This window comes from Vibrio sp. V12_P9A6T4, assembly GCF_963874835.1.
GTDB classification, from domain to species: domain Bacteria; phylum Pseudomonadota; class Gammaproteobacteria; order Enterobacterales; family Vibrionaceae; genus Vibrio; species Vibrio anguillarum.
In genome coordinates, this window is record NZ_CAWNJO010000115.1 from 1 (window position 1) to 57,671 (window position 57,671).

Here is a 57,671-nt window from a genome sequence, read left to right on the forward strand (position 1 = left end):
GTGTAACATATAAACATAACAATGTATTAACTAATCATTTTTATTCACTTTATTGATGCATTCTTAATTTTATATACACTCTCTTTTTATTAAAAATACAACGAATTTATGACGCTATGTTTACTAGGTTAAAGACATAAGTATTAATTAAACCAAATATTTTGATTTCAGTTATTAAGTAGCATGAGCTGATAGCAAGGTGCTGACAGAATAGATTAGTTTTATGAGAATGGTTCTTAACATCCGACAATACCTCGTATCGCTTGTGGATAGTTCATCATTACTGTCTTACTCGACAAATGTCAAAATATTGGCGATAAATTCACTATGAATTATATGAATAATTGAACTTGCTCAAACTCCAGCCAAAAAAAAGTAGCCCGAAGGCTACCTTTTCGCATTGATCACATTAAAGGCTATTTTTTAGCGTTTTTACGCTTATCGGTAATTTCCCACCGCCCATTATCGAACAACGCCGTCCAACCTGAGGGTTTACCCTCTATCTCAGTGCGTACATAGTGTTCTTTTGACTTACGACTAAAGCGTACAACCGCCGCCACACCATCAGGATCATGTGCAGGCGCATCAGCTAAGTATTGATACTTTGGTGCTAGGCGCTCTTTAAAACGAGCCAATTCTTCAACCAATGGCGCACGTGTCTCGCGAGATTTCGGGAAATTGCTCGCCGCAAGAAACAGGCCTGAAGCGCCATCACGCAGTACAAAATACGCATCCGAGTTTTCACAAGGCAATTCAGGGAAATGGATAGGATCTTCTTTTGGTGGAGCAACTTCGCCGCTTCTTAAGATCTTACGCGTATTTTTACAGTCATCGCTGGTGCAATCCATGTACTTACCAAAACGGCCATTTTTCAGTACCATGTTTGACCCACACTTGTCACACTCGACAACTGGGCCATCATAGCCTTTAACTTTAAACTCACCGAATTCTACAACGTAACCTTCGCAGTTCGGATTGTTCCCGCACACATGCATTTTACGTGTGTCATCGATTAGGTACGCATCCATCGCCGTTTCACAGATAGGACAACGTTTTTTGGCGCGCAGTGCAGCCGTTTCAACATCTTCTTCCAAGACATTGATGACGCCTTCTTCGTCACCTAGGTTAATGGTGGTTTTACAACGCTCTTTAGGCGGCAGTGCATAACCAGAACAACCGAGGAACACCCCTGTAGAGGCTGTACGAATTCCCATTGGACGTGAACATGTCGGACATTGAATGTCGGTCATCACGATGTGGTTGGGTTTCATACCACCTTGTTCTTCATCCAGTTCAGCCGTTTCTAAATCTGCAGTGAAATCTTTAAAGAAATCGTCCAAGACTCCTTTCCAATTTGCAGATCCTGCTGCAATTTGGTCCAGCTTTTCTTCCATTCGCGCGGTGAAGTCATAGTTCATCAAGTCATTGAAACTGTCATCCAGGCGATCAGTGACGATTTCACCCATTTTCTCAGCATAAAAACGTCGCTGATCCACTTTCACATAGCCGCGATCTTGAATGGTAGAGATGATAGATGCATACGTCGATGGTCGGCCTATACCACGCTTTTCAAGCTCTTTTACCAGCGCAGCTTCCGTATAACGTGCCGGTGGCTTAGTGAAATGTTGTTTTGGATCTAACGTTTGCAATAACAACGTTTCGCCCACTTTCACTGGAGGTAAAATTTGGTCTTCATTCTTACCCATTGGACGTTGAACTCGTGTCCAACCATCAAATTTAAGGATGCGACCTTTCGCCTTAAGGGTAAATTCTGCCGCTTTCACGCTCACAGTGGTCGAATCGTATTGAGCTGGCGTCATTTGGCAAGCAACAAACTGATTCCAGATTAGCGCGTATAGCTTATGAGCATCCGCTTCCATACCTTGTAAATCATCGGCTTTAACATCCACACTGGATGGACGAATCGCTTCGTGCGCTTCTTGAGCGCCCTGCTTACTTCCATAAGCTAACGGATTCTCAGGTAAGTAAGCTTGTCCAAACTCACTCCCAATATAGCTGCGAACCGCTTCGACCGCTTCAGCACTTAAGTTGGTTGAATCGGTACGCATATAAGTGATGTAACCCGCCTCATACAAGCGCTGAGCTAGCATCATCGTTTTCTTCACTCCGTAACCCAAGCGTGTACTGGCTGCTTGCTGTAACGTCGAGGTGATAAAAGGAGCGGAAGGTTTGCTGCTGGTTGGGCGGTCTTCACGTTTACACACTTCGTAAGAAGCTTTTTCTAAAATCGAAACCGCTGATTTAGCTTCCGCTTCGTTGACAGGTTTAAACGCTACATCATTTTTTTGCGCAACCAACAGACGGAAATCCGTTTTATCTTGCGTTTTCGTATCAGCATGGATATCCCAGAACTCTTCAGGGACAAACGCGTTAATTTCACGCTCACGCTCAACAAGTAATTTCACCGCCACCGATTGGACGCGACCCGCAGACAAGCCACGCGCCACTTTTTTCCAAAGTAATGGAGAGACCATAAAACCCACCACACGGTCCATGAAACGACGCGCTTGTTGGGCGTTTACACCGTCGATATTCAATTCACCCGGTGTTTGGAAGGCTTGTTGGATTGCATTTTTAGTAATTTCGTTAAATACAACTCGTTTGTATCGCTGTTCATCGCCACCGATGATCTCACGAAGGTGCCAAGCGATGGCCTCTCCTTCGCGGTCCAAATCGGTTGCGAGATAAATGCAGTCGGCATCTTTGGCAAGCTTTTGCAATTCCGCCACTACTTTTTCTTTACCCGGCAAAATTTGGTAATTCGCTTCCCAGCCGTGATAAGGGTCGATGCCCATCTTCTTAATTAACGAACTGCGGTCTTTCTCGCTTTTCAAGCGTGCTTTCTCTTCAGCGCTAAGGTTCTTTGAAGAAGAACTAGGCGTTGCTTTTTTAGCGGTACTTTGACCTGCGGTTGGAAGATCACGAACATGCCCTACGCTCGACTTAACAATAAAATCTTTACCAAGATATTTATTGATCGTTTTAGCCTTGGCTGGCGATTCCACTATAACGAGTGATTTACCCATAATTGACTCAAATGCCCTTAATCATTACGCGAAAGTAAATCGCATGACGTTCTAAATTATTGCTTCTTTTTTTACTATCGAGCCAGTTAACAAGAAGATCAACATGTTTTTTAAAAATAAAATTCAACCACTCAATAATTGGTCAAAATGCAACCAGAGCTCAGTGGCCTATTCTCCGCCAGCTTTCCAACCTAAATTGAGAAGTTTAAAATCGAATCCTGTGGTACTTGTGAGCTTGACTTTCATTGCTGCAGCACTCTACTAAACGTGCTTTGGCGCTCATACTAAAGTGAGTATTATCAGTTCGCGAAATAAATCCAATGAAATATGCCGTAAGTCACACATTCTCATTGCATAAAAAATCGGCTTTCTTGACTAAGCTTAGACATGACTTCTCTCTTTGGTCAAAGCTTGAGAATCCACTCCATCGAATTTTGCGCCGAATTCTATTTGAAATCATTGAAATTACCTACCCTTTTACGGCACTATCCTCGCACATCTACTCATAGGACCGTAAAAGATGAGCGAAAAACAATCTATTACTGAATTTGATTTGTTACTTATTGCAAACCAAATCATTCAAGAGCATGACGCTTATATCGTTGGCATGCGCGCCGATAGCGTTGAAGAAAAAGAGGATGTATTAGTTTTTAAAGGCAACTACTTTTTAGACGACAAGGGGCTGCCAACACCTAATACCACTGCGGTATTTAACATGTTCAAGTACCTTGCCTTGCATTTATCAAAGCAATTTACTCTCGTTCAATCGTAATTCTTGATGAAAAAAAGCCTCATTCGAGGCTTTTCATTATTGGGTTTAAACGCTCAATGCCTAGTGGCTTAGTTGCGCAAGCTTTTCAAAATAATCAGGAAACGTTTTCGAAGTACATTTAGGATCATTAATCGTCACTGCGGTATCGCTCAGTGCAACCAGCGAAAAACACATCGCCATTCGATGATCGTCATAAGTGTCGATTGCCGCATGCTGTAATGACGTCGGTGGTGTGATGATAATGTAATCATCCCCTTCCTCAACCTCTGCACCCACTTTACGCAGCTCCGTCGCCATTGCGGCTAAACGATCAGTTTCTTTAACACGCCAATTATATACGTTGCGAATGGCTGTGGTGCCTTTGGCAAATAATGCGGTCGTCGCAATGGTCATAGCCGCATCAGGAATGTGATTAAAATCGAGATCAACCGCATTAAGCTCTCCACGACGAGCGATGACATAATCATTCCCCCATTCGATGACTGCGCCCATTTTTTCTAGCGCATCGGCAAATTGAATATCCCCTTGGATACTGTTTTTACCAATACCAGTAACTTTTACTTCGCCACCTTTGATAGCCGCCGCCGCGAGGAAGTAAGAAGCAGAGGATGCATCCCCTTCCACCAAAAACTGCCCAGGAGAAACATACGATTGCCCAGCTGGGATCACAAATTGAGTGTAGTTATGGTTGATCACTTTTACACCAAACTGCGCCATGATGTGTAACGTGATATCAATGTAGGGCTTTGAGACCAAGTCACCGACGATGTTGATCGTCATTTCACCATCAGACAGTGGCGCAGCCATTAAAAAGGCGGTCAAAAATTGACTCGAGATTGAACCGTCAATCGCCACGATTCCAGCTTTAAGGCCGGTTGCCGTAATTTTTAACGGCGGGAAGTCTTCGTTTTCAAGGTACTCAATATCAGCGCCCGCTTCACGTAACGCTGTAACGAGATGACCGATTGGACGTTCTTTCATCCTCGGCTCACCAGTCAAAATGAACTCACCCTGTCCAAGGACTAATGCTGCCGCAAGTGGACGCATTGCCGTCCCTGCATTACCTAAAAACAGCTCAACGGATTGCTCGATGCTAAAAGGCCGACCCAAACCTTTTATCTCACACACCGTTTTGTCGTCTGACAAACGATACTCCACACCAAGTTTTGCTAGTGCGTTGAGCATGTGGCGAATGTCGTCACTGTCTAACAAGTTCGTTAGCTTAGTCGTACCACTTGCCAGAGCGGCAAGCAGTAGCGCTCGGTTTGAGACACTTTTGGAACCGGGTAAATTGACTTGCCCATTAATTTTTTTTATTGGTTGTAACGTGAGGCTTTCCATTCGAGTTGTGTTTCCTTGCATCTTCCAAAGAGCTCCTGTTTGCTCTGGGAAAATGAAAATTCTTCGTACTTGCAGCCTATCTAAAAATAAAAGCGAACTCCAGTACAAATATGGCCTGATAGTAATGATTGGCAAACTATTGAAAAATCCCTACTATCCTCATTCCGTGGCCTTATCTTGATGGTTAACCCAGATCGGATCGAACATGACTATTTACCTTCCTCAACTTGCGCTTGATGATTTCTCTTTTCCTTCCGCTGATGAGGCGCTAGAAGAGCCAAATGGACTACTCGCGTTTGGTGGAGATTTACAACCAGAACGTATTTATAATGCTTATCGACACGGAATTTTTCCTTGGTATGGCCCACAAGAGCCTATTCTTTGGTGGAGCCCCGCTCCGCGAGCTGTGTTTAACCCACAAACTTTTTCTCCAGCTAAAAGCGTTAAAAAATTCCAGCGAAAACATCAATATAAAATAAGCCTTAACCATGCAACTAAAGAGGTAATTACAAGTTGCGCCAACGTAAGACCCGCAGATCAAACTTGGCTAAATGAAGAGATGCGCAGCGCCTACCTCGCCCTTGCGGCTTCTGGCCGTTGTCATTCGGTTGAGGTGTGGCAGGAAGATAAATTGATCGGCGGGCTCTATGGCATACAAATGGGCCAAATGTTTTGCGGTGAGTCGATGTTTAGTACCAAAGTCAATGCATCAAAAATTGCGCTTTGGTATTTTTGCCAGCATTTTCAATCACACGGTGGACAGTTGATTGATTGTCAGGTGATGAATCCGCATCTGGCATCATTGGGAGCTTTCGAATTAGAGCGCGACGATTTTCTCAAATCCTTGCTATCTTTTAGAGATAGCTCTGTCGATGAGCGCTGCTTTACACCCCAGTGGATCACCTTGCCTAATGAAGGATAACCATGAGCTCAGATTTACAGCAAATACGCATCGGTTTAACCAATAACCACCCTTGTAGCTATTTAAAAGATAGGCAAGAACGTGTCGCTGTGACTTTAGACTCCGCCATGCAATCGCCTGAGAATTATGAAATTCTACTCGCAAATGGTTTTCGGCGCAGTGGGGATACCATTTACAAACCTCACTGTGACAATTGCAACTCCTGCCAAGCATTGCGTGTTTTTGTTGACCAAGTCAAGCTATCAACCAGCCAAAAGCGGTTACTCAAAAAGGCACACGCTTTTCAGTGGCAGTTGAAACCGACCATGGATTCGGGTTGGTTTGCACTCTATGCCCGCTATATTGAAGCGCGACATAAAGAGGGCAGCATGTACCCTCCCAACGAGCAGGAGTTTGCAACCTTTTCCGCTTGTCGTTGGCTAGATACTCAATACCTGCATATTTATCAAAATGGACAACTGGTCGCGATTGCGGTGACGGATATTTTACAAAACAGTGCCAGCGCCTTTTATACCTTTTATGATCCAGAGTCAGATCTGTCACTCGGGACACTGGGCGTTTTATTTCAACTGCAATATTGCCAAGCCACACAGAAACAATGGTTATATTTGGGTTATCAAATTGATGAATGCCCAGCAATGAACTACAAAGTACGCTTTGAGCGCCATCAAAAGCTAGTAAATCAACGTTGGCAAGGGTAGAATACGCCCCAACTTTACATATTTATCTTTTAGCGGCAGAATGCGTCCGTTAAAAATCGCCAAGTTTCTAAAGAGGATTAAATGGCTAAAGAAGACGTAATTGAGATGCAAGGCACTGTCCTTGATACTCTTCCAAACACAATGTTCCGTGTTGAGCTAGAAAACGGCCACGTAGTAACAGCTCACATCTCTGGTAAAATGCGTAAGAACTACATTCGTATTCTTACTGGTGACAAAGTAACTGTAGAGATGACTCCATACGACCTAACTAAAGGCCGCATCGTCTTCCGTGCTCGTTAATCTCTGATTTTCGAACGCAACAAAAAACGGAGCTAAATGCTCCGTTTTTTGTTACTTATAGAACTGGATTAAATGCAATGCATAGAAGAAAGCACGCCTCAGCGTGCTTTTGTTATTAGGTGATAAGCATCGGGATTACCGATTAGTGAACCGCTTCTTCACGAGAACCAATGTACTTAAACTTAAGCTCTTCACCATCTAAATCCACTTTCACTGTGCCACCATCGACCAACGAGCCAAACAACAACTCATTCGCTAATGGCTTTTTCAGCTTATCCTGAATCACGCGGCCCATCGGACGAGCGCCCATCTCAATATCGTAGCCTTTCACAGCAAGCCAATGACGAGCATCCTCAGAAACCTCTAACGATACACCTCTCGCATCGAGTTGAGCTTGTAGTTCAACAATAAACTTATCAACCACTTGATGGATTACACGCTCATCCAAACGATTAAACCAGATGATGTTATCTAAACGGTTACGAAATTCGGGTGTGAATACTTTCTTAATCTCTGACATCGCATCAAAACTATTGTCTTGTTGGATAAGACCAATCGATTTTTTCACTGTCTCTGCAACACCTGCGTTGGTTGTCATCACCAAAATGATGTTACGGAAATCCGCTTTTCGTCCATTGTTATCCGTTAAAGTGCCGTTATCCATGACTTGAAGTAGCAAGTTGAAAATATCAGGGTGCGCTTTCTCAATCTCATCAAGTAGCACTACTGAATGTGGATGTTTAATCACAGCATCAGTTAGCAAGCCACCTTGGTCATACCCAACATAACCAGGAGGAGCACCAATTAAACGACTCACTGAGTGGCGTTCACCATACTCAGACATATCAAAACGCAGCAGCTCAATGCCAAGTAGCTTCGATAACTGCACTGTCACTTCTGTTTTACCCACGCCTGTTGGCCCTGCAAACAAGAATGAGCCCACCGGTTTATTGTCAGCACCTAAGCCTGCGCGTGAGAGTTTGATCGCCTCACTCAATACATCGATAGCGTCATCTTGTCCAAATACCAACATTTTCATTTTTCTATCAAGGTGCTGCAAAATGTCTTTATCGGAAGAAGAGACTGATTTTTCTGGAATACGCGCCATTTTAGCAACCATCGCTTCAATATCGGCCACTCCAACGGTTTTCTTGCGGCGACTTGCAGGTGCCAATCTTGAACGTGCTCCCGCTTCATCAATCACATCAATCGCTTTATCTGGCAAATGACGTTCATTGATGTATTTTGCAGAAAGCTCTACGGCCGCACGTAACGCTTTATTGGTGTAACGTACATCATGGTGCGCCTCGTATTTTGTTTTCAGGCCCATAAGTATTTTAGTGGTGTCATCCAACGATGGCTCGACCACATCGATTTTTTGAAAACGGCGAGCCAGCGCGCGCTCTTTTTCAAAGATGTTGTTGTACTCTTGATAAGTCGTTGAGCCGATGCAGCGCAATTTACCGCTGCTAAGCAGAGGTTTGATTAAGTTAGCCGCATCCACCTGACCACCAGAAGCGGCACCCGCACCGATGATGGTATGAATTTCATCAATAAATAGGATCGCGTCCTGCTCTTTTTCAAGCTGTTTCAAAATGGTTTTAAAACGCTTTTCAAAATCGCCACGATACTTAGTTCCAGCGAGCAATGAGCCAATATCCAGTGAATAAATAACGCTATTTTGAATGATTTCAGGCACTTGACCTTCCACAATACGCCACGCCAGCCCTTCCGCAATCGCCGTTTTACCGACTCCCGCTTCTCCCACTAACAGCGGATTATTTTTACGGCGACGACACAACACTTGAATGGTTCGTTCTAGCTCTTTATCACGCCCAATTAGCGGATCAATCAACCCTTGCTTTGCCAATTGGTTGAGGTTGCTGGCAAAGCTTTCCAAACGTTCATCAGAACTGACTTCATCAGCTGATTCGCTGCTAAAAGAGTCGGAAGAGGCTGAATTATCACTTGCGCTGGAAGCTTTAGTGATGCCGTGCGAAATGTAGTTGACGATATCTAAGCGACTGATGTCATTTTTTTTCAGTAGGTAAGCCGCATGTGACTCCTGCTCACTAAAGATTGCAACCAGTACATTCGCCCCTGTGACTTCATTGCGGCCAGAGGATTGCACATGAAATACAGCACGTTGCAGCACACGTTGAAAACTCAATGTAGGTTGCGTTTCACGTGTTTCGTCACTTTCAGGAATAAGAGGGGTGGTTTGATCAATAAAAATATCAAGCTCTTGGCGTAAGGCATCCAAATCCGCTTGGCAGGCTAATAAGGCCTCTCTGGCTGCATCATTTTCTAATAACGCAAGTAGGAGGTGCTCGACGGTCATGAATTCATGTCTTTTGTCTCGCGCTCGAGCGAACGCGCCGTTTAGACTCGACTCTAGTTCTTTATTAAGCATAAGTACCTCCTTAAGGAACCACTTTGTTGCTCCAGCAAGCGACTACGCTTGCTCCATAGTACAAAGCAGTGGATGCTCATTTTCCCTTGAGTACAAAGTAACTTGAGCTACTTTGGTCTCTGCAATCTCGGCACTGAACGTGCCACAAATTGCTTTCCCTTCATAATGCACCTTGAGCATTATCTGTGTTGCTTTGTCGATATCCATCGAGAAAAATCGCTCAAGGATTTCAATCACAAACTCCATCGGCGTGTAGTCATCGTTATTGAGAACTACGTTGTACATCGCTGGTGGTTTAATTGCTGTCTTCTCTTTCTCCAGAAGATCTGAGTCTGGAGTCACCCATTCAAAATGTTTACTCATGATGACCGTATTTAGAGTGCTTCTCTACCTAGTGGAACCGTGTGCCTCTCAGTAACCACTGTGTCGTTGGAATCTATTAATGTTATTAGTGCTACCGACACAGTTGAAAAACAACCCTTACTTAGAGACTAATGCAGCAATTGTATCGCTGCAAATAAAACATTGCTATTCCGAACTATCAACGGCGTAGTTGATTAAAAAGAAAACAAAAGCAACTGCTTTCTTTAACTATTTCATTCTTAACGCCCTATTTAATCGTTACAACAGTGTAAACCTTAAAAGTGATTTATTTGCAAATATGTCGAGTATCATACCTTTTGCCTATTGACTGCGCTGAATCATTGACTACATTGGTCAATTAGTGACTAAAAATTTGGCAGCGGCTGAATTGATATTCACATTCGGGTAACGTTTTTAGGATAAGTTTCTCGATAACAACATCAGTAACTAAAATGCAATGAGGGATGTAAAGCATGGCTACAGGTACAGTAAAATGGTTTAACAACGCCAAAGGATTTGGGTTTATTTGTCCAGAAGGTGAGGATACCGATATTTTTGCTCACTATTCAACCATTCAAATGGAAGGCTACCGCACACTCAAAGCGGGCCAACAAGTTTCCTACGAGATTGAACAGGGGCCGAAAGGTTATCACGCTAGCGCTGTTGTTCCAATCGAAGGTCAACTTGCAAAATAATCGCTGCCAAACGTGTATTTGATGAAAAACCCGCCGAACTGGCGGGTTTTTTTATTGCTTAGAGGTGAATAACTGAAGGTTAAGCGCCAATGATCGCGTTCAAGGTTTGGCTTGGACGCATTAGTGCTGATGCTTTTTCAAACACTGGCGCATAGTAACCACCCAAATCACCCGGAGTACCTTGTGCCTGATTCAGCTCAGAGACGATAACCTGTTCATTTTCTTGTAGCTGCTTCGCAATCGGTGCGAATTCCGCCGCTAAATCAGCATCCGCTGTCTGCTCTGCTAAGGCCTCAGCCCAATAGGTTGCAAGATAGTAGTGACTGCCACGGTTATCAAGCTCACCAACTCTGCGCGATGGTGATTTATTGAGATCAAGGAACTTACCAGTGGCTTTATCAAGCGCATCGGCTAGTACTTTCGCTTTCGCATTTCCAGTGACAACACTCAAATGTTCCAAAGACGCCGCCAGCGCTAAAAACTCGCCTAACGAATCCCAACGCAAGTGGTTTTCTTTCTCAACCTGCTGAACGTGTTTTGGTGCAGAACCACCAGCACCTGTTTCAAACAAGCCACCGCCATTCATTAAGGGAACAATCGACAACATTTTAGCCGAGGTACCAAGCTCAAGAATGGGGAATAGATCCGTGAGGTAATCACGCAGTACGTTACCCGTAACTGAGATGGTATCTTTACCCGCTTTGAGACGCTCAAGTGTGAACAGAGTCGCTTCAACAGGTGATAGGATCTGAATATCTAAGCCAGCCGTATCATGATCAGCAAGGTAGACGTTGACTTTTTTGATCAATTCACGGTCATGCGCACGCTGATCGTCTAACCAGAAAATCGCAGGAACGCCAGTAGCTCTGGCGCGAGTCACGGCCAGTTTCACCCAGTCTTGGATCGGTGCATCTTTCACTTGGCACATGCGGAAAATATCACCAGCTTCAACAGCTTGCTCTAGCAATACTTTGCCGGAGGTATCCACAACACGTACCGAACCCGCAGCATCGAGGATAAAGGTTTTATCGTGCGATCCATATTCTTCAGCTTTTTGCGCCATAAGGCCCACGTTTGGCACACTGCCCATCGTGGTGGGATCAAATGCGCCGTGCTTTTTACAAAAATCAATCACCGCTTGATAAACGCCAGCGTAGCAGCGATCTGGGATCAGTGCTTTGGTGTCTTGTTGCTTGCCATCTGGCCCCCACATTTGACCAGAAGCGCGCAGCATTGCTGGCATTGACGCATCAACAATGATATCGCTTGGGACATGTAGGTTAGTAATACCTCGGTCAGAATCGACCATAGCAAGCGGTGGCTGCGTGTTATAAACCGCTTGAATCGCGGCTTCAATTTCTTCTTTCTGTGCTTGTGGCAATGCTTGTATTTTCGCGTAAACATCGCCTAGGCCATTGTTGACATCAACACCTAATGAGTCAAACAACGCACCATACTTCGCAAATACGTCTTTGTAGTACACTTTAACGGCATGGCCGAAAATGACTGGGTCAGACACTTTCATCATGGTTGCTTTCATGTGCAAGGAAAGCAGCACATCTTGCTGTTTCGCTGCTGCGATTTGTTGCTCGAAAAACTCAACTAACGCTTTTTTGCTTAGAACTGAAGCATCGATAATTTCTTTATCAAGCAGCGCAAACTCTTTCTTTAAGACTTTAGTCGAGCCATCATGGCCGACAAACTCAATTTTGACCTTAGTGTCACCTTCAATGGTGACTGACTTTTCTGTTCCATAGAAATCTTTGTCTTGCATGCTGGCAACATGTGAACGGGATTGCGGTGACCATGCGCCCATTGAATGTGGGTTTTTCTTCGCATAATTCTTGACTGATAATGGTGCGCGGCGATCGGAGTTTCCTTCACGTAACACTGGGTTAACCGCACTGCCTTTGATTTTATCGTAAGTCGCTTTAATCGCTTCTTCTTCGTAGGTACTTGGTTCTTCAGGATAATTTGGTAGGTCGTAACCTTTTTCCTGCAACTCTTTAATCGCGGCTTTCAATTGTGGGACCGATGCAGAAACGTTAGGCAGTTTAATAATATTCGCTTCTGGTTTGGTCGCCAGTTCACCTAATTCGGCAAGCGCATCACTTACACGTTGATTTTCTTTTAAATGTTCTGGGAAGCTGGCAAGGATACGCGCAGCCAGTGAAATATCGCGGGTTTCAACGCTAATGCCTGACGAGGCGGTAAAGGATTGGATAATCGGCAATAAAGAATAAGTGGCCAGTGCTGGTGCTTCGTCTGTAATGGTATAAATAATTGTAGGTTTTTCTGTAGGCATGAAAAATTTCCCTATTTGTTCTAGCAGCACCATTGGATGAAACAGCGCTGTGTGATTGTCCGTGTCAAGTGGGTTAGCATCCTCGCGTCTTGAACACGATAGCGTCACTCTTTCAAAAACTGAATCGAATGTCGTTGAGCGTTATCCGATTTTAGTCATTGAGTGAAAATACGTATACACCCAAACCCTTTATTGATACTGAATCCAAATAGCATGGGTTGAGTATAATTAAACAAAACTAGGATAATAGTCTATTATCTTGTGCGTCAATCCTGTTTCTGGGCGCGCAAATCATAGCTTAAATCCAAAGTTCAGAAAACTTTCAAACACACTTCATTTACATTTTTGCAAGGTAGTTAACATGTCATCCCGCTTGCGTCGTGATTCTTCATCAGTATCAAAACCCTCTGGCTCTTCTCATTTTAAACGGCGCGATCCACATCAGCGTTCAACCGCCCGCTCCTCTTCATCTGCAGAAGAGGTAAAAAAACGAATATCACTTGCTGATCGAAAAGTCATCATCTTTAATAAGCCTTTTGATACACTAAGCCAGTTTACTGATGGTGATGGGCGCAAAACTCTCGCTGATTTTATTCCCGTAAAAGAGGTGTATGCCGCAGGTCGCTTGGACAGAGACAGCGAAGGTTTGATGGTGCTCACCAATGACGGCATCTTGCAAGCGAGACTAACGCAGCCGCAGTCAAAATTACCAAAAACGTATTGGGTTCAAGTAGAAGGAGAACCCGCTCAAAACGATTTAGATAAATTGCGCCAAGGTGTAGAGCTAAAAGATGGCATGACGCTGCCTGCCAAGGTTGAGATTTTGCAACCGCCTACCTTGTGGGAACGTAATCCACCGGTTCGTTTTCGCGCACAAATCCCAACCACATGGCTTGCGATTACCATTACTGAAGGTAAAAACCGGCAAGTACGACGTATGACAGCGCATATTGGCTTTCCAACACTGCGCTTAGTGCGCTACGCGATGGGTGACATTGTTTTAGGCGATCTACAACCCGGTGAGTGGAAAGAAATTACCCTCTAACACCGCTCTCAAAAACGGAAGCCTCTTTATTATTTAAGAGGCTTCACTGTGTTTATTTATGGCGTTCTTTAAGCTTATCAATCACATCACTCAACGCTAATCCTTGGTCTTGCAATAGCACCAATAAGTGATAAATCAAATCAGCAGACTCACACACTAACTCCGCCTTATCGCCCGACGTCGCCGCAAGCGCAACTTCAACGCCCTCTTCGCCCACTTTCTGCGAAATACGCTTTGTTCCACGGGCATAAAGGCTAGCGGTGTAAGAGGAATCAGGGTCGGCACTCTTGCGGGCAGCCAATAGCTGCTCAAGCTGATGAAGCCACACCATTTGAGACTCTTCTTGTGCATCGTTATCCCAACAGGTTGTGGTTCCAGTATGGCACGTTGGCCCAATGGGATTCACTTTGACCAATAAAGTGTCGTTATCACAATCGAGCGCCATGTTTTTCAACTGTAACACATGACCAGAGGTCTCTCCTTTGGTCCAAAGGCGCTGTTTGCTGCGAGAAAAGAACGTCACTTGGCCTGTTTGCGCGGTTTTTTGCAACGCATCTTGGTTCATGTAACCCATCATAAGCACTTGACTTGATTGAAAATCTTGCACTATCGCCGGAACAAGGCCATCAACTTTGTTCCAATCAATACGCTCAGAAAGTGCAACCGCACTCGATACTTGAAAACTCATCGTCTTACCTCTACACCTTCTGCTTGTAAATATTGTTTTAATTCGCCGATATTGATGATCTGCTTGTGAAAAACCGATGCCGCCAACGCGCCATCGACATGAGCTTGTTGGTAAGCTTGCGCAAAGTGCTCCATCGTTCCCGCCCCGCCAGAAGCGATAAGTGGCACGCGACACACAGCACGTACCTTCTGGAGTTGCTGTAGATCATAACCATTACGCACGCCGTCTTGGTTCATCATATTCAATACGATTTCACCCGCACCACGTTTTTGTACCTCTTGTACCCAATCGCAAGTTTGCCACTGTGTTGCTTTGGTGCGCGTCTCATCGCCAGTAAATTGATAGACCTGATACTGACCCGTTTCTTGATCGAAGTAAGAGTCAATGCCGACCACAATACATTGCACGCCAAATTTATCCGCCAAGTCAGTAATCAACTGTGGGTTAGCGAGTGCTGGAGAGTTAATGGAGACTTTATCTGCACCAAATTCTAAAATTCGCGCAGCATCTTCGGCAGATTTAATACCGCCCGCGACGCAAAATGGAATATCAATCACTGCCGCGACACGCGCAACCCAACTTTTATCCACCACTCGGCCATCACTCGACGCGGTAATGTCGTAAAACACCAACTCATCCGCACCCTCTTCGGCGTAGCGTTTTGCAAGCGGTACGATATCACCAATGATTTCGTGGTTGCGAAACTGCACCCCTTTCACTACTTGTCCATCGCGGACATCCAAACAAGGAATTATGCGTTTTGCCAACATTCGAATGCCTCCTGAGCGGTGAACTTACCATCTAATAAGGCACGACCGACAATCACGCCTGCGACGCCACTGCCTGTTAAGGCTTTGATGTCCGCTAAGCTACCGATACCACCAGAGGATTGAAACTGTACTTGTGGGTACTGTTTGCATAAATCGATATACAACTCAACGTTAGAACCGGCTAGTGTGCCATCGCGGGAAATATCAGTGCACAATACGTGCGTCAAACCGACCGTTAGGTAATCATCAATCAAGGCTTCTATCGTTACACCTGAATCTTCTTGCCAACCTGAAATGGCCACTTTACGTGTGCCGTCTTGATCAATGTTGATGTCGAGCGCTAGCACAATTTTTTCTGCGCCATACTTTTCCATCCATCCTTTGACTAATTCAGGCTGTTTTACGGCCGTAGAACCGACAACCACGCGCTGCGCACCCGCATTTAATAAATCCACCACATCTTGCTCACTACGCACACCGCCACCAATTTGAATATTGGCAGGGGTACTGGCAAGCAGTTTGGCAATCAGATCAAGCTGTCGGGCCGAAGTATCTTTTGCACCCGTTAAATCGACAAGGTGCAACCAGTTAGCTCCAGCCTGATGATAGAGGCGAAACTGCTCTGCAGGGTCCACTTTGTATTCGGTAACTTGACCATAATCGCCTTGAAATAAGCGAACCACTTGGCCATCAATTAAATCTAATGCTGGAATAATCATTACTAATTCCCTTTTATAATTCCAAGAAGTTCTTGATCAGTGCTGAGCCGGCTTTGGATGAGCGCTCTGGGTGAAATTGGACACCATAGTAATTACCGCTTTGCAGCGCCGCGGTGAAAGGCTTACCGTATTCACATTCAGCAATCGTGTATTCACCGACGGGCATGGCGTAGCTATGGACAAAATAGAAATATTCACCCTGCTCAATGCCTTTAAACAGAGGATGGCCTCTTTCGGCATTGACCGTGTTCCAACCCATATGTGGTAGTGGTAAATCGCCTGTATCCATCAGGCGAACCTCGCCGTCACATAATCTCAAGCATTCCACAATATCATTATCAACAATGCCATTAGCTTGATCGCTAGCTTGCTGTCCTTTTTCTTCTGACAGCTGACCTAACAGTTGCATGCCTAAGCAGATGCCGAGCAGTGGCTTTTCAACCTGTTTCACCAAGGTAATTAAATCGCGCTGTTGCAGATTTTTCATCGCCTCACTTGCCGTACCGACACCGGGTAAAAACAGCTTATCTGCCGTCAACACCACATCAGGATTTTTTGAAATAGTGACTGGGTACCCCAAGCGTTCGATGGCAAATTTCACGGAAGACACATTAGCGCAGCCTGTATCAATGATGACGACCTTTTGCGGCTGGCTGCTGTTATCACTCATCGCTTCGCGGACTGACGACATTACAGTACTCCTTTGCTGCTAGGTAGTTCATTGCCTTCCACTTTAATGGCTTGGCGCAATGTGCGGCCAAAAGCCTTAAAGAGACTTTCAATAATATGGTGATCATTCTCGCCACTGGATGAGAGGTGTAGCGTACAGGCCAAAGTGTCGGTTAATGAACGGAAGAAGTGATATACCATTTCAGTGGAGAGATCGCCCACTTGCTCACGTGTAAAGGTGGCCTCAAATTTCAGATAAGGGCGACCCGATAGATCGAGTGCACATTGTGCTAAACACTCATCCATCGGCAACGAAAAACCAAAACGACCAATGCCACGCTTATCGCCTAATGCCTCTTTTAAGGCTTGCCCGAGTGCTAATGCGGTATCTTCAATGGTGTGGTGATCATCAATGTGCAGATCACCATTGACACTCAACTTCAATTGAAAACCACCATGGGTTGCGATTTGGTCAAGCATGTGGTCAAAAAAACCTAACCCCGTTGTAATTTGATTACCACCCGTTTCATCCAAATTGACCGCAACTTTAATGTCGGTCTCTTTAGTGGTTCTTACCACTTCGGCGCTGCGCGCTTTCACGGTTAAGTCTTTAACTATTTCACGCCATCCCATACTTTTCGGATGATATTGAATACCACGGATCGCCATATTTTCAGCCAGTTGCAGGTCGGTCATTCGATCGCCAATCACCACTGATTGCTGAAAATCGACTTTGCCTCCTTGCAGATACTCTTTAACCATCCCCAGTTTGGGTTTGCGGCAAGAGCAATTATCTTTTTCAAAGTGCGGGCAAATCAGCACATCATCAAAGATCACTCCTTGGGACTGAAAAATGTCCATCATCATCGCATGAGGGGCATCGAAATCCGCTTGAGGATAGCTATCCGTCCCCAGTCCATCTTGGTTGGTGACCATCACCAGCCGATAACCCGCAGCCTGCAAAGCCAGTAGGCTTGGGATCACATACGGCTCTAGTTTCAGTTTGTCTAAACGATCAACTTGGAAATCGACCGGAGGCTCAACAATTAAGGTTCCGTCACGATCAATAAAGAGAATTTTTTGCTGTTTGCTCACTGGAATATCCTTTTCTATTGGCCAGTAACGTCACTTAAACGACTGGCTCTTATTCATTTTGGGCTATTTATGGTGCTTGATTACTGATAATAATTGCGAATAAAAGCGAGTGTTTTTTCACACTCTTCGCGATTACCGATACTGATCCTCACGCAATTTTCAATCGGAGAATTGCGTAAAATAATGCCGTGATCCCAAGCGGCTTTAAACAGCGCATCACCATCGGGAAATTTCACTAATAGATAGTTTCCCCACCCTTCAAACACAGTTAAATGGGGCACCATATACAACCCTGCTTGTAAGTAAGCACGGTTTGCATTGAGATCCAACACTTGGAATTTGGTACGAGCCAGCCCAGCTTCCGATAACGCTTGCACGGCAATGTCTGCTACCGGAATTGGCACGGGATAAGGTGCAATTACCTTCTGCAGCACATCAATCAGCTCTTTACTGGCCAAGGTAAAACCGCAGCGCAAACCTGCAAGCGCAAACGCTTTGGATAAGGTGCGTAAAATCGCCAGATTCGAGTATTGCGCTAATAAATCAACGGTTGAGGCTTCTGGACAGAAATCAATGTAGGCTTCATCCATCACGACAATAGCGCGGTCTTTAGTCATTTCCAGCAAAGCAATAATATCTTGGCGCTTAACCAAATTGCCGGTTGGATTATTAGGACTACAAACGAAGATCAACTTCACGCTGTCTAAATTGGCACGAATGGCTGACAGATCGAGCTGCCAATCCGCTGTTAATGGCACAACTTTACGCTCGACACCGAACGTTTCAGCGCTAATCGCGTACATACCATAAGTCGGCGGACAGTATAAAATAGCGTCTTGATTGGGCTCACAAAATGCGCGGATCAAAAGTTCAATCCCTTCATCAGCACCGCGTGAGGTCAACACCTGCTCTGGATGTACCTTGGCATAAGCCGCATACGCATCGATCATAGCTTTGGGTTGGCAATCACTGTAACGGTTCAAACGCACAAAATCGGTTTTGTACTCATTATTGAATGGCGATTCGTTGGCATTGAGCCACACATCACCACTGCCGCCAATACGGCGAGCCGATAAGTAAGGTTTCAGTGCTTGAATTTGCTTACGAGCCAGTTTTTCCATTATTTTTTCGCCTTTTGCAATTTTTCGACTCGAATGGTGACCGCACGTTTGTGTGCATCCAATCCTTCAGCTTCTGCCATTGTGACCACGGTTGGCGCTAACCCTTGTAAGCCCTCTGCGCTGAGTTCTTGCACCGTCATGCGCTTACTAAAATCAGCTAAACCAAGGCTAGAATAAGTACGCGTGTAACCGTATGTTGGCAAAACGTGGTTGGTACCCGAAGCGTAGTCACCGGCTGATTCTGGTGACCACTCACCTAAGAAAATTGAGCCAGCGTTATCAAGTAACGGCAACAGCTCACGAGGGTTCCGCGTTTGCACAATTAAGTGCTCAGGACCGTAGTAGTTCGAGATAGAAACCGCTTGGGTCAAAGACTCAGCGATGATAATCAAACTAGAAGCCAAGGCCTTTTCTGCAATGGCGGCGCGAGATAAGCTTTTTAGCTGCTTTTGCACTGCATCTGTTACTTGATCGGCAATCACCGCTGAAGGGGTCACTAACACAACTTGTGAATCAGGTCCGTGCTCAGCTTGGCTAAGCAGATCAGCCGCGATGAAATCGGCATCAGCCGTATCATCAGCAATCACCAACACTTCCGAAGGACCCGCTGGCATATCAATCGCTGCACCGCGAAAATCATTACTCACTTGACGTTTTGCTTCTGTCACGTAGGCATTACCGGGGCCGAAGATTTTGTCTACTTTTGCAACGGATTTAGTCCCATAAGCCATTGCTGCAATCGCTTGACCACCACCAATGTTGTACACCTCATCAATGTTACACAGCTTGGCCACGTAGAGGATTTCGTCCGCAATCGGTGGCGGTGAGCAGAGCACCACTTTACGACACCCTGCAATTTGTGCAGGAACACCCAACATTAATACGGTAGAAGGTAAAGGCGCACTGCCTCCGGGAATGTACAAGCCCACCGTATTAATTGGACGCGTGACTTGTTCACACACTACTCCCGGCTGCGTTTCCACTTTGATCGGTGGCAGCTTTTGTGCTTTATGGAACTTAGTAATGTTCTCATAAGCTTGTTGAAGTGCTTGTTTCATCTTGTCAGAAAGACGCTCGCACGCCGCATCAATCTCACCACTTGAAACGCGAATTGAATCCGGTTTCACGCGGTCAAATTTTTCAGTTAACTCAATTAACGCTTGGTCACCTTGCGCTTTCACCTGCGCAATCACGGCGCTCACGGCAGCAGTGACATTGGCTCCTTCAGTAATGGCCGGGCGTTCTAAAATTGAATCTTGCTGAGTTTCACTCAACGATTGCCAAACGACAGTTCTCATCGCCGTTACTCCATCATTTTATCGATAGGTAAAACCAAAATAGAACTCGCCCCTAATGCTTTTAGGCGCTCCATGGTTTCCCAAAATAGGTTCTCGGTACTGACCACATGTACTGCAACACGATTTTTCTCCGCCGATAAAGGCAGTACTGTTGGGTCTTCCGCTCCCGGAAGTAAGTCTTTAATCGCTTCTAATTGATCAACCGGAGCATGCAGCATGATGTATTTGGACTCTTTGGCTTGAATCACGCCTTGCATACGCGTCAATAAACGAGCAATCAATGCTTGTTTATCTTCACTGAATTCACCTTGACGCTGAATGAGTGTTGCTTTGGATTGGAAGATAACTTCAGCCTCTTTGAGGCCATTCGCTTCTAATGTTGCGCCGGTAGAAACAAGGTCAGCAATCGCATCAGCTAGGCCAGCTCGTGGTGCAACCTCAACAGAACCGGTGAGCACACAAGTGCTAAAATCAATGCCCTTTTCATCCATGTACGCTTTGAGTAACTGCGGATAAGTTGTGGCGATGCGTTTACCCGCCAAATCTTGAGGGCCGTTGTATCGCTGATCTTTATTGATCGCGATGGATAAGCGGCAACCACCAAAATCAAGACGGCGCAGTGAAACAAACTCACTTTTCTTATTTTGCGACAAGCGTTCTAAACGCACCTCTTCCAGTTCATTCTCACCAATGAAACCGAGATCAACCACACCGTCCATCACCAGCCCGGGTATGTCGTCATCACGCACTAGCAGTAGGTCGATCGGCATATTGAGAGAGTGAACGACAAGACGCTCACCCATGATATTGAATTTCACGCCGCATTTTTTAAGTAGGTCTTGGCACTCTGAGCTCAAGCGGCCTTTCTTCTGGATGGCAATTCTTAGGCGTTGTGTTTGCATGACAATTTCCCTGTGCAATGTATTGAATGTATTTGGAATTGAGTTAAAGCAAAATGAAAAAACCCTCGGGAGATTTGCGTTCTCCCGAGGGTTTTAATCTAAATGCTTTGACTTAACCACCGGGAGTTTCCTGCCTCCCGGGTATGCGTACATCTCCCCGAAAGATTATTTAGGGTGATGGTGATGATGAATGTTCATTACAAAATTACGCATACTTATCAGCTCTTATTGGTTTGCTGTCTTGACTCCACACTAACCAAGCTGATGTTCTTTTTCAACTAAAAATTTTGCTTTTTTAAAATCTTTTTTCGCCGTCGTGCACCAGTAATAAAAAAGGGAAACTTTCGTTTCCCTTTTATCAACTCCATTTAACCAAAATACGGCTACAACGTCTCGCAATGTGTCATTTTTGATTTCGCCATAGCGGCCATAATCATGCACACAATGATAAATGCAACAGAAGCACAAGCCAACGAGATCAGCACTGACGCTGTCATTCCTAAAATAACAAAACCGACACTCGAAACCAAGGCCGTAGCCAGTGCATACGGCAATTGTGTCGCAACGTGATCGATATGGTTACAACGCGCGCCTGTCGACGATAAAATGGTGGTGTCAGAAATAGGAGAACAGTGGTCACCAAAGACGGAACCAGCGAGCACCGCGCTCAGCATCGGGAGTATTAGAGCGATATCGGTCGCCGCAGCCATATCTCCAGCAATGGGCAACATGATGCCAAACGTTCCCCAAGAAGTGCCGGTTGAAAACGCCATCACGCCCGATAGTAAGAATAAGATGACCGGTAGCCAATGCGGATCAATATTACCTTGAACCAAAGATGACATATACGCACCGGTTTTCATGTCCCCAATAACAGAGCCAATTGTCCACGCAAAAATTAGGATCAAAATCGCACCAAACATCGATTTAGCACCGATCCACAATGTATTACTGATGTCATTCATTGGCAGCTTTTGCTTAAACACAGTAAACAGAGCCATCGCCAAGCCAACTAGCCCGCCGTAAATCAATGAAGCGCCGACATTGGTGTTTTCAAACGCACCCAGTAGATCAAATGCTTTACCGTCTGCGGCTAAAGATTGACCACCCGTAAATAACATGGCTGAAACCGTTGCAATGATGAGTAATACGATAGGCAGAACCAGATCCAACACTTTGCCATGTTCGCTCTCTTTGATATCAAGCTCTTCATTTAACTCATGTGCGTCTTGGCTATCGTTTTCATTTGCGTCGTCGAATCCACGGCCTTGGGAGGCATTAATTTCATGCTGGCGCATTTGACCAATATCTAATTGGAACCACACCACCGCAAACACCATCAGTAATGCAAAAATGGCATAAAAATTCATTGGTACTAAACGCATGTACGCGCCCAATGCCGAATATTCGGTAATCCCGTGAGAAACGAGAATACCGCCAATAATCGTCATAATGTACGCGCCCCAACTAGAAGCTGGCATCACAACGCACATTGGTGCTGCAGTTGAATCAAGGATATAGGCAAGTTTAGCACGAGATACATAAAAGCGGTCAGTCACAGGACGAGAAATAGAACCTACGGCTAAACTGTTAAAATAATCATCAACGAAAATAAACACACCCAAAAATGCCGCCAGCAGTTTTGAGCCACGTTTACTTTTTACGCGGACTTGTGCCCATTCGGCAAAAGCACGAGTACCGCCAGACAAAGTTAATAGCGCGGTCATCATACCTAATAAAAGCAAAAATCCGACGATACTCATATTCCAAGTATTAATGCCGCCATCAGCAACAAAGACGCTTGATACCTTAGTAGCAACATAACTGAATGCACTACCAAAAGAATAATCCGCGAGTAATACCGCGCCTAATACAATACCGACACCTAATGAAACAAGTACTCTGCGTGTAAGAACAGCCAAACTTAATGCTACCAGAGGCGGTAACAGCGACAGAGGAGATGATGCAAAATCGATTAAATTCATGATCTTCAAAAACCAGTAAGTAAATGGTTAGAGATCTACTGCAGACAAATTACGAGCTAAGATAACCACGTAATTCATGTTGAACTAAGCGAAAGGGAAGCGAACACTTCACCCAACCCTACAGTAGCGCTCCATAGTTTAAAAAAAGAATAGACTATGGCAGTGTTGTTCCTATTCGAATACAACCCCAGCAAGCTGCTTTAATGTGCATACTTACTTCGGCGATAAAACCTTTCACTTTTGTTCATTGGCATTACCCCAACAGAAGTTACTATTTTTTACCGCACCTCTACGTCAAAGAAAGTACAATAAATCACCGTTATTAAGTCATTTTAACAATGATAAATGTCTTACTTCGCTTTAGGTAAATGACATTGTACTTAACAACGAATGCATTGCAACCGATCATGTCATCAAAGTGCATCAATTATTGGTCACATTCATTAAGAAACATTGAGACTTCTTTCATAATGTGGTGCAATGAATATCACGAAGATTATAATAAAAACATTAATTATAAGTTTATCTAAAAATCATTGATGATCTTCTTGATACTACTACTTATGTATGAAATTAGCTCATCATTACAAGTTCATATTTTTTTGATTTTTATTTATCTATAAAATTTTCATTAATATTTGAATCTAATATTGTAAGTACCAATTCAGCAGTTTATTATTGCTGTGTCGACTAAATTAAATCAAATAGGAATAGTCATGTCTGAATTAACAAAAACTCTACTTAATATTCGTAGCCTACGCGCTTTTTCTCGTGAACTCACTCTAGAGCAGCTTGAAGAAGCACTAGATAAATTAACGATCGTTGTTCAAGAACGCAGAGAAGCGGAAGAAGAAGAACGCTCTGCTCGCGCAGAACAAGAAGCGAAGCTGGCTGCGATTGCAGAACAGATTGCCAAAGACGGTATTGATGTAAGCGCATTAATTTCTGCACTTTCTGGTGAAACTAAGAACAAAGTTAAAGTTCAAGGCAAACGCGCACCTCGTCCAGCAAAATACAAATATCTTGATGCCAATGGTCAAGAAAAAACATGGACAGGTCAAGGTCGTACACCTTCTGCAATTCAAGAGCAACTTGATGCAGGTAAATCTCTAGAAGAATTCGAGATTTAATAACTCTTTAGCAAATAAAAAGGCTCCTAACGGAGCCTTTTTATTATTTTAATTTTTATCTTTCCCAATACGCTTCTTCTAAGCTGTCTTCACGTTCAGGTAAACCACGTGACAGACGAGGTGAATGCTGGGCTAGCACCTCATAACTGGCACGGTTGGAATATTTGCAAACTTGCGAGAAGGATGAATAGGTTAAAAAGTTATTCTGATGCTTGCTCGAATTAGGGACGTTCTCTTTATGATATTTATTGGCTGCCATATCATGCAGCAATGCCGACAACGCCGCATCTCCCGCACCATTAGTATTTTTAATTTTCTCAGGCCCACCCATATACGGTGAAATATGAGAATAAACACGTATCGGATTTTCACAACTTATTTTTGATGCTGGGCGACTAAATTCATAACGATTGAATTCAGCAATAGAACCAGGTAATAGTGGCAACGATGTTTCACGTTTCGCCGCATCTTCAGTATATCCTGCCATAAATAAACCGACTGGGCCTGCGGTGCATAATACAAGATCAACCCAATTTAAGGCTTTATTTGACGCTGCAAGGGGATCACTTTCCCCGGTTAATGCTTCGGCTTCATCTTCATTCATGGCAACAACAGTGACATGATCACGCAAAAAATTTTGCCAAAATTGAGGGTCATCTTGAATAACAAATTTAGTACCTAAGGTTAAAACAACAGGTACATCATATTTCTTAGCATATTCAATCGCTCTCATTGTTGCCTCTGGCATTGGATCACCAGTTTTGCAGCGAATTAAATAAGCAGTCAGTACTAAGGCTGAAGCACTTTTAAATATTTTTTCTGGAACACTTTCTGCGCGAAGTTGGTTCATTTGCCCTTCACTAATAGCAAAGGTTCTTTCTCCATCCTCTGTGATCAAGGCAAAGCAGCGCCCAATCGCTCCATCGACCGCTTGTAAATAATTCAGATCCATCCGACTTGATGTATTACATAAATAACGATAACCGTAGCTACCAATTTTTATATCTTGGCTCATCACACCTAACAACGTTGAGCGATCATCTGCCAGCACCGAATAATTGTGTAATGTGTTGCCAATCGTTCCCCCAGCATATTCGTTAGTAATCAGACCATTTTGTTTGAGCTCAGTGTACAAAGCTTCGGCCTTCTGATCGTCAATCACTAACGAATGGCCTTTACTAAGCTCATATTTTTCGATGAGGTCAGTATTTACTTTCGCTTCTATATCCACCAAGGTCTGGTCGATACCAATAATATGTGTACGTGACATTTTTTTATTTTCTTGTGCTTGGATAACAAGTGGGTCACGTGCATGAACAGGAAAGTAATGCTTTGATTTGCGTTGGCCAGGAAATTTCATAACGTCAGTCTGAGTAGAGGAGAAAAAGATGCGCGATTCTACCGCGCACCCATTAGCGCGGCAACTAAGGCAACTATAGCAAACGTTTGCTCTTGATTATTTTTATTCACCTTCCATAAAGCTGAGATCAGGTAACCTATCTAAATGCTCTGAATAGCGTTTTAGGTCAAATTGCCCTTCGTTTTTCATCACATCAAAAATCTCAATTGCAAGCGCACAAGCAATAGAGGCAACGGCATCCTCCCTTGAGTGACCTGTCATCATCAAGCGCATCAAGGTTTCTTTGACCTTTAACGGATTTCCGTCCGCGAGTTGATTCTCTACTGTTTCGATGAGGAATGCGTCATCCATAATCTGATTGTCATCTTGCATTTTGTGGCCTTTTATTACGCTTTAAAATGGCACGCACTATGCCATAAGCCATTATAGAATTCTAAAACTAATTTCTGCTGACATTGACAGATACGACGCCAATTAAACCAGATAGAAGTGTGATTGCTGTCTCGGATCTGTCGCGACGAAAATCTTTCTGCTAGAATCTGCGACCAAGTCAATTGAGTGGTATTAAGTAATGTCAGACAACCGCAGCGCAAACAGCCAAAAGAAAGTCATCGTCGGCATGTCCGGTGGTGTTGACTCCTCCGTTTCGGCGTATCTTCTCAAAGAGCAAGGTTATCAAGTCGAAGGCCTGTTCATGAAGAACTGGGAAGAAGATGATAACGAGGAATATTGTACAGCGGCGGAAGATTTAGCCGATGCACAAGCCGTGTGCGATAAGTTAGACATCCCTCTTCATACCATTAATTTTGCCGCCGAATATTGGGACAACGTATTTGAATATTTCCTAGAGGAATATAAAGCAGGGCGAACTCCCAACCCAGACATTCTTTGTAACAAAGAAATCAAGTTTAAAGCCTTTTTAGAGTTTGCAGATGAAGTGCTAGATGCCGATTATATCGCCATGGGCCACTATGTTCGACGCACCTTCCCTGAAGGTAATGACAAACCAAAAATGCTGCGCGGCTTGGACAACAACAAAGACCAAAGCTACTTCCTCTATACATTAAGCCATGAACAAGTGGCTCGTAGCTTATTTCCTGTCGGTGATTTAGAAAAACCCGAAGTTCGACGCATTGCGGAAGAACAAGGTTTGGTGACGGCGAAGAAAAAAGATTCAACTGGTATCTGTTTCATCGGCGAGCGCAAATTTACCGACTTCTTGTCTCGCTATTTACCAGCACAACCGGGTAAAATTGAAACACCAGAAGGTCTCGTTATTGGTGAACATCAAGGCCTGATGTACCACACTTTAGGTCAACGCAAAGGGTTACACATTGGTGGCCAAAAAGGCGGTGGCGGTAACGAAGACCCATGGTATGTCGCTGATAAAGATCTTAAACGTAACGTTTTGATTGCAGTCCAAGGCGCTGATCACCCATTATTGAAATCTCATGGCTTGATCGCTTCCCAATTACACTGGGTTGATCGTACACCAATCCAAGCAACGCTAAGCTGCACGGTAAAAACACGTTACCGTCAAACGGATATAGCGTGTACCATCATCCCTATTGATGATGAAAACATTAAAGTCATTTTTGATGAGCCACAAGTGGCCGTCACGCCTGGTCAATCCGCGGTTTTCTATCAAGGCGATGTGTGTCTTGGCGGTGGAATTATTGAGCAGCGAATTTAAACAACTTAGGAGTAATAAACGTGGCTAACACCCTTTATGACCGTACCATCGCTTTTGCGGGTATCTGCCAAGCTGTCGCTTTAGTGCAACACGTAGCAAAAAATGGTCACTGTGATTCAGACGCGTTTGAAACTTCTCTAACGGCTATCTTAAGTACTAATCCAAACAATACACTTGATGTCTTCGGCTCTGAGGCCAACTTAAAAATTGGCCTCGAATGTTTGGTGAAAGGTATTGATAGCACGCCATCAGGGAGTGAAATCACTCGCTATATCATTAGCCTGATGGCATTAGAGCGTAAATTAAGCGCTCGTCGTGATGCGATGTCACAGCTGGGCGATCGTATTCAAACGATTGAACGTCAAGTCAACCACTTTGACTTGCTTGATGATCAGATGATCAGCAACCTTGCCAGTATCTACTTGGATGTTATCAGCCCTATTGGCCCGAGAATCCAAGTCACTGGAACCCCTACCATACTTCAACAAACTTCAACCCAGCACAAAGTGCGCGCCTTACTCCTTTCAGGAATTCGTTGCGCTGTCTTGTGGCGTCAGGTTGGAGGAAAGCGTCGCCATCTGATCTTCGGTCGTAAGAAAATGATCGAACAAGCTCAGATTTTATTAGCTCGAGTCTAATATTGACGCAAAGAATTCACTCTCACACTTAACCTCAAAATTCAGGAGAAAAACATGGAACTGTCAGCCTTGACTGCTGTTTCACCGGTAGACGGCCGCTACGGAAGTAAAACGATTGCGTTACGCAGTATCTTTAGTGAGTTTGGTCTCCTCAAGTATCGGACCATTGTTGAAATTCGTTGGTTACAGAAGCTTTCAGCCACTGCTGGAATTGCCGAAGTTCCAGCATTCAGTGATGAAGCAAATCAATTTCTTAATGCGATAGCAGACAATTTTAGCGAAGAAGATGCCGCTCGTATTAAAGAAATTGAACGCACAACGAACCATGATGTTAAGGCTGTAGAGTATTTCTTAAAAGAAAAAGTAGCGGGTGTTCCTGAGCTGCACGCCGTTAATGAATTCATTCACTTTGCTTGTACTTCAGAAGACATCAACAACACATCTCACGCGCTAATGCTCAAAGAAGCTCGCGATACCGTGCTTCTTCCTGAAATGCGCAACATTATTGATGCGATTCGTCACTTAGCAGAAGAATATCGCGATATTCCGTTATTGTCTCGTACCCACGGACAGCCAGCATCACCAAGTACTATGGGTAAAGAGATGGCTAACGTAGCGTACCGTATGGAACGCCAATATAAGCAGATTGCCAATATCGAGATTCTCGCAAAAGTAAACGGCGCAGTAGGTAACTACAACGCTCACCTTTCAGCCTATCCAGAACTCGACTGGCATACCTTTAGTGAAGAGTTTATCACTGAATCGCTAGGTGTGGCGTGGAACCCTTATACCACACAAATTGAGCCACATGATTACATCGCAGAGCTATTTGATGCCGTTGCCCGCTTCAATACTATTCTGATCGACTTCGATCGTGACATTTGGGGCTATATCGCTTTGGGCCACTTCAGACAAAGAACCATTGCGGGTGAAATTGGTTCATCGACAATGCCACATAAAGTCAACCCGATCGATTTTGAAAACTCAGAAGGCAACCTAGGCCTTGCTAATGCCGTGTTCAATCACCTAGCACAAAAGCTGCCTATTTCTCGCTGGCAACGTGACTTAACAGATTCAACCGTGCTGCGTAACCTTGGTGTGGGTGTTGGTTATGCGATCATCGCCTACACTTCAACGCTAAAAGGGATCAGTAAACTGGAAGTGAACCGTGATGCGCTGCTTGCTGAGCTCGATAAAAACTGGGAAGTCCTTGCTGAACCAGTGCAAACAGTTATGCGCCGCTACGGCATCGAAAAACCGTACGAAAAATTGAAAGAACTCACGCGCGGTAAGCGAGTCGATGGTGAAGCAATGCGCCACTTTATTGATGGCCTTGCGCTACCTGAAGCTGAAAAAGCACGCTTGAAAGAGATGACACCAGCCAACTATATTGGCCAAGCAATTGAGTTAACCGACAAATTGTAATGCTCTTCAATCTAGCCGATTAATGACAAAGCCCACTTAGTGGGCTTTGTTTTTTAAGGTCGTATTTTATGTTATATCGTTTTTGATACCATCAAAAAACGTTAGGCGTACTGCTGTTCAAACTCTTGCATAAAATCAACTAAGGCTTGAACGCCTTCCAGTGTCATCGCATTGTAAATCGAGGCACGCATACCACCCGCGACTCGGTGACCTTGCAGCGAGACTAAACCACGCGCTTCAGCCAACTCTAAAAACGTACTATCCAACTCTGGTTTCACTAATTGGAAAGGCACATTCATCAGTGAACGGTTGTCTGGGTGAATGGTATTGCGATAGAAAGGTAACTCATCAATTGCGTTATAAAGCAGCGCTGCTTTCTCGCGGTTGATTTTCTCAATCGCCGCGACACCACCCTGCCCTTTTAGCCACTTGAACACGAGACCCGACAAATACCACGCAAACGTAGGCGGCGTGTTGAACATAGAATCTTGTTCAGCTTGCACTTTATAATTCAATATAGTCGGTAGCACATCACTGGCTAAATCAAGCAAATCATCACGAACAATCGCAATACAGATCCCCGCTGGCCCAATGTTTTTCTGCGCTCCCGCATAAATGACTCCGTACTTTGAGACGTCTATTTGGCGCGACAAAATCGTAGATGACATATCAGCTACAATCGGTTTGTCTGTATCTGGTAAATCATTAATCTCAATACCATCTATCGTTTCATTCGGACAAAAATGCACGTAAGCCGACTCAGGATCGATTTTCCATTCGCTAGCTGGTAATACCGCTGTTTTGCCCTCTTTGGTCACTTTGGCGTTGAAAACATCGATTTCACAATATTTCTTCGCTTCTTTGACCGCACTTTCAGCCCAGTAACCCGCATCAATATAGGTCGCTTTAGTCGCATCGCCTAATAAGTTTAAAGGCACCGCCGCAAACTGAGCGCGCGCTCCACCCTGACAAAATAATACTTTGTAATTACTCGGGATATTAAGCAAATCTCGCAGATCTTGCTCCGCTTCTTGAGCAACGCGAATAAAAGGTTTACTGCGATGACTAATTTCCATAACGGACGTGCCAAGCTCGTGCCAGTTAATAAACTCGGCTTGCGCTTTTTCCATCACGGCTTTAGGTAAGGCTGCTGGGCCTGCGCTGAAATTATAGACTGGGCCCGCTTGATTTGATTCCATGAGTTCCTTGCTCCTGCTATCGACAATTAATGTGATTAATACCACTTTTTGATGTGGATAAAAAGCGAGAAAAGAGCTTCTATCGGCTCTTTTCTCTTACTGATTGCTAAAACTCGCGAAATCGTTTGCTTGAGCGCCGTTCGCTATCGCATCAATGCCGGAAGTAATAGTGTCAATAGCGGCATTTGGTTGCCATTTTCAAATTCCAAGTTGCCCTGTTTCAGCTCAGCTTGGAGTCGATATCCTTGATCGGTTTGCTGCATAATTTCCATCACAACAAGCTCATCAATACCTTGCTGGATAAAAGGAAAATCTTCAACCAGCTGGTCAGAAATGAAGGTATCAATGTGGCCGGTTAAGGCTGGTAAAATGGTACTCGGATCTTGCACCACATTATTTGTCCCTTCAGGAACCGCTATCTTCCAGTTTGATTCAAACTCACCTTGGCCAACTTTTAGCGCCATTTTATTCATCGATAGATAAAAACCTTTCTCGAATAATGATTGCACATAAGGTAGTGCTTGCTGAATGTCCTCATCAGAAAGTTCTGGGCTGTTTTGGTAAAGCGTTGAAAGCTTCTCAAAAGCGTCACCATCTAAATCACCCAAGGTAAAATCAAGATTGAGGTCCTTCACCTCGCCTTCGCTATAAGTTAATTTATCCATCTCAATCAAGTGATTACTATCAAAACGAGAAGGCTCTCCTTTTAATACCGAATCAAAGGAATAACGCATGTTGTCCATACTCAGCGTATTTTCACCTAGGCCATCGACAAGATTAATTTTTGCTAACGCCAATGACTGTTGTCCTAGCCAGAAGCCTTTATCTTGTTTACCTATACCTTGACCAGTTAGCTGTGAAAGCATCATTTTTTCACCACTGGTAAAATCCAACTCAACAGAAGGAACATTGAGTTGATAAGTGATTTCACCTAGCACCGAAATATCACCTTTCAATGTGGCGGGCGTTGTCGAAAACGTCATCTCGCCATCTTCACTTTGGTAGTGCCAACTGTCTAGCGCCACAGTGTATTGAGTATTGCCATTCAACTGCGTGATACTGGTCATCGTCAATGGTAGATTTTCTTGATCAGCTATAACGGATGTTGCTGTTAAACTCAACAGGCCATGCTTAACCTCGCTATTGACTAAAACTTGGGTCGGTAAACCATCGGCAACAAACTGTTGTTTGAGCGTTTTATCTGCAATCTGATAGCGGGTTTGCACGGTTGATGAAAGGTAACCGCGCTTATAACTGACAATGTCCGCCTCGATTGAACCTGAAGAGATATTTGCAATACCGTTAGTGATCACCTTTTCACCGATTTGCCCGACAGCCAACGGCCAACATGCTGCTAAGACGATAGCACCACCAACCGCACCAATGATTTTTAACTGTTTCATAGCGTTCCATTCCTGATGATTTTACCCAGTCTACCGTAAACAATTGAAAACCAAAACATGGAGTTAGGTCAGAGTATTGCTAAGATGTGATGAGAAATTCTAAAACCTAGCTCTCAAACCCACTGCGTAATACTTGCTACAGTAGTCAAAACAGCGATGACAGTAGAGGCTTGTGTGAACCATTACGCACTACTTTGTTTAGACAATAACCCAATCAGCACAGAACAGTTGCGAGCTGAGTTAGCTCCGTTCGCCGCTAAATTTGATCTTCATACAGCGGACACCATAGATGAAGCTGAGCAAGCCCTAGAATATTTGCACGAGCAGCAACAAACGATTGCATTGGTCATTGCCAGTCACCATGAGCAGTTTGATGGTGCGGATTTTTTGACTCAACTCGATAAATCAATCCACACGCGTTCAGCGCGGAAAGTGCTGATAAGCTGCGGACAAGATATTCAAGCCATTCTCACCGCCGTCAATGAGGGGCGATTAGATCACTGCCTCACTAAGCCACTACAAAATAACGTGCTCTATAAAACCGTCCAAAAAGAGCTCACGACCTACATCTTAGATCACGATAAAGACAACATTCTCAACTACAGCACAATACTTGATCAACAGCGCATCTTACGCGCGCACATCGATAATAAAATGCGCAGTTATCGAGATGGTTTTATCTCCGATTACCACAAGCTTTCTGATACAGAACTGGCTGAACAAGTAATTGGTGCTTTACACCAATTTTTTGAAAATGAAGATGAAACTCGCGCCTGCCGTACATACTCCACTAATCACTTTCTTACCAAAGAGGGAGAAGAGAACCGCTTTCTTTGGTTCATCACTGAAGGTGAAGTGGCCCTGTATAAAAAAGATGATTTAGGGCAACAAAGAGAAGTGGTTCGCCACAAAAAAGGCAACATTGTCGGTGGTATGTCTTTTGTGACTGGTGAGAAATCTTTTTCTACTGCCGTCACCCTGACTAAAACCGATGTGATTAAACTAGACCGAGATGTGTTTGCAAAAGTCATGCATTCGGATACTCGGCTATTGCCCCTATTTACTAACTTGCTGCTCCGCCATTTTAACCGCCGCTTACAACGCAGTATTAACACTAAATTGCAACTACAAAAAACGCTCGAATCACTTGAGTCAGCTCATCAGCAATTAATCGAGCGGGAAAAAATGGCCATGCTCGGTCAGCTTGTTGCAGGCGTCGCTCATGAACTAAACAATCCTGTCGCCGCAATTTTACGTGGAACCGAAACATTGTCAGACAAGATTGAGCACTTAGTCCAAGAGACTGAACATAAAAATCTGCAACATAAAGGCAGCCAACTATTAAGGAATGCACTTTCAGCCAAACCTACTTCTACATCAGAAGAGCGGGCACGCGCTAAAGCCATAGAAAATGAAATTCATCATCGTTTGATCGCGAAAAAATTGGTCAAACTCAATCTAGATGATGATCTTGCGCTCCGACAATCGGCTAAGCACGATCCTGAGAAAACGTTAGAAACACTGGAACAATTAGAAAACTATTTCCTAACAGGTAGTACACTTCGTTCTATCAATGTTTGTGCACAACGCATCGCCGATATGGTACGAAGCCTTAAAGGGTATGCTCGCCCTGATGATGAAGCGCTACACAAGGTCAATATTCATGAAGGTATTGAAGACACTCTGGTTATTTTCGAAAATCGTCTTAAGCGCCACAAAGTCGAAAAAGAGTATGCCGACTTACCTTTGATTACCTGTCAGCCGATTGCATTACAACAAGTATGGACAAACCTCATTTCCAACGCTATTGATGCCTTCCCAGCCAATGGCGTACTGCACATTGCAACCACATTAGCAAAACAGGGTAATCAATCTTTTGTAACCATCAGTTTCACGGATAATGGTTGTGGGATCCCGTACGAGCAGAAAGAGCGTATCTTCACATTAAATTACACGACGAAAAAAGAAGGTAACTTTGGACTCGGTATTGGGCTTTCTGTCTGCCAACAAATAGTCCACCAGCATCAAGGTTGGATCGATGTTCAATCTGAACAGGATAAATACACGACGATGACGGTATGGCTGCCAGTTAGTCGATAACTTGTCGTGCTGATGATTAAGGAGAATATCATGAACAAATTTTTGATCTTATGCGTGGACGATGAACGTGAAGTATTGGACAGCGTCATACAAGACCTCGACGAATTTGAAGAGTTTTTTATCTTAGAAGCCGCAGAGTCTGTTGCAGAGGCAAAAGAAGTGATTGCCGATCACCAAGCTCAAAATATCAAGCTGGCTTTAATTTTGTGTGATCACATTATGCCCGAACAAACAGGCATTAGTTTCTTAATTGAATTAAGCCGCAATGAAGAGACGCAACATACACGCAAAGTACTACTAACAGGCCAAGCAGGGCTAGAAGACACCGTAGAAGCGGTGAATCATGCCAGCCTACATTTTTATGTAGCCAAACCTTGGGATGGGAACAAACTTCGCAATGTTATCAAAGATCAATTAACACAATATATGATTGAAAACGAATCAGATTTAATGCCTTGGGCCAGAGTCTTGGATGCCGAGAAAATCTTCAATGCGATCGCACAAAACCGCATCAGTTTTGGTGAATAAAATATCCTAACGAAGAAATGGCACTCTCTTTGCTTATTTTTTGCGAAGACAACAAAAGAATGACACTTTTTAATGGCGACAATGTCAATCTATGCACTATGATGTCTAAATTCTTTAATGTCACCGCGGGTATTCCGCGACTGACCATGGAAATAAACTAAAAATATAGGTTTATAGTGACTATGCGTAAAACAATCATTGCAGCCGCTTTGCTGCTAGCCTCAGGCCAAACACTGGCAGAAATAGACCGAAATAGCCCATCCGTCATGAGCAATTTTAGTTATGACTATATCGAAGCTCGTATTGGAGCAAGTCCAGTCACCTTTGGTGCTGCGATGAGCAAATCAATTCACCCAAATGCACATGTTATTGGTCGTATAGACTCTGAGTTTGAAGGTGATTTTGACGCAGCCGCAGGTTTTGGCTTTCATGCTCCTATTAACAACTGGGCTGACTTCACGGGTGAAATGCTATTACGCGTCGTAGATACCCGCGATAATAAAAGCACCGATACCGGAATGGAATTAAACCTTGGCGTACGTCAATGGCTTGGACCACAGTTGGAAGTTGGTGGCAAAGGTGGCTTTGTTTCTATCGATGACAATGATGACTGGATTGCGTCTGTTTATGCCCGTTTTCATTCTACAGAACTTTTCTCTCTCGGTGCCGAAGCTCGTATCAATGATGCTTACGGCGATCAGCTGATGTTTACGACTCGTTTTAAGTTCTAGGTGTAAGCTAAATACAATAAAAAGCCGAGTCTTACGTCTCGGCTTTTTATTTGATAACTATCTTTATTTAATAACAGTGCTACAAAACTGTCAGCGTCATGAGCAGCTTTCTAATAATTGACGCTTGCGAGGCTCTTGCAGCAATTTCCAATGAATACCTTCGATCGCACCAGCAAACTTCCACAGTAGTTTTACATCGACGTCACTACCGTACGTTTTTCTCACTTTAGAAAATATCGTAGGAGCACCTAAGCGCATGAACGTTTCCACATCATTGATGCCCGCTTTTTTAACCATACGCTCTAACGTTAACTGCATGTTTGGCAAATCACGTAGTCGACGACTTGCAGAGGATTTTTGAAAGCTACGTTGCTCAACAGAATAGCGGATGGAACGTTCAATAATCGTATCTAGGCTCTCATGATTGCTCACAAAAAGCTCAGTAATATCATAATAATTAACGGTTGCTGTGGTCTGCTTTTTAACGTGTTTGTATTTTTCGCAGCCTAATTTTGTGAGTGCATCATCGAGCTCTTCACCTCCACGAATAAAAACAGACTCTTCACTAATCAGTGAATACATCGCTTCTTTTTGGAAAAGCCCAACACCACCAAACATTGAACGCTTTTGAAATGCGCCAAATTTAATAACGTAATTGAAAAATGCATGCTCAATCATATCCATTGATCCTTAATCAAGTTCCCCGATTAATAGTGATCACCAGATAGCAGCGTATTTTTGCGAATAAAAAGAGTAAGTTAGTAACAAGCTTGTAGTAGTTTAGTATTAGCTTGCTTAATATGGGTACTATCATAGTTAACGATACAAAATAAGTCTGGGCATACATCACATCAATAAACATATCTGCGCAGAGTTATGAGATGAAAATCACATCATTGTGTTTATGAATAAATTTTTTTGACACACATTCCTTTCATTAACGTATTAAGGCTAATGTATCAAGAAAACAAATTAATGCGATTAATGGTGAATTGATTGCTTATTTGGGTTAGCAGACGGTAAAATGCCTTCAGTACAGATTGAGCACAAATTTATGAATCATCTATCTTTTTACTGGCTTCCAGATCATCATCAAATGCTCATCCAAGGGTTAGAAAGTGAATTTTCTCAATTGGTTGAACACTCACTCAGCACAGGAAAAATTTCACTTCCTCCTATTCCTGATGTTGTTCTAAAAATACAGCGCTTATGCACATTAGAATCTACTGAAATTTCAGATGTCGCCGATTGTCTACTTGAAGATCCCGGACTGACTGCAATTGTAGTACGCGTAGCAAACTCTGTTGTCTTTAATCGTCGAAATATTACCTGTACGGATTTAGTCACGGCTGTATCACGCTTAGGCATACTACGAGTACGCGACATTGTAACAGCCCAAGCGATTGAGCAATTAAAGCACTCTGTAAACTTAAGCAAAGAATGCAATAAAATATTGGTTAATAGCGCCGCCATATCACGAGAGCTTGGCGCAACCATGGTGATGGTAACTCACGCATTTAAACAACTTGAACCAAGCCGATATCAACATTTAGAGCAGGAAAAAGCCTTACTTGTCGGTCTACTTGCGGATATTGGCTTGTTTTGTCTGGTACACGAATATCATTTATATCTTGAGAAAGGCAACTATCTCGATCAAGACATCGCCCTACAGATTTTTCAGTCGCGATGTTCAAAAACCAGTCAGCTTGTGTTAAGAAGTTGGGGGTTCGACTCAGATTTCCTTGAAGTAGCAGGAAATCAATCTTTAGTCGCATCTTCTCACGAAGTCAGTTACCTTGATGTGGCACGTATTGCTCACCATCTTTTACTGTTTCGTCGTCAAGATGAAGAGATTGAAGAGCATGACGTCGAAATAAATGCGACCGGAGCTGAGGTGCTATACAACTTAAGTAACCTTAGTGAGCTTGAATTCAAATCAAAACTCAATGATGTGATCAACGCAAGCGGCTTCTAAACCCAAAATAATCAGAGGATGAGATGTTCTCAGGGATGTTATTTATTTTTGCCCCACTAATAGTGGGGTATCTATTTTCTATTGCCAATCAACAGTGGCTAGCAGCATTAAATAAAGCCACGTCTTGGTTAGTTTACGTCATTCTGTTTCTGATGGGTTTAAGCTTGGCAGCCCTCGATAACTTGGGCAGTAACCTACAGTTGATACTCAAATTTACCACCGTATTTTTCTTGATGATCGGTGCTTGCAACTTGTTGGTCTTGCCTTTTATTGACAAATTCCTACCCATAAAAACCGATGCGAACCATTCAAAACTGCCACTATCTAGCATGGCGTTAGAATCCGTAAAGCTGATTGTGGTTGTCGGTGGAGGATTGGCGCTTGGGGTTGTATTAGGATTCGATTTAAGTTGGGTGAGCACTGCCAGTGAATGGATCTTGTTCGTATTACTTTTCTTTATTGGTATTCAGTTGAGAAATAGTGGTTTAACTCTACGACAAATTTTGCTCAATAAATACGGAATGGTCATCGCATTAGTCATTATATTGACCTCTTGGATTGGGGGGATCATTGCGGCCATGATTCTTGATATCCCAATTTATCGAGGACTAGCCATGGCTTCCGGTTTTGGATGGTATTCACTTGCCGGGATTTTAATGGGTGATGCTTTCGGCCCCGTCTATGGTGGTGCCTCTTTCATGATAGAGCTACTTAGAGAACTGGTTGCTTTAGTGATGATCCCCATGCTAATCCGAACCAAACCTTGCTCTGCCATCGGCTATGCTGGGGCAACCGCGATGGATTTCACCTTGCCCGTGATCCAGACAACTGGCGGGGTTCGTTGCGTACCGATCGCGATTGTCAGTGGGTTTATTCTCAGCCTACTGGTGCCTATTCTTATGCTGTTCTTTGTATCACTTGCAGGCTAGATCTCAGGAATCACTTTAGCCTTCATTTAAACTAACAATAGGGAGTAGAAAACTCCCACACAATAACAAAGCCCAAAGGAAGATTTATGAAACGTGTTATCGTTGCCCTACTGCTCTCAACTTCAGCGAATGTTGCTCTCGCTGCTGATAACCAATGCTTATCCGAAAAATATGACGCTTATGTCGACGCGTCTCTCCATTGGTATAGTGATCTCGCAGACTTAACGACCGCGCAATATCCTGAACTTACTGAAGTTAGCCAATGGTTTCTGCAAGGACGCCAGCATCACTTTGAATTAAGCCGTGCGGCAGTCCACTATTACCTAAGCAACGATCCTTCTAAAGTCGCCACCTCGCAACCTGTAGAAGCTTGGTTAAAACTAGAACAGCACGACATTAAAGTATTGGCCTCACGCAGTGATGATCTCGGCCACATTGCTAAAATCACCTATGAAGATCGCCAAGCAAAGCCTAACGAAAAAAACTATGAATTACGTTCAGCTTTAGCCGAATTGCTCAGTCATCCGAAGCAGATCGAAGCTGCGTTGAATAAATATAACGATGCCATCGCCTTGATCGAAAAGAAAGTCTGTAACTAATCGCCGCCTCTACTCTAGCCGAATTAAGACGGGACAACTGTCCCGTTTTCGTTTAGATTGTGCCGCTCGCATTCCATAAAATCAAAATAACGAAGCTGTATGGTATCAGAACAAAAAACTGCAAATGTGAGTTTCGAGAGCTTGTTACGGATCTTCACTGTGCCCGAAGGCCCCGATTCAACACTGACAAAAATAGACCAAGAGCTATCGCGCAATTTGAACCTCTTCTTGCGTGAACATATTGTCGCTGAAGAAAAACCACTCAAAGAGATCGAAAAAGATTTCTCTAATCCGGAAATTCCAGAGTCACCGGAGTTCGTTTCAGAACATACTCAGCATTTGTTGGATAATTTAGTCGCTCATTCAGTGCATACCTCGGCTCCTAGCTTTATTGGTCATATGACATCTGCACTGCCATATTTCTTGATGCCGTTATCAAAGATCATGATTGCGCTGAATCAAAACTTAGTCAAAATTGAAACGTCAAAAGCGTTTACACCGCTAGAACGGCAGGTTTTGGGTATGTTGCATCGTTTGATCTATCAAAAAAACGACGCTTTTTACAGCCAATGGATGCATAGCGCTAATCATTCGCTCGGTGCATTTTGCTCTGGCGGAACAATTGCCAATATCACGGCATTGTGGGTGGCTCGTAATAATGCTTTGAAAGCCGATGGTGATTTCCAAGGCGTCGAAAAAGAGGGGCTGTTTAAAGCCATGCGTCATTATGGTTACCACGGGTTAGCCATTTTAGTGTCTGATCGTGGCCATTACTCTTTAAAGAAAGCCGCTGACGTATTGGGTATCGGCCAAGAAGGCTTGGTTTGTGTAAAAACCGACCACAACAACCGCTTATGCCCACAAGATTTGAAAGCCAAAATGGCACACCTAAAAAGCCAGAAAATTAAACCTTTTGCGGTTGTTGGCGTCGCCGGAACGACAGAAACGGGCAACATTGATCCCTTAAGAGATATCGCCAATATTTGCCAGCAAGAAGGTTGTCATTTTCACGTAGACGCCGCTTGGGGCGGTGCAACATTAATGTCGAATAATCACCGACACTTACTCAATGGTATTGAGTTGGCTGACTCCGTCACGATTGATGCACATAAACAGCTCTACATCCCTATGGGGGCAGGCATGGTACTATTCAAAAAGCCTGATGCTATGCATTCAATTGAGCACCATGCGCAGTATATTTTGCGGAAAGGTTCAAAAGATCTAGGCAGCCATACGTTAGAAGGTTCTCGTTCAGGTATGGCCATGTTGGTGTACGCTAGCATGCACATTATTAGTCGCCCTGGCTACGAATTATTGATTGACCAAAGCCTAGCTAAAGCTCGCTATTTCGCCGATCTAATTAAAGAACAAGACGACTTTGAGCTGATTTCTGAACCCGAACTGTGTCTTTTAACTTATCGTTATATTCCTGCTTTTGTTCGCCAAGCACTGCAACAAGCCTTGCCCAATCAAAAAGCAGAACTGAACGAGTTGCTAAATGAAATCACCCAGTTTGTGCAGAAAAAACAAAGGGAAACGGGGCGTTCATTTGTCTCTCGAACCCGTTTAAACCCAGAACGCTGGGACAAGCTTGATACCATCGTATTCCGCGTGGTACTAGCCAACCCGCTAACGACACATGCTATCTTGCATTCGATATTAGATGAGCAACGACATATTGCCACGCTAGCCCCTAATTTGATGGCCAAAATTGAGCTGCTTGCTCAAAGAATCATCAGCTAGAATCCCTGTAAGTTACAGCGAATTGAAAATTTATTTCTTTTTGCTGTAACTAATACATCATTAATGAGCTGGAAATTTCCATTAATCATCGATTTAAATCTAAATTCTGTAGTTTTCATGAAATTTTGTTTGAGGCTTGTCATGTTCTCATCAATTGTTAACTTGAATTGTTACGGAAATCTACATCCTAGGTTTATACTCATTGCATGGCGTTGGTTTAACTTACCTTTTTGGAAATGTGTTATTTCCAATCCCCCCAAAGGGCGACCGGGTAAAACCAACGAGTTGTTCTCTTCGCCCGCGTGAACACTATGAATACATTAGAAAAAATTCAAAAAAATCTGGAAAACTTTAGCAAGTCGGAACGTAAAGTCGCCGAAGTAATTATGGCTTCGCCCCAAACCGCGATTCACTCAAGTATTGCGACGCTCGCCAAAATGGCTGATGTCAGTGAACCAACGGTAAACCGCTTTTGTCGACGACTCGACACCAAAGGCTTTCCCGACTTTAAGCTTCATTTAGCGCAAAGCCTTGCTAACGGAACTCCGTATGTAAACCGAAATGTTGAAGAAGATGATGGCCCAGACGCCTACACCCATAAGATTTTCGAATCGACTATGGCGTGTTTGGATGTGGCTAAAAACAGCTTGGATCCAATGCAAATTAACCGTGCAGTTGACTTACTCACACAAGCAAAACGGATCTCTTTCTTCGGTTTAGGAGCCTCTTCTGCTGTAGCAAAAGATGCCCAAAACAAATTTATTCGCTTTAACATTCCGATCACTTGTTTTGAAGATATCGTGATGCAACGCATGAGTTGTATCAACTGTACCGATAATGACGTAATTGTTTTGATTTCGCATACAGGTCGTACTAAAAGCCAAGTGGAAATCGCCAATCTTGCGCGCGAAAATGGCGCGACTGTCATTGCGATTACGGCAAAAGATTCACCGCTGGACAAAGCAAGCTCGTTGTCGATCTCTCTTGACGTACCTGAAGATACTGACGTCTATATGCCCATGGCAAGCCGTGTGGTGCAAATGACGGTAATTGATGTACTGGCTACTGGTTTCACCCTGCGCCGTGGCTCTGGTTTTCGTGAAAATCTTAAACGCGTCAAGGATGTACTAAAAGACTCGCGCTACGATAAGCTGTCACAGTTCTAAGATAATCGCGATCCTAAAATAATCGTTAGAACGGAGCTCAATTGCTCCGTTTTTTATCAACTTTGCTTGCTACTTTCAGGCGCGACGGGATCATGCCTAACTTCTACCTGATTGGATGAATTCGGTTGCCACTCCTCACACTCACCTTGGCACTCGCAAACTTGATTTAATATATGGATTAACCTTTCTTGTGTTAAAGGCAAAGGGTTACCTTTAATCGCGACCGACTTTAAAGCATCTAACGCCACGCGCTCAAACGACGTATTGCACACACCAAACTGGTTGAGTTTAGGCAGTTGCAACTTATCTAACATCATTTTCACCCACAGCACGCCATCTTCAACGTGAACATTTGTTCTGCCAGTCACGATTTGAGCGATTTTTTTATAACGTGTAAGTACATCATTTCGCCCTGCTTTTTGCGCTGCTCGAATGTTTTCTCGCATAACATGAGGGGCCAAACGCGCCGTGATCACGCTGTGTGGAGCATCAAGTTTCCCTCCCAATGCCGATGCCAAGCCATGTGCAGCGCCAAGCTTTGCATTGGTAATCGCCATTCCTCCAAGCATTGCGGCAAAAGAGAGATCCGCTCGCGCTTTATGATCATCTTTTCGGCACGCTGGCAATATAGAACGACTGAGTTTGCGCAGCCCCTCTTCACACACCATATCGGTGAGTAGATTGGGTTCACCACACACATAGGCTTCCATTAAATGCGTAAAAGCATCCATTGCGCCTCTGCCAGATGTGTAACTGTCGGTACCATAGGTCAACGTGGGGTCAATAATCGCAACATCTGCCAGCATATCTGGGCTGCGCAAGCTTACTTTTACTTTGTCTTGTCCCGATTTCAACACAGCATTACGCGTGACTTCGGATCCCGTACTGGCGGTGGTTGGAATAGCAATAAATGGCAGCGGTTTTGTCTTTAACGGCACATTTCGGCCAACCACTTCCACATAATCATAAACGTTACCTTGGTTAGGAATGATTGCCGCGAGTGCCTTGCCCATATCAATCACACTACCGCCACCAATAGCAACGACCATGTCCGGTTGAAAACGTCGGCCTAAAATGGCCGTTTCCTCCACCATGGTAATATTAGGTTCACCAACAATAGCTACATGCTGATAGCGCATATTCTGCATTTTCAGGTATTGAACAATAGGGGAAGCTCGTTGTTGTTCTTTTCCCGAAACCAGCAGTACGCTATAACCATATTGGTTGAGAACAGAAAGTGAATTCAATAACGCTCCTTCTCCAAAAATGATCCGCGTCGCCGTCATAAACTGGAACATGAATAACTCCCTTTTCTCTCATCTAGATTAGCTCTGTTTAGAGTGCACCTATCGTTAAAAAAATTTTTTGATGCAGTGCAATGTGGAGCAAATAACCACATAAAAAACACAAGTTTATGCGGCATGTCACAGCCAAGCCATTGTTGATCTATTCCCAACACCATCGAGAGGTAAGCTTGCTTTGATTAAGGAATAAGCAATAGCTTTTACCTATTGAAGTAACTGGTGAATGCCACTTTATTTCCGACCTTGAATCGGGCATAGTTGCATGCAACAAGAATGAAGGAGAAAGCTATGTTCGTTGTTATTTTTGGCCGCCCTGGTTGCCCCTACTGTGTTCGCGCAAAAGAACACGCTGAAACATTGAAATTAAAACGCGATGATTTTAACTATCGTTATGTCGATATTCACGCGGAAGGCATCAGCAAAGCTGATTTAGAAAAGACAGTGGGTAAACCGGTTGAAACTGTGCCACAAATCTTTATTGATCAAGAACACATCGGTGGTTGCACTGATTTCGAAGCTTATGCGAAAGAACATTTAGGCTTATTCGACGAATAAAACCAAGAAACATAAAAACCCGCTGATTTTTAGCGGGTTTTTGCTATTTATAGATAAATGGCTCTTTCTCTCAAATTAGGTCAATGAAATGTCAATTGTCACAAATTTCACTTATCTTTTTGCAATATTCAGATACAATTCCCACACTTTACCTACCCCACTTGGCACACATAACGAGTTGAGCCGTGAATATCGACGTCGTACTTTTGCTTGATCAGAACCCTATTCTTCTTATTTTTGTTGTCTTAGCGATTGGCCTTGGTTTTGGCAAAATTCGTTTTGGTAGCTTACAACTGGGCAACTCTATTGGGGTGTTAATTACATCACTCATCATGGGGCACCTTGGTTTTTCCTTCAATGCTGAAGCCTTAACCATAGGTTTCATGCTGTTCATCTATTGTGTCGGCATTGAAGCTGGCCCTAACTTTTTTGGCATATTTTTCCGTGACGGAAAACATTATCTCATCTTAAGTTTAGTGGTGCTCATTACCGCCACTTGGATCACCTATTTTGGCAGTTATTATCTCGGCCTCGATTTTGGCTTAGCTGCTGGTATGATGGCAGGCGCATTAACCTCCACCCCCGTATTAGTAGGCGCACAAGATGCGTTAAACTCCGGGCTAGCCACCATTCCAAGAAATATGGATTTATCCCTTATTTTAGATAATGTTTCGGTGGGTTATGCGATGGCTTATCTAATTGGCCTTATCAGCATGATCATGTTTGCCAAGTTACTGCCTAAGCTGCAAAAACAAAACCTCTCTGATTCTGCTCAACAGATTGCTCAAGAGCGTGGTTTGGGTGGTAGCGGTCAACGCAAAGTCTATTTACCCATCATCCGTGCCTATCGTGTTGGTCAAGAGTTGATCAACTGGATTGATGGGCGCAATTTACGTGAGCTTGGTATTTATCGTCAAACGGGTTGTTATATTGAACGCATTCGACGTAATGGCATTCTTGCCCATCCTGACGGTGACGCCATCTTGCAAGAAGGGGATGAAATTGCACTGGTCGGCTTCCCTGACAGCCATGCAAGACTAGACCCTAGCTTTCGAAATGGCAAAGAGGTGTTTGATCGCAACTTACTTGATTTGCGCATCTCTGAAGAGGAAATCGTCGTAAAAAGTGACAGTATTGCCGGTAAACGCCTATCGGATCTGAATTTATCCGAATATGGTTGTTTCCTGAACCGAGTGATACGCGCACAAATTGAAATGCCAATGGACTTAGACATTGTGCTTGCCAAAGGCGATGTATTGCAAGTCAGTGGTGAAAAAAGCCGTGTTCAAGGCTTGGCCGATAAAATCGGTTTCATCTCTATCCATAGTCAAATGGCCGATTTACTCGCCTTCTGTAGCTTCTTTATTCTCGGCATTTTGTTTGGTTTGATCACCATGACCTTTGGACAAGTCTCCTTCGGTTTAGGCAACGCGGTTGGGCTACTGCTTTCTGGCATTATGCTTGGTTTTTTACGAGCCAACCACCCCACTTTCGGCTATGTACCGCAAGGGGCATTAAATATGGTGAAAGACCTAGGTTTGATGTTCTTTATGGTAGGCATTGGCTTAAGTGCTGGCGGAAAAATGTTCCAGCACCTCTCAGAAGTGGGCGTACAAGTGATCGGCCTTGCATTTTTAGTCAGCGTGGTGCCAGTCGTCTTTGCCTATTTGGTCGGTGCGTACATTTTGAAAATGAACCGCGCGCTTCTATTTGGTGCGATTATCGGTGCACGAACTTGCGCACCAGCGATGGATATCGTTAACGACTACGCAAAATCGACCATTCCCGCATTGGGTTATGCCGGCACCTATGCTATCGCCAATATACTGATGACACTGACAGGAACTATTTTAATTTTACTCAGCTAAACCTAATAATCCTCAGTGCTACTCGCCCAAAGTCACATGTGTGGCTTTTGGCGAGCCATCGCCCCTCTATTTACTTCGCTTTTATCTCAATGTTTGCCGCTTTATCGACTCAGAACTGCATCTTTTCTCCTGAATTCAACTCACCACTGCTTAATTTTTCAAACAAAAGGCAATCGTTTGCTTTTTATCTGGCAGCAGAAAATAGTTCTGGTATGATGCGCACAGTTTATCGATATCCTTACTAGCGTTGAGCTAAGCGATATCTTCTCTGTATGACGTTTGAAAAAGATAGGAATGTCTAAATGAGCCTTGCTGATCAAATCCTTGCCGTCAATGACGACCTCCCAATTCGCACTCACCAACCTGTTCATAGCGGCAAAGTTCGCTCTGTTTATTGGCTAACTCCAGAAGATAGCCAGCGTTTGATCAAAGAAAAAGGTTACAACGTTGCTCCTGATGCACCTTTAGCCATTATGGTAATCAGTGACCGTATTTCCGCTTTTGATTGTATCTGGCATGCCGAAGGTGGCATCAAAGGTGTACCGGGTAAGGGCGCGGCATTGAACGCGATTTCAAACCACTGGTTTAAGCTATTTCAAGAGAGCGGGTTAGCCGATAGCCATATTTTAGATATTCCCCATCCTTTTGTATGGATTGTGCAAAAAGCCAAGCCAATCAAAATTGAAGCGATTTGTCGCCAGTATATTACCGGTTCAATGTGGCGTGCTTACGAAAAAGGTGAACGAGATTTTTGTGGTATTCAATTACCAGAAAGCTTGCAGAAAGATAAAAAACTGCCAGAACTGCTCATTACACCATCAACCAAAGGCATCTTAAAAGGCATTCCCGGTGTTCCAGAAGCCGATGATGTCAATATCTCACGTCATAATATTGAAGAGAATTTTGCCGCTTTTAACTTCAGTCGTGTCGAAGATATTGCCTTGTACGAAAAGCTATTAAAAGAAGGCTTCGGCGTCATTAGCCATGCACTCTGCCAAGTAGAGCAAATTTTCGTCGATACCAAGTTTGAGTTTGGTTATGTCACCGATGCCAACGGCGTTGAGAAACTCATTTATATGGATGAAGTGGGTACGCCGGACTCTTCTCGTATCTGGGACAGCGCTTCCTATCAGCAAGGACGTATTGTGGAAAATTCGAAAGAAGGTTTTCGTCAATTCTTGCTCAACTACTTCCCTGACCCAGATATTTTACTCAACAAAGAACGGATGGCTGAGCGAGAAGCGCTTGCACGTGATAATGCGCTGCCTTTGGCTGCATTAATGGATATTTCCAACACCTATCTTGCGATTGCAGAGAAAATTGTTGGCCAACCGATCGTATTAAGCCAAAATCCAAAGCAAGAGATCATTACGATCCTGCGTTCTCAATATGGCTTGATTGACTAGCACTCAACAATAACGGGGCATTAAATATGCCCCGTTATCTGTTTATCCCCTTACAGGGTGATAATAAATTCGTCTGGTTTTGTATTTTTTATCAAAGATTGGCTTTTATTTTGAATCAATTGGATCTGCTCAGAATCCAACGCATACGGCATTACTAATTTTAGCTCTTCAATCCCCTCTAATTTCGCCAATCTCACCAGTGAAATTAAATTCGCTTCATCACTACGGCGTGTTGATAACGACTTCAACGCCATTTCCCATAGGCGATCCTCTGGGCTTGATAATTCTTTAATGCTGTCTTTCCATACCGTACCAAAAATCGGTGCAAATGACGTCATAGCTTCGAGGAATGTCCATTTCTTATTACATGACGCGCCAAGAAATGTAGTGTAATCAAACAGCACTCGTGTCCTTTCTTGTGTATTCATTTTGTCCCCCGACAAATTGGCAGCACACTGTACTCAATATCATCCATGATTGTTCATATAGCAATAGGATATAAAAAAACAGTCTTTTATGCCTTAAAACCGAATGGATTGGCTATATCAAAACCAGGTTTGTAACAAGGCATAAACAGACTTACTGACATATGTGTCTGATTGATTAATATTTCAAACCGTGAACAAAAAGTCGCTTTATCACTTAAAGTGATCATCGCTCAACACTACTTTTGAAATCTCTGCTTAAGGAGACCAATAGACAAACATGTGTACATTGATGCCCTCAGCAATTAACACGGAGAATTCTACCGTTTTTATCGGCATTCTTCAGTATTCTGTGCCATGTGTCGCCGCTCGTCTATTTACAATCTCATGAGTAAACCGTTATCATTTTTGAGTTCCCTTCTACCCTAAAATAGGCCGACAATGAATAATGACAAACGCCCTCTTTATATTCCCTATGCGGGCCCCGCTCTACTCAGCACGCCTTTGCTCAATAAAGGCAGTGCATTTTGTGCTGAAGAGCGCAGTTCCTTCAACTTAGAAGGCCTGCTTCCTGAAACGACGGAAACGATACAAGAACAAGTTGTTCGCGCATACCAACAATACTGCAGCTTTGAAAGTGATATGGATAAGCATATCTATCTGCGTAATATCCAAGATACTAACGAAACCTTATTCTATCGTTTAGTGCAAAACCACATCACTGAGATGATGCCCATCATCTACACACCAACGGTGGGTGCCGCGTGTGAAAACTTTTCAAATATTTATCGTCGCGGCCGCGGTCTGTTCATTTCCTTTCCGAATCGAGATCGCATCGATGACTTACTCAATAATGCAGCGAACCATAACGTAAAAGTTATCGTAGTGACCGATGGTGAACGCATTCTCGGCTTGGGTGACCAAGGAATTGGCGGAATGGGTATTCCTATCGGCAAACTGGCACTTTATACCGCATGTGGTGGTATTAGCCCTGCTTATACTTTACCGGTCGTGCTCGATGTTGGAACCAATAACCCACAGCGCTTGGCTGACCCGATGTACATGGGCTGGCGTCACCCTCGGATTACCGGGGCCGAATATGATGCATTTGTAGAAGAGTTCATCCAAGCGGTGCAACGTCGCTGGCCTGATGCACTGATCCAATTTGAAGATTTTGCACAAAAGAACGCAATGCCACTATTAGAGCGTTATAAAAACCGTATTTGTTGTTTTAACGATGACATTCAAGGCACTGCGGCGGTGACTGTAGGTTCGCTATTGGCCGCATGCAAAGCCGCGGGCAGTCAACTCTCCGAGCAACGTATCGCTTTTCTTGGTGCGGGCTCTGCAGGCTGTGGTATTGCCGAAGCAATCATCGCGCAAATGGTGTCAGAAGGTATTTCAGATGCTCAAGCTCGTTCTCAAGTCTATATGGTTGACCGCTGGGGTCTGCTGCAAGAAGGAATGCCTAACCTACTTGATTTCCAACAGCGCCTCGTGCAAAAAAACAAAGACACGCATAATTGGAATACAGAAGGTAATGGTTTCTCATTATTGGAAGTAATGAAAAATGGCAAGCCAACGGTGTTGGTCGGTGTTTCTGGGGCTCCGGGATTATTCAGTGAAGAGATTATCACTGAGATGCATAAACACTGCCCACGCCCGATTATTTTCCCACTATCGAACCCAACCAGCCGTGTTGAAGCGACGCCCAATGACATTATCCGTTGGACCAACGGTGAAGCACTCGTCGCCACAGGCAGCCCGTTCGCTCCCGTGTTGCATAACGGTAAAACCTACCCAATTGCACAATGCAACAATAGCTATATTTTCCCTGGTATCGGCTTAGGCGTACTGGCGGTCAATGCGCGTCGAGTTACTGATGAGATGCTGATGGAATCAAGCCGCGCACTCGCCAACTGTTCACCTCTTGCGCTTAATGGGCATGGTGCGTTACTTCCACCACTGGAAGCCATTCACTCCGTTTCCAAGAAAATTGCGTTTGCGGTAGCGAAAAAAGCAATTGAGCAAGGTGTTGCACTGGAGATCCCAGATGATGTGTTAGAAACCGCCATTGAGCAGCATTTTTGGCAGCCAGTATACCGCCGCTACAAACGCACTGCTTTCTAAGCTCCTACTCTGCTGCCCCTAAGCTTCGGCTGATGTTTAGGGGCTTTTTCTGTGAGTCAATATGATGAACTTTTTAGCGCCCGCAGGGCATTACTTATCACCGTATTTAACGGAGATATCAACTGCATTTATCGCTTGTTTGCTCGTGATGCTCGGTGGAGAGATTAACGCCGCGATGCGCAAGCTAATGCGCAACCAACACTTTGTCGTTCGCACATTTACGTTTATATTGATTAACGCTTTCGGCTACGGTTTGGTGATCATCAAAGCGAGCCCTTACCTTGCTCGGACACTTTCGCAGTTAGAATCAGGCATGATGTTTAGCATTATTATGCTCTGCTTTATTGCTATCGGGATCTGGGCACAAAGGAACCGTCAAATTTAGTGTTAAAATTTTCATCTTCAAATCACTCTCGCCCTGTTTGGAAAAAGCGGGTTCACACGCTGCTTCGCTACGTGTCTGTACTGTTGTTCATTTCAAGCCTTTTTGTGCTTGGCATTGATCGCTGGGTCAGTTGGCAAGCCGAAAAACAAATCGTCACCGAGCAAAATCAAGTCGGTCAATTCCAAGTCGCTGTTGTACTTGGAACCAGTAAGTACTTGGGTAAAACGCTCAATGACTACTATACCCACCGAATTGAAGCCGCGATCGCTTTGTATGAGCAAGGCAAGGTAAAAGGGTTTTTACTCAGTGGTGATAATGCTCACCGTTCGTACAATGAACCGTGGACGATGAAACGCGATCTGCTGCGCGCTGGGATCCCGAGCGAACATATTTACTTAGATTATGCAGGGTTTCGTACTTTGGACTCCATTGTTCGCGCAAAACGCATCTTCGAAACCGACAATTTTTTGATCATTTCTCAACAATTTCATTGTGAGCGAGCACTCTTTATTGCCAACTACCATAACATTAATGCTCAGTGTTTAGCGGTTGCAGGGCCAACAACTCGTTCTGGTTTTAAAGTGAGGCTGCGTGAGGTCTTTGCTCGTACGAAAGCATTTTTAGATCTCTATATCACGAATACTCAACCTAAATTTTTAGGTCCCAAAGAACCCATTGTGATCGAAGAGTTACCCTTAGAGCCAACCGAAGATGAAAGCTAAAAGAGGCACTGCGCCCCAGAAACCTTTCCTTCGACAGATTTCCGGGCCACTTTGGTTACGCTAATGTGGATAAGACATCAAACAAAGCGTCAATTTCACTGCGCGTGTTGTAGTGCATAAAACCGATACGGACAACTCCACCGCTGTTTTCAAGATCTAACTGACGCACTAAACCAAGCGCATAGAAATGCCCATTCCACACACAAATATTATGCTCGCCCAATGTTTTGGCCACAAATTCTGGGTGGTGATTAGCTAAGCGAATGGCAAAGGTCGGTGTACGTAGCTCACTGTTAGCCTTGGTCAGGCCATAGAGCTTAGCCGAACTCAATCCTTTAAGTTTATACAGAAAATACTCACTTAATTGGCGTTCATGCTGGTTGTATTGAATGAAACTATCGATCAAACGCTCTCTTAACGAGCCACTCGCGTCTCCCCATTGCGCCAAATATTCCACTGCAGCAATCACGCCTGCCAAACCTTCAAAACTCTGCGTACCCGTTTCAAAACGTCCCGGACCAATATTGGTTGCAGGTTCAACTTTGTAGGGTTTAAGTGCATGTAACCACTGCGAAGCGATATAAGCGATACCAACGTGTGGACCAAAAAACTTATATGCCGAACAGGTTAAAAAATCACAGCCTAATTCTTGTACATCAATCAAATGGTGCGGAGCATAGTGAACGGCATCCACATACACCATCGCGCCGACTTGATGCGCCGCATCCACAATGCGTTTAACATCGACAATAGATCCTGTGGTATTCGAAGCATAAGTGACCGCGACCAGCTTTGTTTTAGGGTTGAGCAATGACAGTAAGTGCTCAACATCCAAAGTACAATCTTGTTGGTTCACCTTTACCTGGTGCACTGTAACGTGCTTATCCTGCGCCGCTTGCTGCCAACTGGAGACATTGGAGTAATGGTCAAGCGCAGTAACAATCACTTCATCGCCCACTTGCCAATCTCGGCTAATGGCTCGACTTAGCTGAAAAGTCAACGAGGTCATATTCGCGCCAAATACAATATTTCCTGATGACTCAGCGTTCAGAAGCGCTTGCACCGACTCACGAGCCTGCTGCATTAAATCAGTGGTGATTTGGCTTGAAAAATAGTGTCCGCCCAAATTAGAGTTAAAATGGCCCAGATATTCACTCATTTTTTCTATTACCGACTTAGGTACTTGCGAGCCACCTGGACCATCTAAGAAACTCACTGACTTACCATGATATTTTTGCGACAAAGCACTAAACTGCGTACGCACTTTTTCAGGAGTGAAGATCATTTCGGCCATCCTTAGCGGTTAACACAAAAACATCCATATGACCTTCTTGCCCATGCTCAATCGAGCGAATAGGACAAGCGTTATGCCATAACTTACTGTCCGCGAGCATGGCAATTTCACCATTTTCTAACACTTTCCGAAAGAAAGGGGCTTCATTGCAGTCTTGATAAAGCATAATTTCACCGCCAACGATGTTGTGGCGATTCACCCCCACCAACGCAATATGATCAAAACCGTCTTGATGGACACCTTCTGGCGCGACTTGCGTCTCATCAAACACAGCAGCAATTCGGATCTGATGGATTTCAATCTCTTGCCCATTAGGCAGACCATTCGTACTCACAAACACCTCGCACACTTCTCTCATCCCTTCACTTTGTAACGTGGAGGGTAAAATAGGATCGAAATGACGCTTAATGTTGCCTTGAAAATGATTGATTTGATCGGTTTGCATAAAGTCATGCTTGTCCAACGCCTCGACTTTCCCTTTGTTAAATTGAACCACAGAGTAGCGCCGTAAACGATACTGACCATCAGCATGCTCCGTATGTGGTAATTGCGCAAAGGAGGGAGCAAGTTGTTGAATCGCTTTTTGACTTAATTGCGTAATCTGTAAAGTGTTTTCGTGTACAGCTAACATCACCAGCTCCTTAATTAAATAATTGGACACATTAAATTAACAATTAATTTACATTAAGGATACGCACTAATATTGCACATTCAAGTAAAAATGAATGTTATATCTGTATGTGACTAGCAATATAAAATTTAATACTTAAATAATCACAAAAATAAGAATTAACATCCAATAGCGAGCATGGCACATAGCGATTTTTAGATAAGCTCACTACTTCAAGGTTAATAAGCCTTTAAAAACAATGAATTACCAACATTAGGATGATGTGGGAATGGTATCTAGACCATGGGCGGGTTTAAAGGAAATATCAGTAACTAATTTATCAGCTCGATTCGACTAAATTTAGCAAGTATTAATCCATGAGCCATATAGCATCTCATTAACTCGAAATTAGCACCATTTAAGTAGTAAGCCATGCCAAAAATTAGACTAAAGTTAATACTAGATCATCAAACTAATTGATATATTTAACTATTAAGACTTAGTTGAAACATCGCTCAACTGATAAGGAGATCCTCAACTCGTGAACTCTAGTATTAAAGTCACACTGTGGACTTTCATCGCATTAGGTTTCAGTGTAATCAATGCCTATGCGGCTATGGATCCTAAAGATAAATTTCTCCAAGCATTGGAGGGCATTGAGCAGATCACCTATTCACTACCGATCAAGGCAAAAGCACAAATTAGTGAACTAGAAGAAGACTACATCATATTGTCACAGCCTTCCGCTCTCGTTGTACGTTACTATTTAGCCAAAGCCACTGTATATGGGCTACTAGAGGAATATGATAGAAGCTTAGAAGCGGCACAATTAGGATTAAAGCGAACAGAACACACCAACGTTGAAACGCTCACTCTCAAACTAAGAGAGATTCAAGCTTTACGGCACCAAAAAGTCGACGTGTTGCCGAAACTTGACGCACTGTTAGTTGAAGCAGGAAATGATCACAATGCACAAATCGAATCAGAAGTATTACTAGCTAAAAGTCTCTATTACCAAGAGCAAGGCGAGTTTAAAAAATCGTACGCCGCAATAATGACCTCAATTGATACAGCAAAATCCATTGATAACAAAGAGTTAATGGAGAGAATATCTCAAGGCCTAGGTCAAATACTGGTTCAGCTACAAGATTTTGATCGTTCACAGCTGTTACTTGAAAATTCCTACAGTTACTTCAAGCAACGTAAAATGTCTTATAGCCAGTTGGTTAGCTTACTCGACATCTCTAAGTTGCAAGAGTCACGTAATCAAATCACGGCGGCGATCGAAACCTATAAAACCGCACTCAAGCTGGCACAAATACTGGGTGACGGGCGACATCGCTTTCGTATTAACATTGAACTTGCACGGCTTTATCGAGATACCAACAACCGAGATCAAATGCGCTTTTTCTTGAAAAAAGCGGAGGAACTGCAGTACCGAGAAAGCCAACCAGGCTACCTTGCAACTTTTCAGCTATTACAAACACAAGATCTATTGGAACAAAAACGCTACGGTGAAGTGATTGAATTTGTAGAACCACTCATTGCGCATATCAAACAAAGATCAAATCTACTTATTCAACAGATAGAGTTGTTAAAAGTGGCAGCACAGGCTTATGCTGGGCAAAATAACTACAAACAAGCCTATGAAACTTATGATTTTTATCATTTACGATCGCTCACACTTCGCAATGTTGAACAGATAGAGAACTTACAGCGACAACAAATGTTGTTTGATCTTGAGCGTCTGCAATATGAAAATCAGGATCTAAACTGGAACAACGTACTTCAAAAGCTAGAAATTGAAAACCATCAGAAAACGTTTCATCTATTAGGTGAAATCGTCTTTTTCCTTGCTCTTGCATCAATCGGATTATTGGTCATATTTATCTGGGCCAACCGCTCTCGCATCAAAATGGGCATGCTTGCCAAAACGGACACCTTGACTGGCTTGTATAATCGACGCTACATGGAAGAACGATTTGCAAAACATCAATCCAAATCTTACCAAAATAGTAGCGAAGCGCTTATTAAACTCGCACAACGGATTTTGATGTGGCAACAGACTTGGTTCAAAGGTCAATCTTCACCTAAAAAAAACGCCGAACCATTCGACTCAGCGCAATTAGACGAACAGATCCAACATAATGAAGATGCAAAACCGATTAGCCTTATTTTGACCGATATTGATTATTTTAAAGTCATTAATGACACTTATGGTCACGCCTTCGGCGATCAAGTATTAGTGGAAATTGCGGCTATCTTTAAGTCATCGGTACGCTCTTCCGATGTTGTCGCTCGCTACGGTGGGGAAGAGTTTCTCATCTTACTACCCGACACTGACTTAAGCGTCGCTAGCGAAATTGCCGAAACCTTACGCCGAAAAATTGAAGACCACGATTTTGTAACCGAATCACGAGAATCGGTATCCGTCACTTCGAGTTTTGGCGTGTTGACCGCAACGAATATTGATTTAGACCTCCAAGCATTGTGTGAAGAAGTCGACCAACTGCTTTATGCGGCTAAAGCCAGCGGCCGAAATTGCTTAAAAACACGTTGGCTGACTTATTAGCCAAGTCCCATCATTGCTTAGTTTGGCTATATAACGATTATTTCTAAGCTAGCCCATGTAATCGCTTTAATTGACTCGAGATATTCCCTACAATCGTGTTAAATTTTCGAGCATTTTCGATACTGGAGTCCCCATGAGCAACGTGAAACATTGCAAACTTCTTATTCTTGGTTCAGGCCCGGCTGGTTATACGGCAGCCGTTTACGCAGCTCGCGCTAACCTTAATCCAGTTCTCGTTACCGGTATGCAGCAAGGTGGTCAGTTAACGACCACTACAGAAGTAGAAAACTGGCCAGGAGACGCAGAAGGCCTCACGGGCCCTGCTTTAATGGAGCGAATGAAAGAGCATGCCGAGCGCTTCGAAACCGAGATTGTGTTTGATCATATTAATGAAGTTGATTTTTCACAGCGGCCATTCCGCCTTAAAGGCGATAGTGCAGAATATAGCTGCGATGCTCTGATCATTTCAACAGGTGCATCCGCACGTTACCTAGGTTTAGATTCAGAAGAAGCCTTTAAAGGACGAGGAGTTTCCGCTTGTGCTACTTGCGATGGTTTTTTCTATCGTAACCAAAAAGTGGCCGTTGTAGGTGGCGGCAATACCGCGGTGGAAGAAGCGCTTTATCTATCTAATATTGCGGCACAAGTTCACCTCATCCACCGCCGTGATTCGTTCCGCGCAGAAAAAATTCTGATTAACCGTCTGATGGATAAAGTCGCAAGCGGCAATATAGTGCTGCACACTGACCGTACCTTAGAGGAAGTCTTAGGTGATGAGACTGGCGTGACGGGTGTTCGTATGAAACACACCCAATCAGAAACGACAGAAGATCTGGACGTGATGGGCGTCTTTATCGCGATTGGTCACAAACCGAATACCGACATGTTTGCTGGTAAGCTAGAGATGAAAGAGGGCTATATCGTGGTTAGATCTGGCCTTGATGGTAATGCAACTCAAACTAGTATTGAAGGTGTGTTTGCTGCTGGTGATGTGATGGATCACAACTATCGCCAAGCGATCACTTCGGCAGGAACAGGTTGTATGGCCGCCTTAGATGCGGAACGTTACCTAGATAGCTTGAACGATAAGTAGGCATGAACGACAAGTAAACAAAAGGTTATTTTCCAGTTTTATAACAAAACCCTACAGCCCGGTGGTATATCCATCGGGCTTTATTTTGTATACTACCGCCCTTCCGTTTACATAATAATTCTCATTAAGCCTTCGAAATGGATAAGAAAAAGCAACGTAGCTTGAATAATTGGCTCAAACAGCAAAGTAAACTGGCAAAACGCTGGTTAATGATTGCTGTTGGCCTTGGCGTATTATCAAGTGTGTTTTTGCTGGCTCAGGCCGCACTCCTCGCCTCCATTCTGCATCAACTGATTATTGAACAAGTTGATAAAGCAGAGCTCATTCCCTATTTTCTTGGTTTGGTGGTGACGATTGCCGCACGTGCCGCGTGCGCATGGGGGCGTGAAATTGCGGGTTTTCGCTGCGGAGAGCAGATCCGCATTTATATCCGTCAGTTAATACTGGATAAAGTTCGCGAGTTGGGCCCTGCTTATATTAAAGGTAAGCCTGCCGGTGCATGGGCAACATTACTGCTTGAACAAGTCGAAAACATGCAGGACTTTTTTGCGCGCTATTTACCGCAGATGTCATTATCTGTGTTGATCCCGTTTATGATTTTGATTGTGGTCTTTCCCGTCAACTGGGCGGCGGGTTTGATTTTCTTAATCACCGCACCCTTAGTTCCGCTGTTTATGGCCTTAGTCGGTATGAAAGCAGCCGATGCTAATCGTAAAAATTTCAAAGCTCTGCAGCGGTTATCTGGTCACTTTTATGATCGCCTGCAGTCGATGACTACAATACGCCTATTCAACCGCACACAAGCCGAAGCCGATCAGCTTAAAGGCGCTTCTGAAGTCTTTCGCACTCGCACAATGGATGTATTGAAAATCGCCTTTCTATCATCAGCAGTGTTAGAATTTTTCACCTCGATATCGATCGCCATCACCGCCGTTTACTTTGGTTTTAGCTTTATTGGCGAGTTGAATTTCGGCTACTACGGTACAGCCGTAACTCTATTTTCCGGCCTATTTATCTTGATCCTTGCGCCTGAGTTTTATCAACCATTACGTGATTTGGGCACCTTTTATCACGCCAAACAACAAGCTGTCGGCGCGGCTGAAAGCATTGTCGAGTTTTTGGAAACAGACATCAGCAAAGTGAAATCAGGATCTATCTCGCTCGACGGTGCACAGCAGATTGACATTGTAGCGCAAGATCTCGAAGTGTTTAGTCCAGAAGGAAAACGCTTGGTCGGCCCAATTTCATTTACGTTAGATAACCATTCAACCACTGCGCTTGTCGGGCCAAGCGGTGCAGGTAAAACCAGCTTAGTAAACGCCATTTTAGGCTTCATGCCTTACCAAGGCAGTTTGAAAATTAATGGTATTGAACTGAGCGATCTTGAGCATACCAGCTGGCGTAAGCAGATCAGTTGGGTTGGGCAAAACCCACTGTTGGTGCACGGAACCATCGTTGAGAATATCAGCCTCGGCAAGCATGACATGAGTGACGAAGCGCTTCATTCGGCTTTAGACAATGCCTATGCAGCTGAATT

General features: G+C 43.8%; 50 protein-coding genes, 1 riboswitch and 1 other annotated feature (1 of these 52 running past the window's edge). Of the genes, 27 read left to right on the top strand and 23 right to left on the bottom strand.

Features of this window, described 5'->3' with window-relative positions; genetic code table 11:
* Positions 1 to 416: 416 nt before the first annotated feature.
* Positions 417 to 3,047 carry a type I DNA topoisomerase gene (gene topA / locus AACQ42_RS16355; protein WP_094165742.1) on the bottom strand — a complete coding sequence of 877 codons (2,631 nt, stop codon included), beginning with the start codon at positions 3,045 to 3,047 and terminating at the stop codon, positions 417 to 419.
* Between the two features lie 520 nt (positions 3,048 to 3,567).
* Between topA and AACQ42_RS16360 the strand changes: the two genes are divergently transcribed.
* The gene (locus AACQ42_RS16360) at positions 3,568 to 3,819 is read left to right on the top strand and encodes a YciN family protein (protein ID WP_013857082.1); all 252 of its coding nucleotides are present in this window, start codon (positions 3,568 to 3,570) and stop codon (positions 3,817 to 3,819) included.
* Between the two features lie 60 nt (positions 3,820 to 3,879).
* Here the strand turns inward: AACQ42_RS16360 and aroA are convergent, their stop codons facing one another.
* Complete coding sequence (gene aroA, locus AACQ42_RS16365) at positions 3,880 to 5,160, bottom strand: 3-phosphoshikimate 1-carboxyvinyltransferase (protein ID WP_094165743.1); 1,281 nt, start codon at positions 5,158 to 5,160, stop codon at positions 3,880 to 3,882.
* A gap of 205 nt (positions 5,161 to 5,365) precedes the next feature.
* Here aroA and aat point away from each other — a divergent pair, with 205 nt between their 5' ends.
* The 3 genes from aat to infA all read left to right on the top strand — a co-directional run bounded on the left by aat (position 5,366) and on the right by infA (position 7,083).
* Positions 5,366 to 6,082 (top strand): leucyl/phenylalanyl-tRNA--protein transferase, encoded by a 717-nt coding sequence (aat, locus tag AACQ42_RS16370; protein ID WP_094165744.1) that lies wholly within the window; start codon positions 5,366 to 5,368, stop codon positions 6,080 to 6,082.
* A 2-nt stretch (positions 6,083 to 6,084) separates the two neighbouring features.
* Positions 6,085 to 6,783: an arginyltransferase gene (locus AACQ42_RS16375; RefSeq protein WP_017049881.1), complete on the top strand. Its 699-nt coding sequence runs from the start codon at positions 6,085 to 6,087 to the stop codon at positions 6,781 to 6,783.
* 81 nt (positions 6,784 to 6,864) lie between these two features.
* A complete protein-coding gene (infA, locus tag AACQ42_RS16380) occupies positions 6,865 to 7,083 on the top strand; it encodes a translation initiation factor IF-1 (RefSeq protein ID WP_006075347.1) in 219 nt (72 codons plus the stop codon).
* 142 nt (positions 7,084 to 7,225) lie between these two features.
* Here the strand turns inward: infA and clpA are convergent, their stop codons facing one another.
* Together clpA and clpS are read right to left on the bottom strand one after the other, a co-directional pair.
* Positions 7,226 to 9,496 (bottom strand): ATP-dependent Clp protease ATP-binding subunit ClpA, encoded by a 2,271-nt coding sequence (clpA, locus tag AACQ42_RS16385; protein WP_013857086.1) that lies wholly within the window; start codon positions 9,494 to 9,496, stop codon positions 7,226 to 7,228.
* Positions 9,497 to 9,538: 42 nt separating this feature from the next.
* Positions 9,539 to 9,859, bottom strand: coding sequence for an ATP-dependent Clp protease adapter ClpS (clpS, locus tag AACQ42_RS16390; RefSeq protein ID WP_010319243.1), 321 nt, complete (start codon positions 9,857 to 9,859; stop codon positions 9,539 to 9,541).
* Between the two features lie 473 nt (positions 9,860 to 10,332).
* On the opposite strand from clpS, the gene cspD reads away from it, so the two are divergent.
* A complete protein-coding gene (gene cspD / locus AACQ42_RS16395; protein WP_013857087.1) occupies positions 10,333 to 10,554 on the top strand; it encodes a cold shock domain-containing protein CspD in 222 nt (73 codons plus the stop codon).
* A gap of 79 nt (positions 10,555 to 10,633) precedes the next feature.
* Here the strand turns inward: cspD and AACQ42_RS16400 are convergent, their stop codons facing one another.
* Complete coding sequence (locus AACQ42_RS16400) at positions 10,634 to 12,859, bottom strand: NADP-dependent isocitrate dehydrogenase (protein WP_026028830.1); 2,226 nt, start codon at positions 12,857 to 12,859, stop codon at positions 10,634 to 10,636.
* 361 nt (positions 12,860 to 13,220) lie between these two features.
* Here AACQ42_RS16400 and AACQ42_RS16405 point away from each other — a divergent pair, with 361 nt between their 5' ends.
* Positions 13,221 to 13,904, top strand: coding sequence for a pseudouridine synthase (locus tag AACQ42_RS16405; protein ID WP_208871742.1), 684 nt, complete (start codon positions 13,221 to 13,223; stop codon positions 13,902 to 13,904).
* A 52-nt stretch (positions 13,905 to 13,956) separates the two neighbouring features.
* On the opposite strand, the gene hisIE is transcribed toward AACQ42_RS16405, so the two are convergent.
* From hisIE to AACQ42_RS16450, 9 genes are all read right to left on the bottom strand, one after another.
* Entirely contained in the window at positions 13,957 to 14,592 is a 636-nt protein-coding gene (gene hisIE, locus AACQ42_RS16410; RefSeq protein ID WP_017043909.1) for a bifunctional phosphoribosyl-AMP cyclohydrolase/phosphoribosyl-ATP diphosphatase HisIE, read from the bottom strand.
* Positions 14,589 to 15,362 carry an imidazole glycerol phosphate synthase subunit HisF gene (gene hisF / locus AACQ42_RS16415; protein ID WP_017044649.1) on the bottom strand — a complete coding sequence of 258 codons (774 nt, stop codon included), beginning with the start codon at positions 15,360 to 15,362 and terminating at the stop codon, positions 14,589 to 14,591. Before hisF ends, hisIE begins: the two co-directional genes overlap by 4 nt.
* The gene (hisA, locus tag AACQ42_RS16420) at positions 15,344 to 16,081 is read right to left on the bottom strand and encodes a 1-(5-phosphoribosyl)-5-[(5-phosphoribosylamino)methylideneamino]imidazole-4-carboxamide isomerase (RefSeq protein ID WP_013857092.1); all 738 of its coding nucleotides are present in this window, start codon (positions 16,079 to 16,081) and stop codon (positions 15,344 to 15,346) included. Before hisA ends, hisF begins: the two co-directional genes overlap by 19 nt.
* Before the next feature lie 13 nt (positions 16,082 to 16,094).
* Entirely contained in the window at positions 16,095 to 16,772 is a 678-nt protein-coding gene (gene hisH, locus AACQ42_RS16425) for an imidazole glycerol phosphate synthase subunit HisH (RefSeq protein ID WP_094165745.1), read from the bottom strand.
* Positions 16,772 to 17,845, bottom strand: a complete 1,074-nt coding sequence (gene hisB / locus AACQ42_RS16430) for a bifunctional histidinol-phosphatase/imidazoleglycerol-phosphate dehydratase HisB (protein ID WP_013857094.1) — start codon at positions 17,843 to 17,845, stop codon at positions 16,772 to 16,774. Before hisB ends, hisH begins: the two co-directional genes overlap by 1 nt.
* A gap of 80 nt (positions 17,846 to 17,925) precedes the next feature.
* A complete protein-coding gene (gene hisC, locus AACQ42_RS16435) occupies positions 17,926 to 18,966 on the bottom strand; it encodes a histidinol-phosphate transaminase (RefSeq protein WP_094165746.1) in 1,041 nt (346 codons plus the stop codon).
* The gene (hisD, locus tag AACQ42_RS16440; RefSeq protein ID WP_094165747.1) at positions 18,966 to 20,264 is read right to left on the bottom strand and encodes a histidinol dehydrogenase; all 1,299 of its coding nucleotides are present in this window, start codon (positions 20,262 to 20,264) and stop codon (positions 18,966 to 18,968) included. The genes hisC and hisD overlap by 1 nt, the downstream gene beginning before the upstream one ends.
* A gap of 5 nt (positions 20,265 to 20,269) precedes the next feature.
* Positions 20,270 to 21,166 (bottom strand): ATP phosphoribosyltransferase, encoded by an 897-nt coding sequence (hisG, locus tag AACQ42_RS16445; protein ID WP_094165748.1) that lies wholly within the window; start codon positions 21,164 to 21,166, stop codon positions 20,270 to 20,272.
* A 53-nt stretch (positions 21,167 to 21,219) separates the two neighbouring features.
* Positions 21,220 to 21,356 (bottom strand) — a sequence feature (His leader region).
* Between the two features lie 193 nt (positions 21,357 to 21,549).
* A complete protein-coding gene (locus AACQ42_RS16450; protein ID WP_094165749.1) occupies positions 21,550 to 23,151 on the bottom strand; it encodes a Na+/H+ antiporter NhaC family protein in 1,602 nt (533 codons plus the stop codon).
* Between the two features lie 116 nt (positions 23,152 to 23,267).
* Positions 23,268 to 23,451: riboswitch (Lysine riboswitch) on the bottom strand.
* A 416-nt stretch (positions 23,452 to 23,867) separates the two neighbouring features.
* On the opposite strand from AACQ42_RS16450, the gene AACQ42_RS16455 reads away from it, so the two are divergent.
* Entirely contained in the window at positions 23,868 to 24,281 is a 414-nt protein-coding gene (locus tag AACQ42_RS16455) for an H-NS histone family protein (RefSeq protein ID WP_017043902.1), read from the top strand.
* Between the two features lie 55 nt (positions 24,282 to 24,336).
* Here the strand turns inward: AACQ42_RS16455 and AACQ42_RS16460 are convergent, their stop codons facing one another.
* Positions 24,337 to 25,641 carry an inosine/guanosine kinase gene (locus AACQ42_RS16460; protein WP_088721150.1) on the bottom strand — a complete coding sequence of 435 codons (1,305 nt, stop codon included), beginning with the start codon at positions 25,639 to 25,641 and terminating at the stop codon, positions 24,337 to 24,339.
* Between the two features lie 102 nt (positions 25,642 to 25,743).
* Positions 25,744 to 26,013 (bottom strand): hypothetical protein, encoded by a 270-nt coding sequence (locus tag AACQ42_RS16465; protein ID WP_013857103.1) that lies wholly within the window; start codon positions 26,011 to 26,013, stop codon positions 25,744 to 25,746.
* Between the two features lie 199 nt (positions 26,014 to 26,212).
* Here AACQ42_RS16465 and mnmA point away from each other — a divergent pair, with 199 nt between their 5' ends.
* The 3 genes from mnmA to purB are packed head-to-tail and all read left to right on the top strand — an operon-like array spanning position 26,213 to position 29,397.
* Positions 26,213 to 27,334, top strand: a complete 1,122-nt coding sequence (mnmA, locus tag AACQ42_RS16470) for a tRNA 2-thiouridine(34) synthase MnmA (protein ID WP_017043901.1) — start codon at positions 26,213 to 26,215, stop codon at positions 27,332 to 27,334.
* A gap of 20 nt (positions 27,335 to 27,354) precedes the next feature.
* Positions 27,355 to 27,972: a high frequency lysogenization protein HflD gene (gene hflD / locus AACQ42_RS16475; RefSeq protein WP_013857105.1), complete on the top strand. Its 618-nt coding sequence runs from the start codon at positions 27,355 to 27,357 to the stop codon at positions 27,970 to 27,972.
* A gap of 54 nt (positions 27,973 to 28,026) precedes the next feature.
* Positions 28,027 to 29,397 (top strand): adenylosuccinate lyase, encoded by a 1,371-nt coding sequence (purB, locus tag AACQ42_RS16480; protein WP_013857106.1) that lies wholly within the window; start codon positions 28,027 to 28,029, stop codon positions 29,395 to 29,397.
* 101 nt (positions 29,398 to 29,498) lie between these two features.
* On the opposite strand, the gene serC is transcribed toward purB, so the two are convergent.
* Together serC and AACQ42_RS16490 are read right to left on the bottom strand one after the other, a co-directional pair.
* Positions 29,499 to 30,596 (bottom strand): 3-phosphoserine/phosphohydroxythreonine transaminase, encoded by a 1,098-nt coding sequence (serC, locus tag AACQ42_RS16485; RefSeq protein ID WP_176429677.1) that lies wholly within the window; start codon positions 30,594 to 30,596, stop codon positions 29,499 to 29,501.
* Between the two features lie 143 nt (positions 30,597 to 30,739).
* Complete coding sequence (locus AACQ42_RS16490) at positions 30,740 to 31,999, bottom strand: DUF945 family protein (protein ID WP_094165751.1); 1,260 nt, start codon at positions 31,997 to 31,999, stop codon at positions 30,740 to 30,742.
* 174 nt (positions 32,000 to 32,173) lie between these two features.
* On the opposite strand from AACQ42_RS16490, the gene AACQ42_RS16495 reads away from it, so the two are divergent.
* The 3 genes from AACQ42_RS16495 (at position 32,174) to AACQ42_RS16505 (ending at position 35,358) form a co-directional block, all read left to right on the top strand.
* Complete coding sequence (locus AACQ42_RS16495) at positions 32,174 to 34,099, top strand: ATP-binding protein (protein ID WP_170899151.1); 1,926 nt, start codon at positions 32,174 to 32,176, stop codon at positions 34,097 to 34,099.
* A gap of 30 nt (positions 34,100 to 34,129) precedes the next feature.
* On the top strand, positions 34,130 to 34,627 hold the full coding sequence (locus tag AACQ42_RS16500; RefSeq protein ID WP_094165752.1) for a response regulator: 498 nt from the start codon (positions 34,130 to 34,132) through the stop codon (positions 34,625 to 34,627).
* 182 nt (positions 34,628 to 34,809) lie between these two features.
* Positions 34,810 to 35,358 carry a hypothetical protein gene (locus AACQ42_RS16505; protein WP_026028034.1) on the top strand — a complete coding sequence of 183 codons (549 nt, stop codon included), beginning with the start codon at positions 34,810 to 34,812 and terminating at the stop codon, positions 35,356 to 35,358.
* Positions 35,359 to 35,454: 96 nt separating this feature from the next.
* On the opposite strand, the gene AACQ42_RS16510 is transcribed toward AACQ42_RS16505, so the two are convergent.
* On the bottom strand, positions 35,455 to 36,042 hold the full coding sequence (locus AACQ42_RS16510; protein ID WP_094129391.1) for a TfoX/Sxy family DNA transformation protein: 588 nt from the start codon (positions 36,040 to 36,042) through the stop codon (positions 35,455 to 35,457).
* Positions 36,043 to 36,412: 370 nt separating this feature from the next.
* On the opposite strand from AACQ42_RS16510, the gene AACQ42_RS16515 reads away from it, so the two are divergent.
* The 5 genes from AACQ42_RS16515 (at position 36,413) to AACQ42_RS16535 (ending at position 41,770) form a co-directional block, all read left to right on the top strand.
* The gene (locus tag AACQ42_RS16515; protein WP_026028826.1) at positions 36,413 to 37,333 is read left to right on the top strand and encodes an HDOD domain-containing protein; all 921 of its coding nucleotides are present in this window, start codon (positions 36,413 to 36,415) and stop codon (positions 37,331 to 37,333) included.
* 23 nt (positions 37,334 to 37,356) lie between these two features.
* Positions 37,357 to 38,262 carry a lysine exporter LysO family protein gene (locus AACQ42_RS16520; RefSeq protein WP_017047741.1) on the top strand — a complete coding sequence of 302 codons (906 nt, stop codon included), beginning with the start codon at positions 37,357 to 37,359 and terminating at the stop codon, positions 38,260 to 38,262.
* Positions 38,263 to 38,348: 86 nt separating this feature from the next.
* On the top strand, positions 38,349 to 38,861 hold the full coding sequence (locus AACQ42_RS16525) for a hypothetical protein (protein ID WP_017044636.1): 513 nt from the start codon (positions 38,349 to 38,351) through the stop codon (positions 38,859 to 38,861).
* Positions 38,862 to 38,960: 99 nt separating this feature from the next.
* Complete coding sequence (gene panP, locus AACQ42_RS16530; RefSeq protein WP_094165753.1) at positions 38,961 to 40,604, top strand: pyridoxal-dependent aspartate 1-decarboxylase PanP; 1,644 nt, start codon at positions 38,961 to 38,963, stop codon at positions 40,602 to 40,604.
* 311 nt (positions 40,605 to 40,915) lie between these two features.
* Positions 40,916 to 41,770 (top strand): MurR/RpiR family transcriptional regulator, encoded by an 855-nt coding sequence (locus AACQ42_RS16535; RefSeq protein ID WP_010320194.1) that lies wholly within the window; start codon positions 40,916 to 40,918, stop codon positions 41,768 to 41,770.
* A gap of 56 nt (positions 41,771 to 41,826) precedes the next feature.
* Here AACQ42_RS16535 and AACQ42_RS16540 read toward each other — a convergent pair whose 3' ends face one another.
* The gene (locus AACQ42_RS16540; protein ID WP_094165754.1) at positions 41,827 to 43,068 is read right to left on the bottom strand and encodes an iron-containing alcohol dehydrogenase; all 1,242 of its coding nucleotides are present in this window, start codon (positions 43,066 to 43,068) and stop codon (positions 41,827 to 41,829) included.
* A 294-nt stretch (positions 43,069 to 43,362) separates the two neighbouring features.
* Between AACQ42_RS16540 and AACQ42_RS16545 the strand changes: the two genes are divergently transcribed.
* The 3 genes from AACQ42_RS16545 to AACQ42_RS16555 all read left to right on the top strand — a co-directional run bounded on the left by AACQ42_RS16545 (position 43,363) and on the right by AACQ42_RS16555 (position 46,903).
* Positions 43,363 to 43,629, top strand: coding sequence for a GrxA family glutaredoxin (locus tag AACQ42_RS16545; protein WP_010320195.1), 267 nt, complete (start codon positions 43,363 to 43,365; stop codon positions 43,627 to 43,629).
* Positions 43,630 to 43,814: 185 nt separating this feature from the next.
* A complete protein-coding gene (locus AACQ42_RS16550; RefSeq protein WP_013857120.1) occupies positions 43,815 to 45,497 on the top strand; it encodes an aspartate:alanine antiporter in 1,683 nt (560 codons plus the stop codon).
* 302 nt (positions 45,498 to 45,799) lie between these two features.
* A complete protein-coding gene (locus tag AACQ42_RS16555; RefSeq protein WP_017042032.1) occupies positions 45,800 to 46,903 on the top strand; it encodes a phosphoribosylaminoimidazolesuccinocarboxamide synthase in 1,104 nt (367 codons plus the stop codon).
* Positions 46,904 to 46,953: 50 nt separating this feature from the next.
* Here the strand turns inward: AACQ42_RS16555 and AACQ42_RS16560 are convergent, their stop codons facing one another.
* Positions 46,954 to 47,331, bottom strand: a complete 378-nt coding sequence (locus AACQ42_RS16560) for a transporter (protein ID WP_176429678.1) — start codon at positions 47,329 to 47,331, stop codon at positions 46,954 to 46,956.
* Between the two features lie 438 nt (positions 47,332 to 47,769).
* Here AACQ42_RS16560 and AACQ42_RS16565 point away from each other — a divergent pair, with 438 nt between their 5' ends.
* The 3 genes from AACQ42_RS16565 to AACQ42_RS16575 all read left to right on the top strand — a co-directional run bounded on the left by AACQ42_RS16565 (position 47,770) and on the right by AACQ42_RS16575 (position 50,565).
* Positions 47,770 to 49,458, top strand: coding sequence for an NAD-dependent malic enzyme (locus tag AACQ42_RS16565; protein ID WP_047690852.1), 1,689 nt, complete (start codon positions 47,770 to 47,772; stop codon positions 49,456 to 49,458).
* A 61-nt stretch (positions 49,459 to 49,519) separates the two neighbouring features.
* Positions 49,520 to 49,843, top strand: coding sequence for a DUF3392 domain-containing protein (locus tag AACQ42_RS16570; protein WP_088721142.1), 324 nt, complete (start codon positions 49,520 to 49,522; stop codon positions 49,841 to 49,843).
* Positions 49,816 to 50,565, top strand: coding sequence for a SanA/YdcF family protein (locus AACQ42_RS16575; protein ID WP_026028037.1), 750 nt, complete (start codon positions 49,816 to 49,818; stop codon positions 50,563 to 50,565). Before AACQ42_RS16570 ends, AACQ42_RS16575 begins: the two co-directional genes overlap by 28 nt.
* Positions 50,566 to 50,620: 55 nt before the next feature.
* Here AACQ42_RS16575 and AACQ42_RS16580 read toward each other — a convergent pair whose 3' ends face one another.
* Together AACQ42_RS16580 and AACQ42_RS16585 are read right to left on the bottom strand one after the other, a co-directional pair.
* Entirely contained in the window at positions 50,621 to 51,859 is a 1,239-nt protein-coding gene (locus AACQ42_RS16580) for a cysteine desulfurase-like protein (RefSeq protein WP_094165756.1), read from the bottom strand.
* Positions 51,834 to 52,490: a 2OG-Fe dioxygenase family protein gene (locus AACQ42_RS16585; protein ID WP_176429679.1), complete on the bottom strand. Its 657-nt coding sequence runs from the start codon at positions 52,488 to 52,490 to the stop codon at positions 51,834 to 51,836. The genes AACQ42_RS16580 and AACQ42_RS16585 overlap by 26 nt, the downstream gene beginning before the upstream one ends.
* A gap of 520 nt (positions 52,491 to 53,010) precedes the next feature.
* Here AACQ42_RS16585 and AACQ42_RS16590 point away from each other — a divergent pair.
* From AACQ42_RS16590 to cydD, 3 genes are all read left to right on the top strand, one after another.
* Positions 53,011 to 55,041: a GGDEF domain-containing protein gene (locus tag AACQ42_RS16590; RefSeq protein WP_094165758.1), complete on the top strand. Its 2,031-nt coding sequence runs from the start codon at positions 53,011 to 53,013 to the stop codon at positions 55,039 to 55,041.
* A gap of 133 nt (positions 55,042 to 55,174) precedes the next feature.
* Complete coding sequence (gene trxB / locus AACQ42_RS16595; RefSeq protein ID WP_026027123.1) at positions 55,175 to 56,134, top strand: thioredoxin-disulfide reductase; 960 nt, start codon at positions 55,175 to 55,177, stop codon at positions 56,132 to 56,134.
* 137 nt (positions 56,135 to 56,271) lie between these two features.
* Positions 56,272 to 57,671, top strand: partial view of a heme ABC transporter permease/ATP-binding protein CydD gene (cydD, locus tag AACQ42_RS16600; protein WP_094165759.1) — the 5' portion only. Its footprint extends 388 nt past the window's final position; only the first 1,400 of its 1,788 coding nucleotides appear in the window; its start codon is at positions 56,272 to 56,274; its stop codon lies off the right edge, out of view.

Bases quoted from the DNA above. Each gene is read 5' to 3' on its own strand.
- topA (WP_094165742.1), bottom strand. From the start codon at position 3,047: ATGGGTAAATCACTCGTTATAGTGGAATCGCCAGCCAAGGCTAAAACG.
- AACQ42_RS16360 (WP_013857082.1), top strand. From the start codon at position 3,568: ATGAGCGAAAAACAATCTATTACTGAATTTGATTTGTTACTTATTGCA.
- aroA (WP_094165743.1), bottom strand. From the start codon at position 5,160: ATGGAAAGCCTCACGTTACAACCAATAAAAAAAATTAATGGGCAAGTC.
- aat (WP_094165744.1), top strand. From the start codon at position 5,366: ATGACTATTTACCTTCCTCAACTTGCGCTTGATGATTTCTCTTTTCCT.
- AACQ42_RS16375 (WP_017049881.1), top strand. From the start codon at position 6,085: ATGAGCTCAGATTTACAGCAAATACGCATCGGTTTAACCAATAACCAC.
- infA (WP_006075347.1), top strand. From the start codon at position 6,865: ATGGCTAAAGAAGACGTAATTGAGATGCAAGGCACTGTCCTTGATACT.
- clpA (WP_013857086.1), bottom strand. From the start codon at position 9,496: ATGCTTAATAAAGAACTAGAGTCGAGTCTAAACGGCGCGTTCGCTCGA.
- clpS (WP_010319243.1), bottom strand. From the start codon at position 9,859: ATGAGTAAACATTTTGAATGGGTGACTCCAGACTCAGATCTTCTGGAG.
- cspD (WP_013857087.1), top strand. From the start codon at position 10,333: ATGGCTACAGGTACAGTAAAATGGTTTAACAACGCCAAAGGATTTGGG.
- AACQ42_RS16400 (WP_026028830.1), bottom strand. From the start codon at position 12,859: ATGCCTACAGAAAAACCTACAATTATTTATACCATTACAGACGAAGCA.
- AACQ42_RS16405 (WP_208871742.1), top strand. From the start codon at position 13,221: ATGTCATCCCGCTTGCGTCGTGATTCTTCATCAGTATCAAAACCCTCT.
- hisIE (WP_017043909.1), bottom strand. From the start codon at position 14,592: ATGAGTTTTCAAGTATCGAGTGCGGTTGCACTTTCTGAGCGTATTGAT.
- hisF (WP_017044649.1), bottom strand. From the start codon at position 15,362: ATGTTGGCAAAACGCATAATTCCTTGTTTGGATGTCCGCGATGGACAA.
- hisA (WP_013857092.1), bottom strand. From the start codon at position 16,081: ATGATTATTCCAGCATTAGATTTAATTGATGGCCAAGTGGTTCGCTTA.
- hisH (WP_094165745.1), bottom strand. From the start codon at position 16,772: ATGTCGTCAGTCCGCGAAGCGATGAGTGATAACAGCAGCCAGCCGCAA.
- hisC (WP_094165746.1), bottom strand. From the start codon at position 18,966: ATGGAAAAACTGGCTCGTAAGCAAATTCAAGCACTGAAACCTTACTTA.
- hisD (WP_094165747.1), bottom strand. From the start codon at position 20,264: ATGAGAACTGTCGTTTGGCAATCGTTGAGTGAAACTCAGCAAGATTCA.
- hisG (WP_094165748.1), bottom strand. From the start codon at position 21,166: ATGCAAACACAACGCCTAAGAATTGCCATCCAGAAGAAAGGCCGCTTG.
- AACQ42_RS16450 (WP_094165749.1), bottom strand. From the start codon at position 23,151: ATGAATTTAATCGATTTTGCATCATCTCCTCTGTCGCTGTTACCGCCT.
- AACQ42_RS16455 (WP_017043902.1), top strand. From the start codon at position 23,868: ATGTCTGAATTAACAAAAACTCTACTTAATATTCGTAGCCTACGCGCT.
- AACQ42_RS16460 (WP_088721150.1), bottom strand. From the start codon at position 25,641: ATGAAATTTCCTGGCCAACGCAAATCAAAGCATTACTTTCCTGTTCAT.
- AACQ42_RS16465 (WP_013857103.1), bottom strand. From the start codon at position 26,013: ATGCAAGATGACAATCAGATTATGGATGACGCATTCCTCATCGAAACA.
- mnmA (WP_017043901.1), top strand. From the start codon at position 26,213: ATGTCAGACAACCGCAGCGCAAACAGCCAAAAGAAAGTCATCGTCGGC.
- purB (WP_013857106.1), top strand. From the start codon at position 28,027: ATGGAACTGTCAGCCTTGACTGCTGTTTCACCGGTAGACGGCCGCTAC.
- serC (WP_176429677.1), bottom strand. From the start codon at position 30,596: ATGGAATCAAATCAAGCGGGCCCAGTCTATAATTTCAGCGCAGGCCCA.
- AACQ42_RS16490 (WP_094165751.1), bottom strand. From the start codon at position 31,999: ATGAAACAGTTAAAAATCATTGGTGCGGTTGGTGGTGCTATCGTCTTA.
- AACQ42_RS16500 (WP_094165752.1), top strand. From the start codon at position 34,130: ATGAACAAATTTTTGATCTTATGCGTGGACGATGAACGTGAAGTATTG.
- AACQ42_RS16505 (WP_026028034.1), top strand. From the start codon at position 34,810: ATGCGTAAAACAATCATTGCAGCCGCTTTGCTGCTAGCCTCAGGCCAA.
- AACQ42_RS16510 (WP_094129391.1), bottom strand. From the start codon at position 36,042: ATGGATATGATTGAGCATGCATTTTTCAATTACGTTATTAAATTTGGC.
- AACQ42_RS16515 (WP_026028826.1), top strand. From the start codon at position 36,413: ATGAATCATCTATCTTTTTACTGGCTTCCAGATCATCATCAAATGCTC.
- AACQ42_RS16520 (WP_017047741.1), top strand. From the start codon at position 37,357: ATGTTCTCAGGGATGTTATTTATTTTTGCCCCACTAATAGTGGGGTAT.
- AACQ42_RS16525 (WP_017044636.1), top strand. From the start codon at position 38,349: ATGAAACGTGTTATCGTTGCCCTACTGCTCTCAACTTCAGCGAATGTT.
- panP (WP_094165753.1), top strand. From the start codon at position 38,961: ATGGTATCAGAACAAAAAACTGCAAATGTGAGTTTCGAGAGCTTGTTA.
- AACQ42_RS16535 (WP_010320194.1), top strand. From the start codon at position 40,916: ATGAATACATTAGAAAAAATTCAAAAAAATCTGGAAAACTTTAGCAAG.
- AACQ42_RS16540 (WP_094165754.1), bottom strand. From the start codon at position 43,068: ATGTTCCAGTTTATGACGGCGACGCGGATCATTTTTGGAGAAGGAGCG.
- AACQ42_RS16545 (WP_010320195.1), top strand. From the start codon at position 43,363: ATGTTCGTTGTTATTTTTGGCCGCCCTGGTTGCCCCTACTGTGTTCGC.
- AACQ42_RS16555 (WP_017042032.1), top strand. From the start codon at position 45,800: ATGAGCCTTGCTGATCAAATCCTTGCCGTCAATGACGACCTCCCAATT.
- AACQ42_RS16560 (WP_176429678.1), bottom strand. From the start codon at position 47,331: ATGAATACACAAGAAAGGACACGAGTGCTGTTTGATTACACTACATTT.
- AACQ42_RS16565 (WP_047690852.1), top strand. From the start codon at position 47,770: ATGAATAATGACAAACGCCCTCTTTATATTCCCTATGCGGGCCCCGCT.
- AACQ42_RS16570 (WP_088721142.1), top strand. From the start codon at position 49,520: ATGATGAACTTTTTAGCGCCCGCAGGGCATTACTTATCACCGTATTTA.
- AACQ42_RS16580 (WP_094165756.1), bottom strand. From the start codon at position 51,859: ATGGCCGAAATGATCTTCACTCCTGAAAAAGTGCGTACGCAGTTTAGT.
- AACQ42_RS16585 (WP_176429679.1), bottom strand. From the start codon at position 52,490: ATGTTAGCTGTACACGAAAACACTTTACAGATTACGCAATTAAGTCAA.
- trxB (WP_026027123.1), top strand. From the start codon at position 55,175: ATGAGCAACGTGAAACATTGCAAACTTCTTATTCTTGGTTCAGGCCCG.